This is a genomic window from Ferdinandcohnia sp. GQ5 (assembly GCF_059759275.1).
In genome coordinates this window covers 1-57671 of sequence record NZ_JCAXEW010000005.1, presented here as the reverse complement: position 1 = coordinate 57671, position 57671 = coordinate 1, and the positions used below count along the sequence as shown (strand labels likewise).

Here is a 57671-nt window from a genome sequence, read left to right as displayed (position 1 = left end):
CCTACATGAAAAAGATTACGGATGGATTCAATGCTTCTCAGGACAAGTATGAAATTGTCGAGAGTCAAGAAAAAGATCATTATACGAAATACAAATCCGGTAACTATGACCTTGTTGTTATTCATGGGAATAATCTGGAAACATACCGTCTAGATGGCATGATTCAGGATGTTGGCACTCTATACGAAAAAGCAGGGCTAAAAGAGGCTGACTTCCATAAAGCTGGAATCGATCTTGCAAAATTGGACGGAAAGCTTTACGGATTCCCGATTGATATTCACCCATTAACCATGTTCTACAATAAAGAGTTTGTAAAAGAAGCTCCAAAAACGTATGAAGATATTCTAACTCTAAATACAGAATTACAAGCAGAGAATAAAGATTTATTTGCAATGGGTGTACCTTCAGCAGGGCTTGTAGAGTTTTATATGCTGATGATTGCAGCCCAGAATGATGTAGAACTGAAGGATGGCGATGCCTTGAACTTTGCCCAGCCTGAATTTGCCGATGCGCTAATGACCTTCCATGATATGGTCTGGAAAGACAAAGTATCTCCAGCTGGTTTAGGCCTGGATGGAGAATTTAAAACCTTCATGAAAGAAGCGGAATCAGGAAAAGCTGTGCAAACAGCTGTTGCGCTAACAGGTCCTTGGTTCTATGGAGCGGCAAAAGAAAAATACGGTGATAACCTTGGAATTGCGCCAATTCCGCAGATTGGTAATCAGCCTGCTGCTTATGGTAATGCTCACATGCTCGCTGTTTCGACAAGTGTGAAAGACGATAAGGTTAAAGAAGGAATTGCTGAGTTTGTTAAATTTATGTTCAATCCAGAAAACCTGATTAACTGGGCTGATGGAGGACAGGCTCCTGTACATTTGAAGACAATCGAAAAAGTGACAGCCGAGAAAGACAAGTATCAAATTGCATACCAAAACTCTCTGCAGTTTGATACGTATATTGCTCCGCCACAAGTGTATCAGTATGGCGAACAAATCCGCTATATGAATGAAAAAGTCTTCAGCAAGCTTGTAACAAATGAAAAGATTACAAAAGAACAATTAATGAAAGAACTAGAGTCTGCAACAAAGAAAGCGGAGCAAATTGCTCAAACTCAACCGAAATAATCATGATAAAAGGCAGAGTGGCGCGGGAATCCCTGCGCCATTCTCGATAAAAACACTTGAAATCAGCAAAAGGTGAGCATTAGTTCTCCTACTTATTGGAGGGTGTATTAAATGCACAATGGAACTTCAACAAAAACTTGGGCAATCTTGATGGTTTCCCCGTTTGTACTTTGCTTTATATTATTCTGGCTCGCTCCAATGCTATTAGGGGTATGGGTCAGTCTCCACAATTGGAACCTTTCATCGGGTAATAATGGTTTTATCGGCCTGAAAAACTATATTGATATTTTAACTCCCGGCTCGCTTTATAATGAAGCATTTATGCTGGCCTTGAAAAATACTCTTGTATTCGTCGTGATCAGTGTGCCTCCGCTCGTAATCATCGCTTTAGGACTTGCACTCATTCTCGATCAACTGCCAGCGAAGCTAAAATCGGTTTTCCGGACCATTTATTTCGTTTCTTATTCCATTTCTGTTACTGCTGTATCTGCAATCTTCTTATGGCTTTTTAGTGACAATGGAGGATTTATTAACAATCTTTTTGTCAGCTCTGGATTATTGGAACAGCCGATAAACTGGCTTAATGAACAGCCATATGCATGGATATCTATCCTCATTGCGACCATCTGGTGGACAATTGGATTTAATATGATGTTGTTCATCAACGCCCTTGACGAGGTTGATCCAAGTCTTTATGAAGCGGCTGACTTAGATGGAGCTAATGGCTTCAAGAGATTTATTTATATTACATTGCCTCAGATTAAAAATGTCGCTTACTTTATCATTATTATTACAGTCATTGCGTCATTCAACTTGTACGGGCAATCAAAACTCATCACGGCTGGGGGGCCTGAGCAGACTACTACAACGTTGACGATGAGCATCCAGAATACTGTTTTTGGTATGAATCAGCTTGGTGTAGGTTCGTCGATGGCTATTATGATGGGGATCATCATGCTGCTCGTGACCGCTGCCCAATACTTTATGTCTTACCGTAAAAAGGAAGTGAATTAACATGAAACGTAAGCAAAAAAACATCCTCATTGTCACTTTGGCTATCCTGATCGCCATTTTGTTTCTTTTACCGTTAGTCTGGATGGTGTTCACTTCCTTTAAAACACTAGGTGAATCTATGTCCAGCTCTGCCATTCTGCCAAAAGTTTGGACGCTGCAAAACTATATGAATATTTTCTCGCCGACAAGCGATGCCCCTATCCTTCTTTGGATTTTGAACACAGCTGTCATCACGATGATAGGGACGGTTCTTGTTGTCGCCATAGATATCCTAGCGGCCTACTCATTGGCTCGCCTACACGTGCCTGGTAAAAAAATTATCATTGGGATTATTATTATGGCATTGACAATACCAGGCATCGTGACTCTTTTCCCAGCATTCTATATTTTTAAGAGTTTTAATTTGCTAGATACATTTATTCCTCTGATTCTGCCGTATACAGCAAGTACAATGGGAGTCTTCCTGATTTATAACTTCTTACTAAGCTTTCCAAAGGATCTTGAAGAAGCAGCCTATCTAGACGGTGCATCTCAAATGCAAATCCTGCGCCATGTCATATTCCCGGCAATCAAGCCTGTCGCCGTGACACTAGGCGTTATCACATTTATGGGGATTTATAACGATTACCTTTGGCCGTCACTCGTTGTTAACTCCAACGAAATGAAAACCCTGACACTTGGAATTGCGACGCTGATTCAAGGATCCAATTTCGTCAATCCGGCGGGAATGATGGCTGCAACCGTTGTGGCTACTATTCCAGCAATTGTTGTCTTCCTGGCGGCAAACAAATATTTTGTAAAAAGTGTAACGAACTCTGGAATAAAATAAAGATTTGATATTTCACAACGTATAATGACTACAAAAGGAGATTTTGTTTAAAATGCGCCAAGAATACCCGAGACCACAGTTGAAACGTAATAATTGGATAAATCTGAATGGAACCTGGCAATTTGCCTTTGATGATCAAAATATAGGAGTAAAAAATGCCTGGCAAACAAATGCAGCTGCTTTTACAAGAGAAATCAATGTCCCATTTGCTTATCAGACAAAATTGAGTGGCATTGAAGACCCCGGCTTTCATGACTATGTTTGGTACCGCCGCGAGTTTACAGTACCGGCCAAGTGGCAAGACCAACAGGTCTTTCTTCACTTTGGAGCTGTAGATTACCGGGCGTGGGTTTATGTCAATGAACAGTTCGTCGGATTCCATGAAGGAGGGAATGTTCCCTTTTCATTCAATGTCACCCATCACTTAAACTGGGGAACAGAGAGTGTTGTTGTCAGAGTAGAAGATCCATCAACAGATGAAACCATTCCAAGAGGAAAGCAATACTGGATTGAAAAGTCTGATTCCATCTGGTATACACGGACAACTGGGATTTGGCAGACAGTCTGGTTGGAAGCATTAAACCCTGTCCATTTTTCAAAAGTAAAATTTACACCTGATGTTGATCTTGGCGATATTCATCTTGAATTAGAGGTAGAAGGGGACTTTGCTGGCAAACAGGTGATAGTTGAAATCTTCTTCAATGGGGAGCCGATTGCCAAGGATGTCATCCATCTGTTTGAAAATTATACACAGCGCTCAATCAATCTATTTCAGAATAAAATCTTTCGGACCCCTTTTCACCACGATGGCTGGTGTTGGACGCCTGAGAATCCGAATTTGTTCGACGTTAAGTTGTCCATAAAAGAAAACGGCTCTATTCTTGATGAAATTGAAGCATATTTCGGCATGAGGAAGGTCCATACAGAAGACGGAATGGTATACTTAAACAATAAACCATACTATCAAAAGCTTGTACTTGACCAAGGCTATTGGCCAGAAGGCTTGCTGACAGCTCCAAGCGATGAAGCGTTTAAGCTTGATATTGAACTTGCCAAGGAAATGGGCTTTAATGGCTGCAGGAAGCACCAAAAAGTAGAAGACCCAAGATTCCTGTATTGGGCAGACAAGCTTGGCTTCATGGTCTGGGGGGAATGCGCAGCCTCGCCTTCTTTTAACGAAAAAGCTGTCGCCCGTTTGACTAGGGAATGGATTGAGATTATTGAACGGGATTACAACCATCCTTCCATCGTGGCTTGGGTGCCACTTAATGAAAGCTGGGGTATCCCGAATGTACGGGCTGAAAAGATACAACAAAATCATTCGCTGGCCATGTACCATCTTGTTAAATCTCTTGATTCCACGCGCCTAGTGATTTCAAATGATGGCTGGGAACTGACTCGATCTGATATTTGTGCAATACACAATTACAACCATGGCAATGTTAATGAAAAAGCGAAATATGAATACTATAAGCAGTCTATTTCGACGAAGGAGCAGCTTCTGCAGTCACAGCCGGCTAAACGGAAGATTTACGCTAATGGCTTTGAGTATGAAGGAGAGCCAATTATCTTGACAGAGTTTGGTGGAATTGGTTTTAGAGTTGGTGAAGATGCGGGCTGGGGTTATACTTCTGTGACCGGTGCAGATGAATTTGCGGCTGATTATAAGCGGGTTATGGAAGCAGTCTATGCTTCAAAAGCACTACATGGGTTCTGCTACACTCAACTAACTGATGTTGAACAGGAAATTAACGGATTGCTCACATATGACCGCGAGCCGAAATGTGAGCTGAAAGAAATTCGGAAAATTAATGACATGTGGCATTCTGTAATTGTGGGGGGCTAAACAATGAAAAAAGGTTTCCGTACTGTAAAAAAGATGAATCGGAAAGACATTCATATGAGGGATCCGTTTGTTTTCCCACATCCTGAGGAAAATAAGTATTATTTATTTGGGACCACGTTCGCAGATGGCTGCGGTGACAAAGACCCAGTTTTTGAAGTGTATGTCGGCGAAGACTTAGAGACATGGGAAGGTCCATATATTGCATTCGACCCGCCAAGGAGCTTTTGGGGGGTGCGCCACTACTGGGCTCCTGAGGTTTTTTCAATCGATGGCCGATTTTATATGTTTGCGACGTTTAAAGGCGGTATTGGTGAACACCGTGGGACAGGAATCCTGGTTGCCGACCATCCGGCGGGGCCGTATGTTCCACACAGTGATGGAGCTGTGACGCCCGCTAGTTGGGAATGCCTTGACGGAACCTACTATGAAGACAAGCTTGGGCAGCGATGGATCGTATTTTGCCATGAATGGACCCAAGAGTATGAGGGGAAAATCAAAGCAATCAGGCTTACTCATGATTTGAAGCAATCTTATGGGAAGACAATTGAAATTTTAAATGCAGCTGAAATGAGATGGATTCGGCTGTTCGGTGATCCGAGGATTGAAAAGAAGGGATTCCTGACTGATGCTCCGTTTATGTACGAAGCAAAAAATGGCGAACTACTTATGCTTTGGTCGAGTTACTCTGTTCCAAACTATGGGGACCAGGGCTTTGGAGGATACACCGTAGCCATTGCCCGTTCCAAGTCAGGAAGTATAGAAGGTCCATGGCTTCATGAAGATGAGCTGTTATTGGACCGAAATGCAGGGCATTCAAGCTTGTTCACTGGACTGGACGGGAAAACTTATCTCTCTACCCATTATCCCGATACCCCGCATGGAAACGAGCGTCCTCTATTTATAATAGTAGAGGAACTGGTTGACAGGTTAAGAATTATAGAATAGTGTATAGAAAGGCAACTTACCCTTATGGTGAGTTGCCTTTCTTACATTCTTACCAATTTAAATAAACCTTTTTTAAACAGCATTTCTACCTTTTGCTGTATACCATATATAGAGTAAAGTCCGAACTGCTATATATCTAGATAGGGCACTTCTCCGTAGTAATCAAACCCACTAGTCGTATCTAAAAATAAGTCATTCAATTCCACCATAAGCAATCACCTAGCTGAATTTCTGAATTATTAAAACGAAAATGATGTTGATGAAATCCTACAAAAATAATGAGATAATTATAGACAAAGAATATAATGAACAATATGAAACTGTTATAGGAGAGTCCTAATGAAAAAAAAAATGAACTATTTAATCATACTTTTAACTGCTATCTTAATAGTTGGTTGTACTAACGTAGAAGATGCTTCTGTTACAGAAAAAGAAACAGATTCACAAGATGTAACCATAGTTAAATCAAATTCAAATAATAGCGAAAAAGTAGAGACGCTCAATACGGTTGTAGATGAACCAGTATTGGAAGAAACGCCAACTGAACAAAATAATGACAATGACCTGTTCTCGGGATACAAACTTATAGAAGTTGATGGTGGGGATTTGTTTGGATATCGTAAACAGAATGTAGTCGTTGACATTGGTTATGGGGACCGAGAGTATTGGGCCTTCACGAATGAACATGGGCAACTAGTCCGTGTCATTGCTGACGAAGTTGTTCTACAAGACGAACGAACTGAACCTGTAACATCGTCAGGCAGATACTACTCTGATGAAGCAAAAGTTCCTGGTGTCGAAAGAGCGGATTTAGATGAAGGACATATCATTGCTGATTCTCTCGGAGGGGTATCGAATGCTTATAATATTACCCCTCAAGATAGTACGCTCAACCGACATGGTGATCAAGCATATATGGAAGATGCAATCCGTAAGGCTGGTGGAGCTACCAATTTTGAAGCAATTATCACTTATCCGAATACGGAAACACAGATTCCTTCAAGTTATCAGTATACCTATACCATAAAGGGTAACAAGATAGTTGATAAATATGATAATGTGAACCCTGATAAAGTAAACGCATCATTAGGTCTAACAAGTAGCAATTCTTCTGAAAAAACTAGTTCAAGCACAAAATCAACTAGTCCAAATACAAATGTAGATATTTCTAGTGTTGATACAAACGGTAATGGAAAGGTGACGATTAAAGAAGCAAAAGATGCGGGTTTCAACATGCCAATTACATCGGACCACTGGCTTTATCAATATATGGATGATCGTGATGGTGACGGAATGGTGGGTGAGTAAAACGCTAACCATGTTCCGATAAAAAAACTATGTCCCACCCTTTTATAGATACACCATATGATAAGATATCTAAACAGAAGTAAAGTAGTAAACTAAACGTGTGCGTTATCCAAGAAGGATTAACGCACCTTTTGTGTGCCAGGCATGTTCATTAACTTGGCGGTGAGAGTCCGCTATGGGCGTTGGGATATGCGAACCATTAGCCAAAGGCAAGGGTGTCCGTGGCGACGCGGAATCTGAAGGAAGCCCAAGGCAAATCCTCGGTCTGAGGTACACGAATCACATTTGAGGTTTACGTTTCAGGACGAGTTTGCAAAACAAAACAAAGTCCAAAATATCCCCAGATGAACCGTAAATAAATGTGGCAGATATATGAGGAGAAAGTGAATGAACTTACCCTGGGAGGTCTCTTGGTATCCTGGAAAGGAACCCACTTAGTGATAAGTAGCTGAATCAAGAGAAGTCAGCTGATGTCATAGTATCAACCTTGCGGTTGAGAAGGACGGAACGAAAGGAGTGGCCATGTTAGACTACTTTACAAAGGAACGAAGACATAGCCAATCGTAAGACTACATTAGAGCTAGAAGGGCGGAAACCGACGAACTCTATTGTAGAGTGGAGTTCTCTTTGTGCAAAGTCAAGAACATGGGAACGATATGGAATATAATAACGAATTAATTGAGAGAATCATAAGCCAAGAGAACATGAATCGAGCCTTTCAGAAGGTAAAGAGAAACAAAGGAGCAGCAGGAGTCGATGAGAAAGATATAGAAGCTACTCGCCTTCATTTGAAAGAACACGGACAAGAAATCATTCGACTTATACGGGGCAATACAAACCTCGAGCAGTTAGAAGGGTAGAAATCCCAAAACCTAACGGTGGTAAGCGTAATTTAGGAATCCCTACAGTAACCGATCGAGTTATCCAGCAAGGAATTATTCAGGTGCTGACCCCAATTTTCGAGAAACAATTTAGCCCTCATAGCTATGGATTTTGGCCTAATAAGAGTGCTCATCAGGCTATTGAGCAAGCTAGATTATACATCGAAGATGGGTATCAATATGTTGTAGATATGGACCTAGAAAAAATTCTTTGATAAAGTACAACACGATAAATTAATGTCTATCGTAGCTAAGACCATTACTGATAAACCGACATTAAAACTTATACGTCGGTACTTACAAGCAGGAGTCTTGGAAAATGGTGTTGTGTCTGTAAATAAAGAAGGTACTCCACAAGGAGGACCACTTAGTCCACTACTTAGCAATATCATCTTAAATGAGTTGGATAAAGAACTTGAAAAACGAGGGCATAAATTTGTCCGTTACGCCGATGACTGCAACATATACGTGAAGAGTCAAAAAGCTGGGGAACGAGTTAAAAGCGGAATAACCGACTTCATAGAAAAGAAGTTAAAACTCAAGGTGAATGAAGAGAAAAGTGCGGTGGGAAAGCCGATAGCACGTATATTCTTAGGGATGAGTTTCTACCGAAGTAAGGGAAAAGCAGGGTGTACGTGCCAAAGAAATCTAAACAAAGGTTTGAAGGTAAGCTAAAGAAACTTACAAACCGCAATTGGGGAGTAAGTATGAAGTATCGCATTTAAAAGATAAACAACTAATTCAAGGGTGGGGAAACTATTTCAAAATCGCTGATATAAAGAGATATACATATCTATTAGACGCACATCTCAGAAGAAGATTGAGAGCCTGCCGATGGAAAGAATGGAAGAAAACGAGAACCAAATACCGAAACCTAAAGAAATTAGGCATCTACTCAATAACTGCTTGGAAATGTGCAAACTCCCGAAAGGGATATTGGAGAACGTCTAATAATCCTGTCTTGGATTCAGCTATGAATAAAGAATACTGGTTGAAACAAGGACTATAAAGTTTTTGCAAATTATTTTATCAATAATAGTTATTTCACTTGCAGGATATGGTTTGGTAACTGAGGATTTTAAGTTTCAACCATATATGATGTTGGTTTTAAGTTTAACAATGTTGGTAATGGGATTAAGACTAATTCAAAAGGGGGACAAGTTTTACGGCTGGCTAAGTATTGTTGTATTTATGTTTATTTTATTTGTATTAATTCAAAGTTTCTTACTGAAGTAACGGGTGCTTTAGTTTAAGAAGGATCAGGGAATATACGCATTAAAGAAAGCTCACCAATTACTGTGTCGAGTTTTGCCTTTTTGAGACCTAGCAATAAAAACTTTGACTACGAAAATCTTAAGAATTTCTCTTCTGAAGATTTTTAAATGGCTAAGGAGCAAAGAAATACATAGTGCAAACGGCAAAAAAATCTAAGATACTGTTTGTACCTTAGATTTTTTTTGTTAGAAGCCTGATTGGTTTCTTGTCCAATGAACGACAGCCTCTTCCTGCATTTGTTCCCAGGAATCGAAATTTGTTGACATATTTATAAAATTATCCCATTCATCATCATCTATTGCTACAAAATCCTCTTCGGAATCTATTGTAAACGGTGAATCATCAAACATTTTTTCTATTGATGGAAATTGAGTGTGTTTTTTCATAAATTCAATTGGGAATAGTTCAGTAAAAGCAATTGAATTTTGTCCTTCTAATCTTTGAACAATCCGCTCAAGATTTTTTAACTCACGTTCAAGTTCATCAAATCCTGAAAAATCAACTTTTATCATATTTGTCTCCTTATTTAGCTTTAGCCTGAGCTAATACAGATCCAGCCAGACTTTTCGCTGTTTTACTTGAACTTTTGCTTTGAAGCACTTTTGAAGCTTTTGTAGCAAGCTTAGCGCTTGATGTTTTTCGAGAGCTAGATTTTGCCAAAAGTGGTAACCTCTTTTCGAAATTTTTAGGGAAAAGAGAACATATGCCCCTTTTCATTACTTATTAAAAACGTTACTATTAAGTCATTAAATATTTTTGTTTAGAGGGTTTCTATGTGCTGCAACACATTAGAAACTCTTTTTTATTTGTCTTTCAATTTTGCTAAGCCCTTTATTAATGTCTTGCTCAGCTTTTTTTAGTTCACGCTTTAATTTATTTTCAGCCATACGTATTTGACTGTTTAATCTGGCTTTACTAAATCCTTTTGACATAATGACACCCACCTTTCTATGAAATTTTAAATTGGTAGATTCTTCCCCCTTTCACTCTATTTATTATACCAGTTCATCAATAATTCGTTCAACAAAAAATCAATATATAGTGTTAAAATATATTTCGACAACACTACATATTGTGTTTAGAATCGGAAAAACATTCTTTTGTCAACATTGAAAATCAATGATTTTAAGAGATAGAGAGAGAATAATAAAGATAGAGTAACGAACACGTTAAAATTCGAAGTGTTTTCATTGTTGCGTGCCTAAAAATAATTTTTTAACTAGAAAACTTCAAGCGAGGGGCACTTGAAGTTTAGTAAGAATATCTAACGAAAAATTCAGGATCGTTCTGCCAAGCAAAGGACACAACTTGTCTATTGGTATGAGGGATATCTGAGACCATCTCGCTGATTTCTTGCCCATTCTCAGCAATTCCTCTTGTTTCAGATGGATTTATTTTCGCTCCAATCGGAGTTAGAATAGTCATTTGTACTCTTCCCCCTTGGGCTACTTCTAATCCGTCAAATGGGAGAACAATATAAAACTCAAAGTTATTATTCTCACTATCTACGTTTAATGGAAATAGTTTATACTCATATGAGAGAGTATAAGTATTTGGTGAACCTGCAATAGGGCTTAAAGGTGCCTCTTTTAAAACTGCTCTTAAAAGTAGCTTGGAAGCATCTTCTAGAACACCTAAAACATTCTCTGCCTGAGCTTCCTCTCTAATATCCTCTGTTCCTTGTAGGAGTGTTTCTTCACGTTGGGGGAACATTCGAATATTTTTAGCTTTGAATAGTGCTGCAACTTCTGGTGGAATTGATGTTCCACTTGGTACATACCAGGTCATTTCATTTGGGAGTGGCTCTGTTGTTGTCAATAATGTTTCTACTCTAACCGTGTCATACTGCTTGTTGTTGAACCTAGAAGTATTGTTAATTACAACTGTTGCGTCTTGTAATGAGATTTTCATTTTGTTTCCTCCAATTTGGATTAATAGATTAGTTTTAATCAAGGCTCTTACGCCCCTCGTTATAATTGCCTTGTCTACCTATCTATTGACATAGGAAAGCAAAATCTCCCTCGAAAACAAAAAAATATTTTAGGTGATGTTAAATGGATATCGATGGCTTTATTTATGAAACTGGAGAAAAACAATCTGAGACTAAGGCTGCTCGTAAATTTGGTGAAAGAATTGCAAAAGAGGCCTCGTTTACGAAGCCTCCCATAGATGTGTTCTCAATTATTGAAGAAAAATATGGCTTAAAAGTAAGGAAGTTATCTTTAAATGATGAAGTTTCAGCAATTGCAGACCTTGATCAAAATGAAATTATAATCAATAAAGATAAACCTTATAATCATACTCGTTTTACAGCAGCACACGAATTGGTGCATATTTTGCTTAAACATAAGCAAAGAAAGTGGACTGAATACTCTGCGAATATTAATAATTCTAATCCAAATAAACCAATCGAGGAAGAAGCAAATTCCTTTGCTGCTGGTTTACTAATGCCGGAGTATTTAGTTAGAAAGCTGGCAAATAAAAAAACGACACCGGCAGAATTAGCAATGTTATTTGAAGTTAGCCAGGAAGCAATGTGGTATAGTATTCAGCAATATCGTTTGATAAATAGATTTATTTAATAAATGACGCGATAAAATTGTCGCGTTTTTCTTTTTCTCGATCAATTGCTATTTTGACATTTGCATCATGTAGAGCTCCTTTTAGATTAGAAGCAGAAATCCCACCCTGGGAACGTGCCGCATAGTTTCCTAACAACGGAGAATTGATGTTATCTTCATTAATGCTAATTTTCTTCATTTGATTTCCTATTTCGATTTTAGGAATAGTAAGCAACAAACAAAGCCGATTCAATGTTTCTATAGGAATATCCCAAGGGAATTTTTGTTCGTCTAAGATGTCATACAAAGATTCAATATGTAGGTCAATATTTCTTGCTATTTCTTGTAACTTTAAATCGGATTCTGCAATTATTTCCAATAGATACTCTCCGAAGGTGATTTCCTCAAATTCATTGCTGATATCTAAGTCGTCCAAATAATCAACTAAATCCTCTTTGTGGTTATGAGGAATTTCAACACCTTTTAATATATTGTGGTATTTCTTTTGACTGACGATAGGGCGTTTAAACAGGTAGTCTTTATTTTTTCGTAGTGCATAAAGATCTTTTGATAAGTCTTTATTTTTATCCATATTAATTCGCCTTTCTTTTATAGTTTTGGATATCCCAACCCATTTCTTCTAAGTGTACTTTTAGTCTTTCTCGAGCTTTATTTAACATATTCGAAATACGTTCCTTTTTTGTATTTAATGCTTTAGCAGTATCTTCAACTGAATACCCTTTAAAACAACGATAATGAATCACTTTATACCAATTGCTTGGAAGTTTATCTAATGCTAATTTAAGTGAATCCAGGGCTTCCTGATAAAGTACCTTTTCATCTGGAAGTTCATTTTCAGGAATCGAAAGTAACTCAAAGATATCCATTTCTGAATCTTTACTTAAATCACTGTTTAATACTTCCTTAGCATCGAAAGGGTAGTAACGATTAGAAAATTGGAGAACTATCTTTTTGATATACCCATTGACCCAAGTTCGAAAGGTAGAATTTTCAGGATCAAAAGTGTGTATCTTCTTATGTACAGCTTCTAACAGATGGCAAAATGTATCTTCCACAATAGAGTAATTGCTGGCCAAGTCTTCCCGTGGAATTTTTAATCTCCTATAATTAAGTGAAATAAGACTGAGACAGTCTTTACTAAATGCTTTCCATTCTTCGGTTGAGATTGTATTTTCTTCTGGATGAAGGATGTATTGGTATATATTCAGGTATTTCAAATAAGACCCACTGCCTTCCTTTATAATCTCTTATTTATTGACAACAAAATCAAAAATCTCCCCTAATATCGTATTGGTATATACATAATTTTATCATTCTTAAAAATATCTATAAACTTTTAACTGTGATATACGAAATATTGATACTGTACTGTAAAGCACTAAAACCCTAAAAGTTTTGGGATACATCACCTAACGGACAAGTAACATATAAAAAAATAAGCAATATCAAGATGAGGAAGGGGTAATTTTGTGACCAGAGGGTGAGGATAATAATTTAAGTGTTTATCTATTTTTTCTTTGCTATAGTTAATCAAGGGGAGATGAAAAGAAACATATGAACGAGAAACAACAAGAAATCATCAAAGAAAAAGCATAGCTTTTTGGAGAGCATTATGTAAATAACATCCTTAGACAAAAATTTTATGTTCAGACAAGAATTGATCGTTCTTTAATGGATGAAATCAAACGAAAAGAAGCCGAGTTGTTTGGGTTGGGGGCTAGGTGTGCACTGCTTACAATATCTCCAGAGAATGCGGAGAAAAGATTAAAGAGTAGAAATCCCGAAAAATGGGCTGAGAAAAAAGAGGAAGAAAATAAAGCGGCTTGCGATTTATTAATAATACGCTTCTACAATTTTCAATCCCGCCTGAGGAGAAAAAAGGTTTGATTATACTCTAAACAATTAAGCAAATGTCTATGAAAAATATATTCGTATATAAGATCTTGTTCATGAGCTTTTATAGGAGCTTTCACATAAATTACTTCCTTTACAAAAAAATATATATAAATACAGACATATTTTTGTTGTTTTAAACATATATTGATTTAATGTTTTTAATGATTTCTTGTTTTAATTGTTTTAAGGATGATAATTTCATTATAATATCAATGTTTCTAAGTGTTAAGTATCACTAATTTTGCGTGAAAACTCACTTTTTCTGCGTGAAGTATCACCTTTGTTACTTGAAACATCACTAATTTTGCGTAAACTCTCACGTTTTTTGCGTTTGAACTATCACCTTTTTTGCGTGAAGTATCACTTATTTTGCGCAAGCAGGAGTTCTAAAAATAACAGGATAGATAGTGAAAAATATCCTAAAAAAATCCATGAAAACCCTTATTTTATGGCGTTTTTTGGCATTGCTTGTAGAATTGAACTCATAGTTTCCAATTTAAAGTATCACTTTTTTTGCGTTATTAGTTTAACTATCACTAATTTTGCGTGAATTTACCTCTAAGTATCACCAATTTTGCGTTTATCTCAATCGAACTATCACTTTTACTATGGGTTAATTCAACCTAATGTAAGCGCTAAATCAGTCTTTATGAGTTGATAAACCTTGATTTTACTGACTTACTCTAACTATCACTTTTTTTGCGTTACTTCTAACTATCACTAATTTTGCGTGAAAAATCCGCGCTTTCCTAAATATCACTCTTATGGTAAATTTGTGATAGTTAAGCATTCTAATAGATGTCGGTCATAGTAGAGGGTGAAAATATGGTTAAGAAAAACACACAGGTCCCAGCAGAAATAATCAATAAGGATCATGCTAATGAAGGAAACCTAGAGAACATCAATATAAAAGATTGGGTAACCAAATCAAATGACCTTATTGAAAGTACATATAAACTAACGCTCCAAGAGCAACGGATATTACTTGTACTTGCCAGTAAGGTCCAACCTAGTGATGAGACTCTTAAACCCTATAAATTTCGTGTGAGAGATTTTATCGATATCATTGGCGGTAAACAGGGAACAGGTTTTTATTCCTACATGAGAGAAGTAGTTACTGGCCTGCAGCAGAAGACTCTTACCTTGAAAAAAGGGAGCAAATCCATCGTTGCAAACTGGTTGATCACATCCATTTATGAAGAAAACGAAGGTTATATCATTCTAAAATTCAATCCGGATTTAAAGCATTTATTACTAGAGTTAAAAGAAAAGTTCACTATGTATCAACTAGAAAATGTAGTTAGACTTAATTCTATTTATTCCATTAGGATATATGAACTTTTAAAACAATACGAAAAAATTAGGAAGCGAGAATTCACATTAGAGGCTTTACGTTCTTTATTAGGTATTGAACCCGATAAGTATAAGCAATATGGACATTTTAAAAGCAAAGTACTACTCGTGTCACAACAAGAACTTCAAGCGAAAACCGATATTGAATTCGATTTTACGGAAATCAAAACAGGTAGGAAAGTTACTGGAATTTTCTTCACTATAAAAAGCAACAAACAACATTTAGAAGCACCAAAAGGAGAACCTAAAGATGAACAAGGTAAAAAAACTACTCCAATGCCTAATAAGCAATTAATTGATAGATTACTATCACTTGGTGTAGCTGAAGAAATGTTAGATTGGATTATAAATGAATTTCCGGAAGAACGCATTATTCGTAATGTTGAGTACATTGAAAGTCGACTCAAGAGTGGAGATAACATTGGTAATGTAGGTGGCTACACAGTTAATGCTATTAAGTTAGATTATGCCAAATCACAGAACAAAACCAAAAAGAATAGGAAAATTATACGTCAGGAAGAAATCCCAGATAGTATTGGTAAGCAGATCCGGATGGAGGAAATACTTGAAAGTGGCAGCTTAGAAGAAAAACAGAGGTTATATCTTGAAACCCGTAAAGATCAAACATCCTATGAAAAATTCTTACTAAACGCTAAAAAATTTAAAATGGGAGTTTCTAAACACCTAGAATCTCAGGAAGAAATAGAACAGGCAGGAATTGACGAAATCAGAAAGCATCTGATTGAAGACATCAAAAAGCGAAGAGAACTTGGTCTAAAATTGCAATCCATGGAAGAATTTGAAAACAGTGAGATACGAAAAATATATGAGGATCTCATTTTTGAATCAATCATTTTTTGAACCTTAATAACATTACAAAGTTTTACATAAGATAATAATCCATCATAGAATGAATCACCTTTGTCTAATGAGCCTCATCTAGGCTCATTTTTATATCTTTAGGTGCATTTATTAGAGAATTGTTTATTATTAATAAGGCAATGAATCCTAATCAATAATTTTAGTTTCATATTTAAGTAACTGGTGCTTTGATCCAAGAAAGACCAAAGCATCTTTTTGTTGTAATATTCCTCCAAAAAAAATCCTGTTGAAGAATCAGGATTGAAATGGATTTTATTTATGTGCAGTGCCATAAATATATATGGAGTGTCTCACATCTATATAAGAGGTCTTGGACACTAGCCCCAATCCAGTTAAGGTCGGGAATCACCAAAAGGTCACTGCACATACTTTGATAGTTTTTTTACAACACATAAGTATCCTCCAACGGACGCTTACTGTTTTCTGAAAATAGCATTTAATGTGACTACATACTTTTTTTATTACCGAAAAAATGCCAAAGCTATGCTAAATAATTCCTTGGAGAACAATTTGATTGATAAAGGGCAATATAAAATTATGGATAACATAAGAAATCTTAGAAATATTGTTCATGGTAATAATTATGAATCACCGTTATTCATTGACTGAAATCCTTTAATAATCTATTAACTGTCGTTTTAATATCGATAGCATCTTTTCGACTATATAATTCATAATTTAATATAGAGAAAACCTACTTTTTTTGGTTTTTTTACCGTTCAGCTGTATACTTTTTTTCATACCGTATGCACGTGATGCCAGGGATTAGTTTTTTATACTTTTTATGATAGCCTGATTATGGCCAATGAAATATACCACCAATGACATTGTCTTACCACCAAGTTACAAAGAATGTACCAGTATACGATATGGTGTTTAACAGTTTTCCTTCTGTATAATTTATGAGCACACCTTCGGTGTGCCTTGTACGATTGTAATCCCGAATTATAAAATAAAAGCTATGGTATTAATTTTTATTTTGTTAATAATGAAAATAGTAAAAAGATATTGTCAATTTAATAATTTTCAATTATAATCACAAATGTAAACGTTTTTACAAAATGTTACTTTATTCTAATTTTTTACTAATGTTTACCTTGCATTTATTTATAAAAACGTTTACGCAATATGGGTAAAAATCTGGAGGTTATTATGATCCATGAAATTACGATAAAGGATGTTGCTAAAAAAGCGGGTGTTTCCGTCGCTACAGTTTCAAGGGTTCTTAACGGACTTGATAGGGTAAGCGATAAGACACGCAAAAAGGTTCTTAAGGTTATTAAAGAACTAAATTATGTTCCTAATACTATGGCAGCTTCCATGATTACAAAACAAACTTTGATGATAGCGGTTGTAGTTCCTGAGATTGAGAACCCCTTTTATACTGCAGTTATAAAAGGAACGTTTAATGTTGCAAAGAGAGAAGGCTATCATACATTTGTATTTTCTACCAATGACAATGAATTAGAAGAAACTGCATTTTTTGAAAGTTCTTTAAGTAGAAATGTTGATGGAATTGTACTAATAGGGGCTCATAGCGATAAAGAGTTCTATAGAAAGATAACAAAACCTGTAGTATTAGTAGACCGGTATATTGAGGGTACTGGGCATGATGGAGTTGTGATAGACAATTTTGGGGGAGCATATGAGGCGACCCAATATTTGATTGATAATGGTCATCAAGATATTGCCATTATTACTGGACCTCAAATTTTTAATGATGGATTGGAAAGGTATAGAGGATTTCAACAGGCCCTAAAAGATAATGGTGTTGAAGTACTTAATGAGTACCATAAAGAAGGTGAATGGTTCGAAAAAAATGGGTATCAATCAACGAAAGCATTAATGCAACTTGCAAACCCACCATCTGCAATTTTTGCTGCAAATAATTTAATTTGCAAGGGTGTTATAAAGGCTTTAAGAGATTTAAATTTGGAAATAGGTAAGGATATATCTCTAGTAGGTTTTGATGAAAATGAACTTGCTGAATTTGTAAAACCCAGAGTAACTGTTATTAAACGACCTACTTATGAAATGGGGATTCACGCAGCGGAATTATTAATTCAAAAGTTGAAGGACAGTAATGTCGATAATGAATCTTCGAGGAAAATCACTTTAGGCGTAGAAATTTTGAAATTTGGTTCCGTTAAGAGTTTTAAAGAGGTGATGAAGTGAAGGTAAACATTCTTGTAGCGGGTAGCCTAAACATGGATATTGTTAATCGAGTCCATAAACACCCACTTCCCGGGGAAACCATACATGGGATAAAAACTTCTTTTTTTTCTGGTGGAAAAGGAGCAAATCAAGCTGTAGCCGCAGCTAGGTCAGGGGCCACAGTGTTTATGGCTGGTGCATTAGGAAATGATTTTTTTGCCTCGGAAATTCGTCAACTATTATCACATGATAATATAAATCTTCAATTTATTAAAAGTAAACAATGTTCAACAGGTATTGCAGTAATAACAATCGATGAATCAGGTGAAAACAATATTATCTTAAATAAAGGGGCGAATGGGGAGTTCAATTCTCAAGATGTAATTGAAATACCTTGGAACCAATTTGATGCAATCCTTATCCAGAACGAGGTTCCGTGGGAAGTCAATGCATACATCCTAGAAAGGGCAGCAAAATATCATATAAAAACAGTTTTCAACCCCGCACCAGCTTTGCAATTAAACAATGATTATCTTAAATACATAGATCTATTAATTTTGAATGAAATTGAAGCTTCTGAAATGACTAAAATTCAAGTTAAAGAAAAGAAAGATGCTATTAAAGCTGCAATTTTTCTTATAAAACAAGGGGCGAATGAGGTTATTATCACACTTGGTATAAAAGGAGGAATTTATTTAAATTCTAGCTATACCACTCATGAGTATCATTCTTTTAAAGTAGATACAGTTGATACTACAGCTGCTGGGGATACTTTTATAGGGGCTTTTGTATCCCAATATTTAGTTAGCCATGATGTCAAAAATAGCCTAAGGTACGCTACAGCAGCGGCTGCGCTAGCAGTTACAGTAGAGGGAGCGCAAAATTCTATACCAAATAATAGACAAGTTACGGCTTTTATCGAAAAAAGGGGAGATTTTTTGTGAGTTCAAATCAATCTGAATACCTAATTAAAATGGAGAATGTTTCTAAAGAATTTGATACACCTAAAGGAAAAGTTAAAGTTTTGCAAGATATAAATCTAACTGTAAAAAGAGGAGAGAGACTTTGTATAGTAGGCCCATCAGGTTGTGGCAAAACTACAATACTTAATATGATTTCGGGATTTCTACAAGCAACTTCAGGAAAAATATTAATTAGTGGTAGAGAGGTTGTAAGGCCTGGGCCAGATAGAACAGTAGTTTTTCAAAAAGACTCAGTATTTCCTTGGTTGACTGTTAGAAAAAACCTTGAGTATGGGCCGAAAGTTCGTGGATTGGCCCGTAAGGAATGGGAGAAAAAAATAGATTTATATTTAGAGAAAGTTAAACTTACTGAGTTTGCAGATCGTTATCCAAAGGAATTGTCCGGAGGAATGAGAAAAAGAGTTGACATTGCAAGAGCGTATGTTAATTCACCGGAAATTTTATTAATGGATGAGCCCTTCGGACCCCTAGATGTTATGACAAAAGAGATTATGCAAAAAGACTTATTAGATTTATCAAATGAAGAAAATAAGAGCATTATTTTTATCACACACGATATAGAAGAGGCTGTTTTTTTAGGTGACCGTGTTATTGTAATGACTGCACGACCTGCCAAAATACATTCAGATATTGTGATTCCATTCCCTAAAGAAAGAAGCACATCGTTAAAAATGGAGCCTGAATTTCAGCGCATCGCAAAGAAATAGATGGCATATTTAAAGGGGTTGAGCATGTATGAAGCACATTTTCGAGAATTTAAAATGGTTATCTGTAAGCGTTGTCACATTAGTAATTGCCTTTGTCTTGTGGTGGGTATTAACTAGTGGAACTGGTTTAGTGAAGCCATTATTTTTCCCGAGTCCAGAAGGAGTTTGGAAAACAATCGTCATGATGAATTCAGAAGTAATTTATCACTCGGGGGCAACATTGATTCGTGTTATCGTAAGTTGGTTAATTGGATCAATTATCGGTGTAGTAACTGGTCTGATTTTGTCAAGAAGTAAATGGCTTTTCCATATTATAAACCCACTGATAGAAGCGTTACGTCCAATACCTCCTGTTGCATTGATACCACTAGTTTTAGTTTGGTTTGGAATAGGAGATTCGGGAAAGATCTTTTTAAGTGCATTAGCCTGTTTTATGGTAATGGTAGTGAATACACTTGTCGCATCAGGTAATGTACCAAAAGTTTATTTGCAAGCATCTGAAACCCTTGGGGCAACCCCAAGTAAAACATACCGTAATGTAGTTTTACCAGCAATCATTCCTGAAATCATGTCTGGAGCGAGGATTGGAATTGCATTAGCGTTTGCTGTAACCGTAGCTGTTGAATTCATGGGGGCAAAGTATGGTGTTGGATATCTAATTATGCAAGCTAGTAGAACACTTAATACGGAAGTTGTTATTTTAGGAACCATTATTATTGGTTTAGAGGCATTTTTATTAGAACGAATTCTAAAAGCTGTTAGTGATAGAGCAACGCGTTGGACAGAAAATACTAATTGATTCATTTTCTAACTTCTAGGTTAGATTTGAATATAAATTATATTAAATTAGGGGGAATAAGATGAAAACTAAGTCTATGTTATTAACGTTGTTACTTGCAGTCAGTTTAGTAATTAGTGCATGTAGTTCAGAAACAGCTAAAGAAAGTACAAATGAAGATGGGGAAAAGTTAACAAAGATTACGATAGGAGTTTCTCCATTTCAAGACACTTTACTACCTATAATAGGTAAGGAAAAAGGTTGGTTTGAAGAAGAAGGTCTTGATGTATCATTCGAGACACTTGCTTGGAATTCAGTTATGCCTTCATTAGCCTCAGAATCTATTGATGTAGCCGTATACAATACAACCGGAGTGGTGTCAGTACACAATAAAATGGAAAATGCCATTTTTCTTTATCCTTGGAACATCTTTACTGAAGGCCAAGCTTTAATGGGACGACCTGAAATCGGTTTAAAAACTGTAAAAGACTTTGAAGAAGAAGGAAAGTCCCATGAGGATGCTGTAAAAGCTACTGTGCAACAACTAAAAGGAAAAACTATTATAACTACCATGGGAAGTGACATGGGGAAAAGTGTTATAGAAGTAACAGAGAATAATGGACTTAGTCGAGATGACTTTGAAATCATCGACATGGATCCAGACCAAGGGTTAGCTGCTTTTATTGCTGGATCTGGAGATTTATATCTTGGAGGAATTCCCCAACGTACTCGTTTAGAGAGTGAAGGATACCTAACTATGTTGGTTGGCCCTGATTTAGCTCCTGTTCCTATAAATGGTTGGGTTACCACAAATATGTATTTAGAAGAAAACGAGGAAGCTTTATTAAAGTTACAGCATGTTATGTTTAAAATTATCCGTTACACAGAAGAAAATACAGACGAGGTTGGTAAATTAATAACTGATAAATTAAACTCTGAAACGGGTGCAGATATGACTGTTGATCAGTTTAAAACTTTCTTTACTCAAATTGAGGACTTTACAGGGAATGCATCTCTAGTAGACGAGTACATTCTAAATGAAAATGGATTTGCTTTCTGGAAGAAAACTTGGGATAACGACAACAAGTATTTTGTAAAGATTGATAAATTAATTCCAGAAGAAGTTCCTTACTCAGCTTTTAAGGGCGAAGAGTTCCATAAAAAATATATAGCGAAGTATGGCGCAGATGAAAAATGATACAAAAAGAGGAGTGAACTAAAATGAGTGTTAGACTTCATAATATTTTAACAGGAGCTTTAGAAAGTAGTTATTCTACAAGTGTGTTCGGTGCACCAGAAAATCATCCAATGGTTACAAAAGAAGAATTATTACCATATGGCCATAAAGAACGTAAGTATAAGGAGGATGGAACATTTGAGCCTGGTTTAATGGTTCCTGTCCCAGTTTGGTTTATTGAAGGAGAAGACCAAAATATACTTATTGATACTGGTTTAGGGGATTGTTTTGAAATTATGGATCTTCAAAATAAATATGGGATTGATTACATTGCAACAAAAACAAAAGAACAGGAAATTGTTAATGCGCTAGCTACAAAGGGGTTAAAGCCAGAGGATATTGATGTCGTAGTTCTTACTCATTTACATTTTGACCATATTGGTAACAATGAATTGTTTAAGAATGCTAGATTTATAGTGCAAAAGGATGAAGTTCCTTTTCTTATAAACCCTCCTGCTTTTGCAACATTTTATTACCGTGAATGGCAACATAAGATTACATCAATCAGTGATAGATTAGAAATGATTGAAGGTAATTATAAATTAAGTAAAAATATTGAGCTTGTAAAAGCTGGCGGTCATGCTCCAGGACAAATGGTAGTAATGGCAAACACTCAGGCAGGTAAAGTGTGTTTAGCATCAGATTTCCTATATAACTATACCAACATTAGGCATGCATGGCCGATGGGGCCAGTGTGGAATATGCAGGAGTGGATGAATAGCTTCCAGTTTGTTAAAGGTAATGCTGATATTATAGTTCCAAACCATGATTTTGAACTATTTGAATATTATCCTGATGGAATTATTGGATAAAATAATTATGTAAAGGTGGAGTAAAATGAGTTTGAAAATTTTATTAGCAGGTGAATCATGGATGAAACATACTATCCATGTGAAAGGCTTTGATTCATTTACAACTTCTGAATATGAAGAAGGTGCTAAATGGCTACGTCAATCGTTTATAGATCAAGGGCATGATTTTGAATATATTCCTGGACATCTAGTTGCTGAAGAATTTCCAAGTTCAATGGAAAGTCTACAAAATTTTGATGTAATTATTATCAGTGATATTGGTGCAAATTCATTCTTACTATCAAATGAAACTTTTGTGCAATCTAAAATCGTAACTAATCGTTTACAACTATTACACGACTATGTTGAACAGGGTGGAAGTTTATTAATGATAGGAGGGTATTTAACTTTCCAGGGAATTGATGGAAAGGGTAGATATCATAATACTCCAATAGAAAAGTGCTTACCAGTTCAGATGCTTCCATATGATGATCGGGTTGAAATCCCAGAAGGTGTTAAACCAGAGGCTTTAATACCTGAACACATTATTTTGAATGATTTACCTGAACAATGGCCGGGGTTTTTAGGATATAATCGCCTTATAGCTAAAGATGATGCAACGGTTCTAGTTCAAGCAGGAAGCGACCCATTTCTATCAGTTTTAAAATATGGAAAAGGTAGAACAGCAGCATTTGCATCCGATTGTTCACCACATTGGGCACCGAAAGAATTTTTAAATTGGGAAGGATATGCTAAGCTTTGGAATAACATTGCAAATTGGCTAGCAAAAAAATAATAGTTTAAAGATGACTATTCAAATAGGGCAGTCTAAAAGATATAAATTACTTGTGGCTGCCTTTCTAGTAGAAAATTCAAGTTAGAACTTTGTGGGAGTACAAAGTTCTAACTTTTTTCTTGCATAACATTTGATCACAAGATATGGTCACAGTAGCTCCCTGAACTTTGTCGAAGCCTGATAGAAGAAAAGTTGTAAGATATGTAATTGATTAGCAGATTAATACTACAGCCACAAACATTTAAATTTTCAAACATTTTTTTGATTTATCGCAATTTTGGGTAGAGTTACAAGTTTATTAAAACTTTTATCTGAAGGGCTGTTTCATTCTATGGTAAATACATGCGTATAAACAGTGGACTGACTTTTGGGATGCTGTCGCAAGGGAAGCACCTCATTATGTAGTAAATGATTCAAGTTGAAGATTTGTAGAAAACAACAATAATACATATATTCGTTATTTAACAAAAAGACTTTAAAGTAGATTATTTATCATCTAACAGTGCGGCCAAGTAGTTTAAGCAATTTAGTTTCCAACTTTTTTGTCGCTTTACAGCTAATGCATACAAGGATGCAAATGAAAAAAATTCATATTACGCAACCAGGGAGGAAGGTTACGTTAATATTTTTAAACAAGCCAAATTTTTCATAAACTAATCTTGTAGATGAAATGCTAAGAGACTTGGAATTTCAAAAAAAATATATGAAATTGGATAAGTATTTTGAGAGTCTGTATGTGTTTGAAAAATTTAAAAGTGGTGTCAATGGCTTTTAAATATTATATTTTTCTTAAATTTAGTGATGAGGTACGTAGTACAGTTACCAAAGAAAAATGAAATCTTGATAAATACATTTGTGAAGACCAATGAAGAGGGAAAAATTACAGATATAAATTGGTTATCACATTTAAATAAAATTTCTTTTGAAGTTGAACAGGTAATGTTTTCTACCCTCTATTTAATAATAAAGGATATTGAGACAATTATTGAGTTGTTTAAATTGGAAAATGATGAAAAGGTCTGACTAAAGAACTTGATCAGTTAGTTTCATTACGTGCGTAAAAAGAAAGGACGGGGCTTATATTGAAGAAAATCTGTCCTTTATAACAGTATCTATTGATACACAGTACAACGATACTGCACATACAAAAGAAGTTATTTATACTACTTTGTCAAAGAATGTACTTGAAGTAACGGGTGATTTAGTTTAACAAGAACAGTCTTGATTGCTTTTTTTAACGCCCTATTAATCGAACATACATTCCTGTATAGTGCATTTAAAGGAGTGACCAACGTGTTAATAGATCGTGAAAAAATAAAAAGGGGCATGGCATTTGCGATGCCAGAAATGGTTGACTCTTATAGAAGAATTGATTGGGATAATAAGAAAGTTGAAAAACCTATATTAGATGAAAATCAATTAGAAGAGATAAACCAAACAATATGTAGTGCTATGGAGTACAACGAAGAGCTGGTATTCACTCTGTACTATAATGGTGGTTTTCAATTATTAATCGGAAAAGTGCACTTTGTGGAGCCTTTAACATCTGAGTTAAGAATTATAGATCATTTTGAAGAAATACATAGGGTTAGGTTTAAGGATATAGTTAATGTTTGTAATATATAATGGATAAAATTTACCGTATTTTCTTATGGATAGAAAAAACTAAAAATGAAAAGTACCCCTAATGAACTAGGGGTATTTCTTAAATAAAAGCAATTATTTCAAATGGTTAGGTAGTCGTTTAGTTCATTATATCTAAAGCTAAAATAAAATAGTTTTATAAGGAAAGTTATATAGAAAATATAAAAAATTCAAAAAAAATATTGACATTAATTAAATAAATTTATATCATTTATTGTGAGAACGTTACCATGTTTTTTTGAGAAACCAATTAATAATCAACTTTTTTTATTTGTATTTTGTGGTAACGTTACCACAAAAGATTAATATTCTATTTGGAGTATGAATTTAGTAAATGGTAAATTAGTAGAACTCACGTATAGACAATATAGATGTTATGAACAATGTATAGGAAAAACAACGGGTATATAAGCTTTTAGAAGATAGTCACTCCAAAAGGGTTAGAAAGGGAAAGCGATAAAAAGCTATTTTTTTTTATTGGTACGTGTGGTAGCGTTACCACATGTATAGAAGTATTCCTTATATATCTAAGGAATTGCTCGCATTCTTTATGGTAACGTTACCACTATAATAAAAATATTATTGTGTTTTCAATAAAATTGTTCACGTGTTATGTGAGATCGTTTTTGAAAAGGAAGGTAGATAGAAATGACTTCAATTAAAGATATAGCAAAACATTCTGGTTACTCTGTTTCAACCGTTTCGAGAGTAATAAATGAAACGGGATATGTTAGTGAAGACGCAAGAAAAAAAATCCTAGAAGTAGTAAATGCTTTTAATTATAAACCAAATTCGATTGCTAGAAGTATGGTAACGAAGCAAAGTAAATTTATTGGCCTTTTAATTCCACACATTAATAGTCCTTTTTTTACAGGGTTAGCTGTCTGCGTTGAGGAGGAGGCTAGGAGTTTAGGATACAATGTTCTTCTTTGCCATACAAAGGAAGATACAGAGATTGAGAAAGATTACTTGAAGGTACTTATGGAACGAAGAGTAGATGGGATCATTGCAACTCCTGTAGGAAAAAGTTTTAAAAGTTTTAAAGAAGCTTCGAAAGATATCCCGATAGTTTTTGTCGGGAGAACAGATGAGAAATCGAATATTAATAGTGTAGTGGTTGATAATGTCGGTGGAAGTAGGAATGTCATGGAATATCTTCTAAAGTTGAACCACCGAAAAATTGGGGTGATTAATGGACCTAATGATATATCAACAGGCAGATTGCGTTGGGAAGGGGCTAAACAGGCATTTGATAATTATCAGGTTAAAATTCCCCAAGATTATATTCAAGAAGGTGATTTTACAGCTTTAGATGGTTACAAATGCGCGATGAAATTACTGCAATTACCAGAACGACCAACGGCAATATATGCAGCTAACCACATGACAGCCCTAGGGGTATTGAAAGCAGCAAGAGACATGGAAATATCAATACCTGAGGAACTTTCTATTGCTTCTTTTGATGGATTTGAGGATTCAATACTTGATATGTATATAGAACCAAGAATAACAGCTAATATACATCCAACAGGGGACATGGCTCGTGCAGCAGTAAGTAAATTACATCAAGAAGTAACCAATAAAATCAAGGGGGTGATTTCAAAAAATGTAGCACAGACAACTGTAACAATGGAATTTTCAGTAAAAGATTCAACAAGGTCACTAACTTAAATAATAAAGGGAAGGGTGTAGAACTTGATGAACAGGTTTGTAAAAAAATCATTTGTTCTTATTAGTATTTCTATTTTATTGTTGCTAGCTGCTTGTGGGGGTGGTTCCAATACCGAATCATCATCTAACAATAGCGGAAGTGGGGATGCTTCAGGTGAAAAAATAACAATAAAATTAGGCCATGGAGCACAATTAACGCATCCATTAGAAGAAGCTTCTCAAAAGTTTGCTGAAATTGTAGAGGAAAAGACAAATGGAACTGTAGAAGTAGAAGTATACGGAAATACCCAACTAGGTGAGGAAAGAGCAATGGTTGAAGGTCTTCAAATTGGAACAGTAGATGCTGCAATTGTAGCTACCGGCGCAGTAAGTGGATTCCTCCCAGAGGTGGGTGTTGTTGACTTACCATTTTTATTCTCTTCAAAAGAACATGCCTATGAAGTTCTTGATGGAGAAATTGGTCGTAGTCTTTTAGATAAGTTTTCTGGTCAAGGTATGGTAGGTTTATCATTTATGGAAAACGGATGGAGAAATATAACTGCAAATAAAAAGATTGAATCACCTGAAGACTTGAAAGGTTTAAAGATTAGAACAATGGAAAATGAGGTTCACTTAGCATCATTTGAAGCAATGGGCGCAAATCCCACTCCAATGGCATGGGGTGAAGTATATACTGGATTACAACAAGGGGTTATTGATGCACAAGAAAACCCTATACCAATTATTTATACGAATGCACTATGGGAAGTACAGAAGTATACTGCATTAACAAATCATTTTTATACTCCTTATGTATTCTTAATGAGTCAGCAAACATTTGATAAATTAAGTGATGAACAGCAGGAAATTATTATGGATGCTAGTAAAGAAGTTACAAAACTCCAAAGAGAATTAATGACTAAAGCATCTGAAGAGCAAATAGATTTATTGAAAGAAGAAGGAATGGAAGTTTATGAGGTTGATAGGGAAGCTTTCAAGGAAGCATCTCAATCGGTATATGAAAAGTTTGAATCAAAATTTGGTAAAGAGTTAATTCAACAAATAAGTGATATTGAAAAATAAGTTAATAAAAGATATATAGAATCAATAGAAGTACCCTTGGAAAGGTTTTGCTCTAAAAAACTGCTTTTTTAAATAAAATGCAGATAAGAAAATGCCTGCTAGTACATGGGTATCTAGTAATCTTAACCTTAAAAACATAGCCCGTGTAATTAGTAGGTAAGATTTTTAATAGTTTAAATAGTGAAGAGGGATTTAACAGTGGTTAATCGTATCGGGATTAGTTCATACACATATACCTGGAGAGTTGGGGTTCCTGGCTTTGAGATGAAGAGACAGTCATATTCTGTAATGGATTTGCTAGAAAAGGCAATTGAGCATGAAGTAGGAGTTCTACAAATTGCAGACAATTTACCACTTCATACATTATCAGAGGGCGAACTAAGTTCTTTGAAGGCAAAAGCTAATAAATCAGGTATTGTTCTTGAAGTAGGATTAAGAGGAATTGAAAAAGAGCAGCTACTGACCTATTTAACAATAGCAAAGAAATTAGAGTCAAACTTCGTTAGAACTATTATTCACACATCTAATGGGGTACCAACAATGGAAGAAACTATCAATTTATTAGTAGAGGTTATGCCCTATTATGAGGCTGAACAGATAACCCTTGGTATTGAAAATCATGATCGCCATACAGTTAACGAGCTTGTAAAAATACTAGAATCGGTGGATAGTCCCTATTTAGGTGTTTGCTTAGACACAGTTAACTCATTTGGTGCTTTAGAGCCACCAGAGACCGTGATAAAAACCTTGGTGCCTTATATCGTAAATCTCCATTATAAAGATTTTAAAGTTGAGCGGGTTAAATCCCAAATGGGATTTTCAATTGTAGGATGTCCAGCAGGTGAGGGACAATTAGATATTGACTTACTAAAGAAAGAATTGAACGAATACAACAAAAGTCCTAATGTAATTCTTGAATTATGGACACCGTTTGAAGAAACACTCGAAAAAACTATTACTATGGAAAAACAGTGGGCTAATTTAAGTATTGCTTATTTGAAGGAGAATATTTTATGAAAAATAATGAACTGAAAGTTGCTGTAGTCGGAGCAGGCGGGAAAATGGGATGTCGTATTACAGACAACCTAGTTAAAGAAGATTATCAATTATTTTTATGTGAAAATGGAGAAGCCGGTATTGCTCGTTTAAAAGAAAGAGGTTTATCAACAACTCCAAGTGATGAAGCCATTCCTCAAGCGGATATAATTATTTTGGCAGTTCCGGATGTGTTAATTGGAAAAGTCTCAGCTAATGTTGTTCCTTTAATGAAGACCAACTCTACACTTGTTCTCCTTGACCCCGCAGCTGCTTATGCAGAGCAAGTATTAACAAGAGATGATTGTACGTTCGTTGTTACGCATCCTTGCCATCCAGCATTATTTAGTGAGCAGGACACACCTGAAGCTCGTAAAGATATGTTTGGAGGAATTGCAGCAAAGCAGGATATTGTTATTGCATTATACGCTGGATCAGAAGATAACTTTTCGATTGCTGAAGAGGTTTCTATTAAAATGTTTGCCCCTGTAATAAAATGTTACCGCATTACTGTTGAACAAATGGCAATATTAGAACCAGCTGCGGCTGAAGTAGTTGCAGCTTCAGCAGCTGTAATAATGAAAGAGGCTTATGATCAAGCAGTTAAAATGGGAGTTCCTGCCGAAGCTGCACGTTCATTTATGTTAGGACATATCCAAATTCCTCTAGCAATTGTATTTAATGATATTAATCCATTCTCCGATGCTGCAAAAATTGCTATTGAATATGGTTATGAGAAAATCTTTAAAGAAGATTGGAAAAGAGTATTCGAGAAGGAATCGCTTGATGAAGTCATTAGAAAGATGCTGTTATTAGAAGAAAATAAAGTAAACAATTAATTTTAATACCTTGCATTGATTACACTCATGAAATTTTAAAGGGGAAATCTAATTTTTACTGTTCCAAAAGGGATGAGACGGTGAATATCCCTAATGGAACAGTATTACTTAAAAGATTCATAGTTTATATAATCAGTTTTTAATTACTACAATAAGTGAATGCGTTTTCATAAATAAACCAATATTTAGTGATGTTACAAACCTTTATTAAGTAAATATAGTATATTTATAGAAAAGTATGGAGGGGTGAATATGGGGATTATACGGAAATTAGATGAACATTTTGAAGAGTTTCTTCTGATTATCTTCTCCGTTATATTAGTAACAGTTATTACATTACAAGTTTTTATGCGATATGCCCTATCGAGCTCTTTATCGTGGTCAGAGGAACTTGCACGTTATTGTTTTATCTGGCTCGTTTATGTGGGTGTAAGTTATGGGGTGAAAAAGCAAAGTCATATAAAGGTAGATGCCGTTATTACAATCCTAAAAGATAGAGGGAAGATTATATTAACTATCATTGCTAATTTATTGTTCCTTGGATTTGCAGTTTGCATTATTTATTATGGAAGTCGATTAATGCTCAATTCATTTAACTATGGACAAACCTCTCCTGGTATGAAAATTCCAATGTGGTTGGTTTATCTTGCTACTCCAGTTGGTATGGGATTGACCTCGATACGTATTATTCAACAGCTTATTAAACAAATTCGCAGTTTATTAGGGAAAGAGAAATACCAAGTGAAGACAGAATTAGACCTTATTTTTGAAGAAACAAAAGGCTCAAAGGAGGATAAGTGATGACAACATTAATATTATTTGGTAGTTTCGCCTTATTCCTTCTATTGAGTGTTCCCATTGGAATTGCGGTAGGTTTAAGTACTTTAGTTGCTTTAATATATTCTGGCGTTATGCCAGTAGAATTTTTAGCTCAAGGATTAATTACTTCGGTTGACTCCTTCTCGCTCATGGCCGTCCCGTTCTTTATTCTAGCCGGTGAAATTATGGGTAAGGGAGGAATTTCAGATCGTTTGTTTAATGTTGCAAAATCGATAGTTGGGAATATAACTGGTGGATTTGCAATAGCGACGATTATTACCTGCATGTTTTTTGCTGCTATATCTGGTTCTGGTCCAGCAACTGTTGCGGCAGTTGGGGGTATCATGATTCCTGCAATGGTTAATCAAGGGTATGACAGGAAATTTTCAACAGCAATTGTAGCATCTGCTGGTTCACTTGGGGTAATTATACCTCCAAGTATTCCGATGGTTCTTTTTGGAGTAACGGCAGGCGCATCGGTAGGCGATCTGTTTATTGCTGGTATTGTACCTGGTATCCTAATAGGTATAGCATTAATGATTTACTCCTATTATCACTCAAAGAAAAAGGGATATATCGGTACAGGTGAAAAAACGTCTTTCGTTCGAATTGTTAAAGCAATATGGGAAGCTAAATGGGCCTTAATTGTACCTATCATTATACTCGGTGGTATATATAGTGGGATTTTTACACCGACAGAATCAGGTGCGATTGCGGTTGTATACGGCTTGTTTGCGGGTTTTGTGTTGTATCGTGAGTTAAAACTAAAGGACCTTCCAAGAATATTAATTAATACTTCGTTAACAACTGCTACTATTCTTATTATAGTAGGAGCTGCAACAGCTTTTGGAAGACTTTTAACGGTTGAACGGATACCGAATGAAATTGCTAATGGTCTGTTATCAATTTCAAATAACCCGATTATTTTAATGTTACTGATTTTAGTTCTTTTACTAATTGTAGGTGCTTTTATGGATACATCAGCTGCGATTATTATTCTAACCCCAATTTTAATGCCAATTGTACTGAGTTTAAACTATGACCCGATTCACTTTGGTGTTGTATTAATTGTAGGTCTTGCCATAGGATTCATTACACCTCCAGTAGGGGTTAACTTATTTGTAGCATCTGGTATTTCCGGTTTATCTATTGAAGTTATAGCAAAAGCAGTGGTACCTTTCCTATTAGTTTTAATCGCAATGCTTGTAATAATTACATTTATCCCCCAAATTTCACTGCTATTTTTATAAACATTAGAGAGTTTTTAATTTGTTCATTAGGAAGATTATTATAAAGCGGCAGAATACTGCCGCTTTTAATTAATAGTAGTAACAGAGTAGTTCAAGCTGATTCTAAATAATAGGATTTTAGAATTGCCAGGTAGATAGTAGGTAAGAAGGATAGAAAATAGAATTTAATCATTTGAAGGGAGTTATATAAAATGTTGGAAGAGCTAAAGCAGGAAGTACTAAAAGCAAATCAGGATCTTCTAAAATATGATTTAGTTACTTTTACCTGGGGAAATGTCAGTGGTATTGACCGTGAGAAAAATCTAGTAGTTATTAAACCTAGTGGGATAAATTATGAAGAACTAAAGCTCGAAGATTTGGTTGTTGCAGATTTAGAAGGTAACGTAGTGGAAGGTCATTTAAAACCATCCTCTGATACACCCACGCATGTTCATTTATATAAATCCTTCCCTGAAATTGGAGGTATAGTTCATACACATTCACCGCAAGCAACAAGTTGGGCACAAGCAGGTAAAGGAATACCAGCATTAGGAACAACTCAAGCTGATTATTATTACGGTGAAATACCATGTACTCGCCCAATGACAAAAGAAGAGATTAAAGGTGAATATGAGCATGAAACCGGTGTTGTTATTGTTGAAACATTTGAAAAAGCGAAACTAGATCCTACACAAATTCCAGGTGTACTTGTTTATGGTCATGCTCCCTTTACATGGGGTAAAAATGCTTATGAAGCAATTCATAATGCAGTGGTTTTAGAGGAGGTTGCAAAATTGGCGTTATGGACATATCAAATCAACCCTGAAAGTAAACCTTTGGACCAGAACTTGTTGGATAAGCATTTTCTAAGAAAACATGGGGCAAATGCATATTATGGACAAGGAAAATAAAAGGAGTTTGATTTTTCGCATGAAATTGAAGTGAATCCAATGTACGATATAGAAATGTAGTGGGACTGAAGAAGAATTCCCCGAGAAAATTATATCTAAGTAGTTGATATTTTAGTGGGGCTACAAGCTATTTTATAAATGTACCAATCTTTTCTTCAAAAACGGAAAGATGTTAAGTAAATATAATGATACTTATTTCGAAGTAGTTTGATAGATTCACTTAAATTAAATTGTTTGAATAATCGGTTAAGGGGGGAAGATTAAATGAGCTTTGATATTAAAAAGGCCATTCTAGATGGTAAAACAGTACTTGGTATCGAACTAGGGTCCACGCGAATTAAAGCGATGCTTATTGGAGAAGACTCTTTACCAATTGCAACTGGAAATCATGACTGGGAAAATAGATATATTAACAATATCTGGACCTATAGTATAGAGGAAATTTGGAAGGGTATTCAAGACAGCTATCAAAAGATGGCTAACAATTTGAATCAGCGATACGGAGTTTCAATACAAACAATAGGTGCCATCGGGATAAGTGGGATGATGCATGGGTATATGACCTTCGATAAGGATGGAGAACCTCTTGTACCTTTTCGAACTTGGCGCAACAATATTACTGGGCAGGCTTCGAATGAACTTACAAAACTGTTTAACTATCCTATTCCTCAAAGATGGGGGATTGCTCATCTTTATCAAGCTATTTTGAATCAAGAAGAACATATTACTAATATCAACTTCCAGACGACTCTAGCAGGTTATGTTCATTGGAAATTGACAGGGCAGAGAGTCCTAGGAGTTGGTGATGCATCCGGAATTTTTCCAATTGACATAAAAACAAAGAACTATAATCAAATTATGACTACTAGATTTAATGAATTAATTGCGTTAAAGAATCTTTCATGGAAGATTGAAGATATTCTCCCTAAGGTGTTAATGGCTGGTGAAAATGCTGGCAAACTTTCTGAAGAAGGAGCAAAGCTTTTAGATGTTACTGGAAATCTACAAGGTGGCATTCCGTTTTGTCCGCCAGAAGGTGATGCCGGAACAGGTATAGTTGCAACAAACAGCATTGCGAAACGTACTGGTAATATTTCTGCTGGAACATCAGCTTTTGCAATGGTTGTTTTAGAAAAGGATTTGTCAAAGGTATATCCTGAAATTGACCTTGTTACCACTCCAACAGGTGATCTGGTTGCGATGGCTCACTCCAATAACTGTTCTTCAGATTTGAATGCATGGGTAGGATTGTTTGAAGAGTTCTCAAAAGCAATGGGTATTGAAGTGGACAAAGATAGGTTATATGAAACGTTATTTAAGAAGGCACTTCTTGGAGATTCGGATTGCGGTGGTCTATTGTCTTATGGCTATCTTTCAGGAGAGCATATAACTCATTTTGAAGCAGGTCGCCCTTTGTTTGTTCGTTCTTCAGACAGCAATTTTAACCTTTCTAACCTTATGCGTGTTCATTTATATACTGCGTTTGGAGCATTGAAACTAGGTATGGATATTTTGTTTAATGAAGAAAAGGTAAAGCTGGATGAAATTTTAGGCCATGGTGGAATATTTCATACTGAACTTGTGGGGCAATCTATTTTATCTGCTGCCTTTAATGTACCTGTTTCTGTTATGGAAACTGCAGGAGAAGGAGGAGCATGGGGTATTGCTTTACTTGCATCCTATATGATTAACAAAAGGGAAAATCAGGCATTGGAAGGATATTTAAACGAAAAGGTATTTGCTGGCCAAAGGAAGAGGACTATAGCTCCGGATCCGAAAGATGTAGCAGGGTTTGAACGATTTATGGAGCGTTATAAAAAGGGGCTTGTGATCGAAAGAGTAGCAATAGACAATTTTAAGTAATTATTTAGACTCAGATTGATGATAATTGGCATTTGGATATTTTGTCCAAATGCCATTTGTTTACTATCTTTAGATGTATTTCACCTTTTTATTGTAATTGCGATGGTTCAGGATTTAATAATAATAACATTTCAATCCCAGACATATTCGGTAAACGATCAATGAATTTTTTTGCATCATAGTAATTGCTAAAGGACAATGCTATTAATTCGTAATTTAATTCATAGTTTTGTGTGTCAGCTACTAGTTGTAACAGGTAAATACGAATGACTATATCCTTTGAAAATTGAAAAAGTCCATCTGATAAAACTATTATCCCCAGTTCCGGAATCACTGGACTTACTAATGTACCTTGAATTGTTTCTGGCAATTAATTGATGTATGTTTTGGCAGTATGTTTATTAACCCCCTTGAATCCATATTCAATAAATAATTGTATAATTGCTTATATTTATACATTATTGTCAAACAGTGTTTATTGAATTAACGGAGCAGTTCGCTTAAAAAGGATCAGATAGAACAACAACCCTTCTACTATAGTGGCTTTTTATGACCATGCTTTTTTTAGAAGCTTAACGCCTAACCGTATTTCATCAATAGTCAGATGGCTAAATCCCAGCTTAATAATTGGTTCATCTGATTGATTTTTAACAAAATAAATAGAGGTGGGATAAACTTTCACTCCAAATAAAGAAGCTTGCTGAATTAACCATTTTTCTGAACGATTTAAATGCAATTTTACTAATAAGTATAAACCAGATTCTTCTCCAATAATGGTTATATTTTGGTTGAATTGCTTCTTTAATTCTAATACAAAGCACTGCATTTTCCGCTTATAGACAAGTCGCATCCTTTTTAGATGACGTATCCATTCTCCTTTTTCCATAAACATTGCCATTGTAAGTTGGCTATGGAGGGAAGTCATACTATCGAAATTAATATATTGCTTTTTATAAAGATCTAGAAGATTTTGTGGAAGTACCATATAACTTAAGCGAATTCCTGGAAGGAATGACTTTGAAAAATTCCCTATATATATAACCCTAGTAGAATCTATAGAAGCAAGAGCCGGCAATGGTTTTTGCGAATACCGGAATTCACTATCATAATCGTCTTCGATAATATAGCCTTTCAATTTGTTAGCCCAATGGATAAGCATATGGCGTTGTTGAATTGTCATACTTACCCCTAATGGACTTTGATGGGAAGGGGTTACAAAGATTAACCTTGACATCATATCTTCTAATTTTGAAAAATCAATACCTGTTTCATAAACTGGAATTGTTTCAAGTGTTAACCGATGGAATTGAAAGACCTTTCTAGCTCCATCAAATCCTGGGTCTTCTACAATTATGCTTGGATGTTCATCCTTTAATATGTGTACAAGATTAATCAACATTTGCTGTGTACTACTACCGATTATTATTGAATCAGGGTGTGTTTTAACTCCACGAGATTGTAATAAATAAGTAGCTATTTGTTCACGTAAGCAGTCTTCACCGAATGGTTCTCCGTATTGATAGCTAACCGTTAATGTCAAAACATGATTAGAAATTCTTCTCCAAGTTTTCAGAGGGAAATTGTTTTGATCGACGGCTCCAGTTCGAAAATCAATTAGCACGGGTTTTCCCAATTTTGTTTCCTTATTATCAGTAGGAATTGAAACATTTTGAAATAACATTGGCTCCAATTCGTTAACAAAATACCCCTTTCTTCCTTCACCACGGATATAACCCTCAGCTACTAGTAGCTCATATGCCATTAATGTCGTATTTCGGCTTACTTGAAGGGATTCTGCAAGTTGACGAATAGATGGCAATTGATCGTTAGTTTTTATGTCACCCTTCTCAATAAAAATTTTAAAATGCTCATAAACTTGTTTGTATTTAGGAGACCCCTCTCTAAAAGCAAATATTGTATTTTTCATTAACAACATCCCCTGACATGCATATTTTTATATAATTGTACCTTTTTGAATGTCAGATTGCATTATACAATAGCATCGTTAGTTTTCAAAAGAACAATGGGTGAACAGGACATGATAATTTATTGTTTAAATTTTACATTAATTTTTCTTTTTCTTAATTTGTTTGCTTCACTATTTATTATTTACGTTAAGTTCTATGCAATTAAATCTATCTGCATTCCATGACAATTGAATACACAATACGATTAGCTATTTCGATAATAATAATATTATTTCTAGTCATAGGAGGAATTATTAATGGATAAATTACTTGTAATTAATGCTCACCCGAATGGTGATTCTACATCTTCTTTTAGTCTTCAGATATATAATCATTTCTTGAAGCTTTATAAAGAGCTAAAAAACCCAATAGAGAAAATTGAAATAATAAATCTTTACAATGAAGATGTACCCTTCATTGGTCCCAAAGTTTTAAGTGCTTGGAAAAAGTTAGCGGAAGGTGAACGGATTACAGATGAAGAGAGAAGAATTACTCAGCGTATGACTAAGATATTACATCAATTTAAAAGTGCAAATAAGTATGTACTCGTTATACCCCTGCACAACTTTAACATACCTTCAAAGCTAAAAGACTATATGGATAACATTCTTATTGTTCAGGAAACTTTTAAATACACGGAAAATGGACCAATTGGTTTACTAAAAGATGGCAGAAGTGTACTCGTTATACAAGCCAGTGGATCAATCTATACAAATAACGATTGGTATACCGAGGTTGAATATTCTCATAAATACCTGAAATCAATGTTTAATTTAATGGGAATTGAAGATTATCAAATAATTAGGGTCCAAGGGACTGCTCTATTAAATCGTGAAGACATATTGGAAAAAGCATATAAGGAAGCAGAAGAAGCTGCTGTAAGTTTATCGGTTGATAGACTTGAAAATGACTAGCTGACTTTTCGTTCCTATCGTGGTAGGGAAGAATATAAGAAAAGAATAAGAGGGTTTTTAGGGAGAATTAAATGAATCGAGATTGGACATTTGTTTTCGGAGCTGCATTTTTTGAAATATTATGGGTAATTGGGCTAAAGCACTCAATTAATTGGGTATCTTGGATTAGCACAATTATCGCGATTTTTATTTCAACTTACCTTTTGATTTTTGCTACCAATAGGTTGCCGGTCAGTACTGTTTATGCAGTTTTTACTGGTATGGGCACAATGGGAACAATTCTGGTAGAAATAATTATTTTTGGAGAACCATTAAGTTGGATTAAATTATTCCTTATACTTTTGCTGTTGGCTGGGGTGTTCGGTCTGAAAGTGGTGACAAATGAAGTTTCGGATGAAAAAGGAGAGGCAGCGTAGTGGATTGGACTTTTCTTATTTTAGCTGGTGCATTTGAAGTGGTTGCTGTTACAGGTATGAACGAAGTGAGTAAACATAGAAATCTAAGTTCATATATCACTTTTTTAGGAGGGATGTTATTGAGTTTTGGGTTTCTAAGTTTGGCAATGCAAGCACTCCCGATGGGGACTTCATATGCAGTCTGGACTGGAATAGGGACTATAGGAGGTACACTGGTAGGGATGGTATTTTATAAGGAATCACATGATTGGAAGCGAATTTTATTTATAATTATGATCTTAATAGCAGCTATTGGTTTGAAACTGACAGCATAACAATGCAATTGTTTAGAACAGGGGCCTTTAAGGTTGACTGTTATCAGAATATGACTAACAATTTCATATCCTGATAACAGACATTCTTATAGTCTGTAACAATATTTAGGAGGAATGAACATGGAACAACGCATAAATTATTTAGAAGTAGCACCTGAAGCACTTAAAATTATGATGGAAATGGAAAAGTATAATAGATCTACTGGGATAGATCGTAAACTCCGTGAATTAATTAAAATCCGTGCTTCTCTAATTAATGGCTGTGCTTTTTGTATTAATATGCATACGACTGACGCTCGAAAAATGGGTGAAACGGAACAGCGTTTATTTTGTGTCAGCGCATGGAGAGATTGCGATTTCTACACAGATGCTGAAAAAGTGGCATTAGAATTAACTGAACATGTAACGTTAATTCCAACTAAGCGTGTACCTGATGATCTTTATAATCTAGTGCGTAAACATTTTAGTGAAAAAGATTATGTAGATCTTGTTATTTTAATCAATCAAATTAATAACTGGAATCGAATCTCCATTTCAATGGGAGCTTTCGCAACAACTGCAAAATAAGAAATTTTATTTATGTATGCACTACAGCAATCATGCGCTATCCTTGTTAAGGGATTAGCGCTTGATTTGTATAGTATAGTTAGATTGATTCTGAATCAAAAATCAATCAAGCTTGGAGCTTAATTGATATCCGTGCAATTTTACAACTCACTGTATGAGTTAGAGGAAATTTAAGGTATTTTTAAAAAAGTTGTAGATTTTCTGAATGAATTTTCTTTACGATAGCATGTAGTTCGAAGTGAAGAGACTAAAAATTTCAATTACCTTTCATAACAATTTAATTATTAAATTAAATATGTGAAGATGACTTATCTATGTTTCATTGATGTCATTTATTTTCCTCATCCATTTATATATAACTTATATTTTGACATTATATAAAAATATTTAAATGAAAGAAGAGTAAAAATGAAATATTCAACTTTATTATTTGATTTAGATGGAACATTACTTGATTTTGATGCATATGAACAAATTGCACTGAAAAATTTATTTTCAGAACACAAAGTTCCATTGACTAACGAAATTAGGAAAACATATGATTTGATTAACAAAAATTTATGGTTACAATATGAAAAAGGTGAAATACCATTAGAACTCGTGTTAAATTCACGATTTTCAGAAGCGTTAAAATTACACAATATAGATATAGATGGTATTGATTGGGAAAATAAATATAGGGAATATCTCGCTGATGGATATCTCTTAATTGATGGTGCATTGGAAATATGTGAAAAACTTTCGAAAACACATAGAATGATAATTGTTACAAATGGGATAAGAAAAACTCAAATTAAAAGATTAAAAATGTCCGGTTTGTATAAATTCTTCAGTGAAATATTTGATTCTCAATCAATCGGCTTTCAAAAACCTGATCGAAGATTCTTTGAACATGTCATCTTTAATATCGATGATAAAAATTTAGATAAGTTGCTTATAATTGGAGATTCTCCTAACACTGATATATTAGGTGGAATCAATATGGGTATCGATACTTGTTTGTTTAATCCATCAAATAAAATATCACCAGGATTTAATACGATTAAAAGCACATATACGATAAATTATTTATCAGAGTTAAAAGAAATCTGTGAAATTTAATCATTAACAACAAATCCATCTTTGTATTATATGGAAACAGATGTTCACCATTTCATCATTAAACTGGTTTAATATAATATGGTTAACATCTGTTTCCATTCCTATTGAATAATGTTCATGCCTGTTTTGTAGCACTAACCTTGTTGCACTCTCTAACGGGTAGCCTGTTTGAATTAATTAAATAACAATTTGTGTCATTTTTAATTACCAAATACACATTGTTTAATTTCTGTATTTTCTTTCTGGCTATTTGCTATTGGTTCTCGATTGTTATGTGAACGTTATTTACTTAAAAAAACTACCAAAAAACAACTAATTGGATTTGGTATAGCTTTTTTCGTAGCGATTTTAATTGAATTATTCAGCATTATTTATTTTAATTGATTTTGAACTAATGGATGCTTTAGCATAATAAGGAATAAAAATACAGAGCCCAAAATATGCAAGTTTTTATGCACTACTTGCGTATTTTGGCTCTTTTTACATTCATAAAACATACTGCCGTTTATAGCACTTTTTAATTGCCAAATACACCTTGAATCTCCATTTCCTTTAGTAATTCATTAGGTATATTAACTTTTAATACATTTTGATACAAAAAATCCCCCCTATCTATTCAAATAAACAATACTTTAAAAGGGGAAAGGTTTCTGTTAAGTTCGTCACAGAAATTAATGCTAATCGTTGTTTTTCTTATTTATGTTTTGTAAAATGCTAGAATTTTTCCAAGCGTGTGAAGCATTGTTATGCCTGGATTGTTCTTTTTCTAAATAAATCATAGTAGTCCGTATATCTGAATGCCCTAGAGATTTACTAATTTGATATATATCCGCTCCTAATTCATTCGAAATTATACTGTAAGCATGACGAAAATTATGTGCACTGATCCGACGTTTACTATACTTAATAAAAGGAATTTCAGCTTTTTCTAATGCTTTTGTTATGTAATTAGAAAGATATTTGTAATTGTAAGCTTTTCCTTTTGCAGTAGTAAATAGAGGAGTATCATTTAGTGAATTTAGCCCCGTTTCTAATCCCCTTCGTTTTCGAAATTCGATAATTGTATCCATTACATTCGGATATATTAGCAGCTCTCTTTCCTTACCCCCTTTTCCTACAACTTTTAGCCAGTATAATCCCTTGTCATAAGATAAATCACATACTCTGCAAGTACATATTTCACGAACACGTGCACCAGTGGTTATTAACACTGAAAGTAGGCAGTTAAGAATAGGGTGTTCGCTGAAATAATCTAATATTTGCTGTGCCTCTACTAAACTTAAATCCCTATCCGGTCTATCGGTATCACGTACATTTGCACTCTTTAATGCTTCATTAAGTTGTCTTTGTATGTATTTCTTCTTATATAAAAAGGATAAAAAAGATTTTAGAACGACTGTTTTTCGAGCGATGGTTGCTATCGAATAGGGGGTGCCACTTTTACCTAGAGGTACAACCTTTAGCCACTCTTGATATTTACGAATATTTCTAGGGCGTAAGTTTTTTAATACAGAATAAATATCGTGACCAGTGGTATCAAAATCAAACATTGAACCATCCTCAATCATCTTTTTATAAAAGGAGAGAATTTCTCTTGCATATTCTTTTTTTGTATCCGCTGTTCGATTCTTTTTTTCATCTTGATCTTTTTCTTCATGAATAAATAAATAGATCATTTCCAAGTCATTAAACTTTGAATAATCATCTTCTTCTCCAACATCAATAATGTCTATCATTTCATGATGAAAATCTTTATTGAGGAATTTAGTTACAAGAGAGGGGATATTGAAAAAGTTACCAGTAGTAATCTCTTTATTTATCCTCTTTATCGGAACAAAATCATTAATGATTTCGTAATTGTAATCCATATCTCTAAACTCCTTCCTTTTATTTTCTATTATTAATGAGTTAATTATATGTAGTATCCATTTGATATATCCATTATACAGTATTTACCTATGAAAATATCAAGATAGTAGAAAAATATGCTATTTGTATATATACTTTATATTTACATATATAATGAAATTAACTCTACATATATAAATACTTATAATTATATTTAGTCTATCGAAAAATTATGGTATACTCATCTTGTTGGTAAAATACAAAATTTGGAAAAGTGGGTAGGAAGAAGAAAATCATAAGTTTGTGATATAAGATAATTTTTATATTATTGAGATTTTAATACCAATCACATCTAGATAGTTTTTATCTATACATTAAAATAGGGAATACATATATCTTATGAAAGGGTATTTGAAAAAGGTAGATGGTATTTCTAGTTACTACTTTTATAAGTTAATATAATTGATCAAACCCAATAGCAGTTATTTAAAATATGGTCAATGAAACAATGGTATAGGTTTAATATGCATGGTTATATATAGTGCTAGGAAAAGCCGGATGATATATAGATAAAAACTACGGTAAATATTTGTAAACCCATCCGGGGCATTAGGGAGAAAGGGTGTAATCAAAATGTCTGAGCAAAATAAGTATCTTACAACGAAACAAGCAGCAGAAGCACTCGATGTAGTTGTTTCTACTATTTATAAATATGTAAAAGAAGGAACTTTGAAGCCGGTCTATGAGGATAAATGGCAAATAGATGAAACTTTATTATTTAGGGTTGAAGATATTCAAGGGTTAAAAGAGAAATTCGCTAAGCCAGGCAACACAACTGGTGTAGCTGCCAAAAAATTAGGGGTGCATCCAACAACTGTATCCTCTTATATTTCTAAGGGAATCTTAAAAGCTACTAAACAGTTATATAAAGGAAGAGAACTATATTTCATATCAGATGAAGAAATTGAGAAAATGCTAAATTCGTCTGTAATACGGAATAAACAACGAAAGAAAGCTTTTTATACCAGCGATAACTACTATTTATTTCAGAGTTTAAAAAACGGCGAGCAAATAGCTAGGATTATGGAGTTAGATGATGATGAAGGTAAGGTTATTGTAGAAGACGGTAGAAACCTGACCCTCTCGGAAAGTAAGGAAATAGGGTTTGAGAAGTTGGAAGATATAGCTGAGTATAAATATATTACGAAAAGAGGATATGCTAAGTTTATCTTTCCAAAACCAGTACATATCAGCTCCCCAGTATACACAATACTTGAACTACTATATAGGAATTTAGGCCATAGAAACATTAAGATGGAAGTTATAGATGAAAGTATCCATATGGAAGTAAAACCGATTGTGTTAAAAGTTTCTAAAACTACTCATGAAACAGAGATCCTTATAATGGAGAAACATCTAGTAGAGGGGAAATTATATGTACGTGAAGATAAAGTCTATATTGATACCGAGTTAGAACCTATAATGGTCCATGTACCATCCGATTTAAAAGAGCAAATTAAAAACAATGCTGATGCTGCTAAGATTACACTTGAAGAGTATGTTCTCGAAATAATAAAACAATCGGTTAGCCAGGACAGAATTTTATAGGAGGACGTTATGGGGCACCGTCAGGAAAATGCGGATTTACAACGCTAAGCTCATTGCCAAGACGATTCCCCCATTTTTAACAACGCTAAGAAAGTTTCAGTGGTCTTAGCAAATCTACTTTCTCTGATTTAAAATGGCATTCTCCAAATAGGTTGACATATGATGCAAAAAGTCTTCATTAAAACTACCTGTCCGTTATTGATATTCAACTGCTTTTGTTAGATGTAGGGTATTCCATATACTAATGGAAAGTTCTTTTTTATTCGGCCCATTTCACTTAAGATGGTGGCTCCTTGAGGAATGTGTTCAACCATTCTGGGCTTTAAGCAGTTGTAACAAGGAAGTCAATTCAAATTAACCCCTTTAGAAGTACTCTGAAGGGGTTATTGTTAATTCTTTTTTGAGCAAACTGCTGGCTTTTGTCTTAGCAAATAATGACAGGTGTACTTATAGTAGATTGCCAATTATTATGTCACAAATGGGGCAGGATACGTTTTATATGATTAATTATTTTACTTTCAGAACTTTTGACGAGAATGGTGAGATCCTTTAACTAATGAACAAATATGTACCCTTGTTTTATAAATGTATCCCATAATAATAATATGCTTGACATAAAGTTGACTTTACATTGTAAGCTCAATATACGAGGTGAGAATAATGTATCAAATTTCTGAAGTATCTAAACTTGTAGGCTTATCTATCCCTACTATTCGCTACTATGAAAAACTTGGGCTTATAGACACACCCATTAAAAATGCTCGTGGATATAAAGAATATGATGAACTAATTATTCAATATCTTGGTTTTATTGTTTATTTAAGAGACACGGAGATGCCATTAGATCAAATAAAAACCTATATAGATGCTTACAAAAGAAATGACTACTCTTCCTGTTACTCTATTTTACAAGAACACGAAAAAAGAATAGAGCTTGAATTACGGAAACGCCTACAAATTTTAGAAAAGGTACAATATAAAATTTCTCACTTTAGTAACCTTAAAGGTGGAGGAAAATAGTGCAAAAACCGTTGCAAACAAGCTATACTGCTCGTACTAAAACAGATGAGGTTATACAAGATATTGACTTAAAAGGAAAAGTGGCTATCATTACTGGTGGATATGCTGGTTTAGGATTAGAAACAACCAAGACCTTAGCTTCCGCTGGAGCCACTGTCATCGTCCCGGCAAGAAATGTTGAGAAAGCAAAAGAAGCTTTAGTAGGTATTCCTAATGCCATACTATATCCTGATATCTTCGATTTAAGTAAAAGATCTACTATAAATTCTTTTCTACAATGGTTTAATAAGAATTATCTAAAACTAGATATATTAGTAAACAGTGCTGGAATAATGGCTATTCCACTAACTAGAGATGAAATGGGAAATGAAATGCAACTTTCCGTAAACTATTTAGGTCACTATTACTTAACAAAGGGATTAATTCCAAAGCTACAAAAAGCTAATGGAGCTAGATTAGTTCATCTCTCTTCTAGAGCACACCAGTACTCTCCTTTTCACTTTAGTGACCCAAATTTCAATCAAAGCCATTACGATAAGTGGATTGGGTATGGCCAAGCTAAAACAGCCGTTTCGCTTTTTAGTGTAGCAATTGATGTACTGTTTAAAAAAGATTTGATCCGTTCCTTTACTGTTCATCCTGGAAGTATTGTAACTGGGCTTTCTAGTAATTTGTCGGATGAAGAGTTAGCAACAATGGGCGCAATTAAATCAAACGGCAAACGTGGATATGATCAATATAATGACGAGCATAAAACCATCACAGAAGGTGCGGCAACTATTGTTTGGTGTGCCACTAGTCCTCAATTAAACGGATTTGGCGGGGTCTATTGCGAGAATGTAAATATTGCCCCTATATCTACAGAGTTGAATGATAAGGTAGGGGTTAAACCATGGGCAATTGATAAAGATCTAGCTTTAAAGCTCTGGAATGAAACTCCTCAACTATTTCGTTAGTGCTTTCTTCTAATTGTGTCGTTCTTCGTAAGTGGCATAGAAGTTTGATATTCCATCGTTATACTATTCGTGTAATACACACCAAAATGCTTTAATATTTAATTAGAAAACGTCTAAGTCCATGCTACGTGTGGATTTAGATGTTTTTTTTTATTGTGGTTAAGGTTAAGAAGGATTTACGCTCTTTTGTGTATGCTTCTTCTGGTACTAAAGGGGTAATAGATTAAAATATTATTAGAACAGGGACAAAAAAATTGTATATAGATCATTAGAGGGGGTTCGAGTGAGGATTTTTTGGAGAAGAACAATCATTTTTTTCCATAATATTATGAGGTGCTGTTCTTACATTTTCGGACAGCACCCCTCAGCCTTATATGAGTATGTTGATTGTCTATATACAAGCAAAATAGAAAATTGAGTGTCTGATAATATCTTGGAACAGACAAGGTCGACTTGATGACGACAACAAAGCACACAACTTTTTATATGTTTTTAAGCAAAGTTATTGGATGTAAAAGAAGTTTTTGAAGAAGATATTTGAGATAGAAAAAATTCAGTAAATTGTAAATCAAAAAATATATGAAAATTGTATTATTTTTATAGCCAGTCTATAAAACACTTGATTGATTTTTTGAAGAGAAAGGTACAAATGAGTAGGGTAAAGTTAATTTATATCCATAGTGCCCACAACCAACGTTTAACCTTGGTAGTTTTCAGTTGTTGACTCAGTTTTGGACTGAACAACTGAAAAATACTCGATAAATTGTCTTGAGGTATTGGAGAGATAACGATCCTTTAGCCATATTAAGGCTGAAGGTTTAGCCATAATCGTTGGATTTATTATCTCTTTAAAGATTAGACCTGAATTTGGGATGAGATATTTTGCATTTTTCGGAACAATGGCAATACCAATCTCGTGATTGGCCCAAGTTAAAATCGTGATAATATCGCTGCTTTCACAAACAATTCTAGGTTCAAATCCAGCACTTAAGCAAGCGTTTTGGACCAAGTCAATTGTATATATCTCCTGGGAATATATCGAGGTCCCTTTTTGTCTTCGTAGGAACATTAGTGGTTTACCTTTTAATTCTTTTAACGAAATATATCTATGATTGATTCCGATTTCCCATTTACTACTCATTGCAGCAACTATCGGTTCATCCGATAGTTGAATATGATTAAAAATTTTGTTATCGATTGGAAGTCGAACGATACCTAACTCGATAATTCGATTTTCTAATAACTCCATTATTCGATTAGGATCTCCTTCGTACACCTGAAACTGAATGTTCGGATAACTCTGTTGGAAATCACGGATTTTATCCGGCAATATTTTAGCCCCGAACGAAGTAATCGTACCGATTGCGAGCGTACCTTTCATCCCTTCTGAAAGTTCCTTCATTTCCTCAAAGGTTCTGGAAATTAACTCCATAATTTCTTTCGCCCGATTATAAAGAATTTTTCCTTCTTCAGTTAAGATTAATTTTCTTGTGTGTCTCTCAAATAGGGTAATTCCTAACTCACTTTCTAATTGTTTAAGCTGCATACTTAAAGGTGGTTGAGCGATATTTAATCTTTTTGCCGCACTAGAAATCGTTCCTTCCTCTACAATCGTAGTAAAGTACTTTAAATGTCGAATATCCATATGTCACCATCCATTGTCAAGTTTATTTAAGAAAAATCAAATCTCATATTTTTTCCTTAATCTACTAAAAACATCATCTCCTAAACTTACTGAATTTTCAACATTTATACTATTTATATATAAATATGTAACTCGATATATATTTTTAAAATAGATAGAATCTTGTTAAGCTTTAATTAAATTTTGTAAGGGAGAGAATAGAATGATTAAAAAAATCAAAATTTTACAATGAGCCCATATTAGAAAAAGAAATTTTATTCCAACTAATGGTTGAATAACAGTTTCAGGAAAGGGACGTTATTAAATACGTTTTCAATGGATTTTTAGCAGTACAATAAATAATTTAAAGGAGAACGAAAATGGAGATTAAGGTAAATGAACTATCTTTGAATGTAAATATTAAAGGAGTGGGTACTCCAATTATCTTTGTTCATGGATATACTACCACGAGTGGTTTCTGGGAAAATCAACTTGAAACACTTTCTTCAAACTATAAAGTTATTACTTTTGATTTACGAGGTCATGGAGATTCTGATAAGCCTAGCAGTGTTTCTTACAAATTTGAGAATTTCGTTGAAGATTTAAGAAGTTTATACGATACATTAGATATTAATTCTGCCATAGTTGCTGGCCTATCAATGGGTGGAGCTATTGTACAGAAATTCGTACTTGATTATCCTGAATTGGTACAAGCATTAGTGCTAGTTGGAACAACTGCACACGGGCGGGGGAGAAATGAAGCGAAGAATACCACTACCCTTTTAAAGGATCTTGGAATTGAAGCATCTAGTATAGAATTAATAAGGAAAAGCTTTTCTAATAAGACTTCCAAAGATATAGTTGAATGGGCTGAAAGAGAAGTAGTAAAAACACCATTGTTTGCTGCCGAAAAGGCCATGCAATCTTTAGTTGATTTTGATTCACGAAATCAGTTGTCCCAAATTAATGTCCCAACTTTAATAATTGTTGGTGAAGAAGATAAGATAACACCAGTTGAAGAGTCTCTTCTATTGCATGAGAAAATAATAAACTCTGAGTTAAACATAATTTCTAATTCAGCACATTTCCCAATGTTGGAGAATCCCAGTGAATTTAATCAAAGTATGTTGAACTTCCTGACAAAGTATAAACTGTAAAAAACTAATTTAGTACATCTTCAACTTGAGATTTAACTTCGAGCCAATAAGTGTCAAAACATTAAATCTAAGTAAATAGCAATAGGGGGAAAATATGCGTAAGGTCAATGTTAATCAGATGATTGACGAATCAAAATTCAATCGCTTTCATGCTCTGGTTATATTTTTATGTGCATATATCATCTTTTTTGATGGTTATGATTTAGTCATGTTCGGCTCCGTATTACCTATCCTTATGGAAGAATGGTCTTTAACACCTGCGCAGGCTGGAGCTTTAGGAAGCTATGTTTTTTTTGGGACAATGTTAGGTGGTGTAATTTTTGGTTCATTTGCTGATAAAATGGGGCGTAAAAATATCATTTTATTCTGTGTGGCGCTTTTCAGTCTATTCACGGGATTAATAGGTTTGGCCAGTGGACCTGTTGAATTCGGAATCTATAGGTTTTTGGCTGGTCTTGGATTAGGTGGTGTAATGCCTAACGTTGTTGCGTTAGTTACTGAATATTCTCCGAAGTCACTCAAAAGCACATTGGTTACTGTTATGTTCAGCGGCTTCTCTGTGGGAGGAGTTGCTTCAGCTGGATTGGCAATCGTATTGATTTCAAAATTTGGTTGGCAATCAGTTTTCTTTGTAGGGGCCATACCTTTACTTAGCATACCACTGTTATACAAGTACCTACCTGATTCTATAGAGTTTATATTGGCTAAAAATCAAGATGGAAAGGTTAGTGAGGTATTATCCAAAATTAATCCTTCCTTTACACCTATTGAAAACGACTATTATGAAATGACACTTCCTGAAAAGACAGGTTCCCCTGTTATGGGGCTATTCAGAAATGGTCGTGCTTTAACTACAGTTATGTTTTTTATCACATTTTTCATGGTCTTGTTAATGATCTACGGGTTAAATACCTGGTTGCCAAAATTAATGGCAGATGCAGGATATGAATTAGGTTCAAGTATTATGTTTCTTTTGATTTTAAATCTGGGTTCAGTTTTTGGTGCAATTTTAGGGGGGGGTAGCTGCGGACCGTTGGAATGGAAAAAAAGTTTTAATACTTTTTTTTGTGTTAGCCGCAGTATCTTTAATCTTATTAGGATTTAGAACTAACACAATTGTTTTGTATCTTCTTATTGCAGTTGCAGGAGCTACTACGATAGGGACCCAAATTATTGTGTACGCATATGCATCACAGATTTATCCAATTCATATGCGCTCTACTGGGCTAGGTTGGATCTCGGGAGTTGGACGATTAGGAGCAGTCCTAGGTCCATTACTGGGGGGGTTCCTCCTTACGATTAATTTGACAGTTCAGCAAAATTTCTTAGCATTCGCCATTCCAGGAATAATCGCGGCATTTGCTATAGCTTTAGTTAAAGATTTAAATACACTTGAACAGAAACCACATATAGGAACTTCCACAATTAATAAACACCCATAAAATATATTAATCTCTTGAACAGCCCCATAAATGTTAAACAAGCATCTAACATTTATGGGGTTTTTTTAGTCGCAGTAATTCCAGATTGTCTAAATCTTTGGACTACCATACTAATATATACCTATAAAAATAGTCTTGATTCACTAAATATGTGCCGTAGCATATATAAAAACCTCCAACATACACAATTAGGTAAGGTAAATAAAATTTAATTCCACCTCATATTTATTCTAATTGTATCCATATTATGTACTTTAATACAGTTGAAGGTATATGTATGGTAAACGAAATGGATAGTAGATTATTCAAGTCCACAAGCTTTTCTACTAATCAATAAAACGATTCTATAACTTTCGGATAAAAAAAATAATAATGTATTGTTTTATTCATAAAAGCACCTAAATGTATAAAAACACCAATATTACTAAAAATAATACTATCTCATGGTGAGAGGAATATTGAAATGGATCCTATAGTAAAGGAAGTACGGTCAATACTTGGTGAGAACAAAGATTTTTTTCTACAACGTGATATAGTAGCGGATTCTGTCGTTGTCTTGATATGTCTAGATACATTAGTTGATACACAAAAAACAAGAGTTGTTCTTCAAAAGTTAACAAATGGATTACTGTCTCAAGGTACATCAACTCAAGATATCTGGAATGTAATTGGTGAAAGTAAGGAAGGTACCAGTCATAAAGTGATTTCTGCAATAAAGGAAGGCAAGCTAGTTATCAATATAGAAGGTACAAACCAGTGTATACTATTTGAACCTGTTTCGAAGATGCTAAATAGATCGATTGACGTATCAACAAATGAAAATGTCATAAAAGGTGCGCTAAATTCTTTTAACGAGGATATTGAAATTAATATTGGATTACTACGCAAACAAATCGTTTCAAATGAACTAACAGTTAATACCGTTTCAATTGGAAATGATATCAATAAAAATCTAGGAATGCTCTATATAAATGGGAAGGTCGATACCAAAATTGTTGAAAAGGTGAAATCTCTAATTGAAAAAAATAAAGGTATGGATATAAGCAATATACAAGCATTGTCGAAAATGTTCGAGTTTTCAACTTGGGATACCATATCAAAATTTAATTCAACAGAGCTTCCTTACAACGCATCACAGGCTCTTAAAAGGGGGAGAGTAGTTCTATTTATAGACCAGTTACCCTTCGCCATCATTTTACCGAATTTATTATGGGATATGTTTATCGTTGAGAATGATCGTAATCTTCCACAACCTATTATGATAGCGCTCTGTTGTTTACGAGTGATTGGTATGCTTGTTGCATTAATTAGCCCAGGTTTGTACGTAGCGTTAGTAGCGGTTAATCCCGAAGTTCTTCAAATTGAAATCGCTTTATCCGTACTCCAAAGTCGAGAAGGGGTTCCTTACCCTGCCATTGTAGAAATCTTAATCATGCTAGTCATTCTAGAATTAATACTTGAAGCAATTGTAAGACTTCCAAAGTCTATTGGTCCAGCAATTACGATGGTTGGTGGGATTATTTTAGGCCAAGCCATCGTTGAAGCAAAATTAGTAAGCAATCTATTAATTATCATACTGGCAGCAACTACTATTGGAAACTCAACGCTTATAGGTGCCCAAAATTTTACATCAATCAGGATATACAAATATGTAAATGTCATTCTAGCATCTATTTTTGGTTTGTTTGGACTTGTAACAGGCCTCGTTATCATTTGTGCTCACATGGCAAGCATAAATACCTTTGGAAAATCCTATCTTCATATAAACACTGGGAGGAGTGAGTACTAGTGGTAAGAAGTTTGCATGTTGTGATCCTTTATTTGCTTACACATTTGGGACTTATCTTCTTTATGTTTCCTAGTAATATTATCGCTAGTACGCAACAAGGTCACTGGCTACCAATTCTGATAGGGTTACTTGTACATTTGTTATTTTTACATATTTATATGAAAGGGTTAAATTATTTTCCAGGCGAAAACTTAATAAGTATATTCTCAGGTATAGGAAAAGGTGCTGTCATACTATTTCTAGTTCCGGTCTTACTATATTTCGTCATTATTACATTAATAACCGTTCGAGCTTACTCGGAAATTATTACACTCGTTTTTTTATCATTTACACCACTATGGGCCGTTACTCTCTTGTTATTGATTGTTTCAACTTATGTTGCAAAAAACGGAATGGAAACGGTTTTAAGGACAGGTATACTGTTGGCTATTATTTTTCTCCCACTATTCTTATTTGTTTTCATCTTATCTTTTCAAAATGTGGATTGGAGATATATTAATCCCGTAAGACCTGATCTTAACTTCCTTACAAGTAGGAGTTACTATGAAAGCTTTTTTGTCTTTACAGGTGGTTTTTTGTTTCTTGGATTTGTACAACCTTATTTCTCATATAAGAGAAAGCACATTATTTGTTCGGCATTACTCCTTATTCCATTTTTTGTATTTTCTGTTTATATTCCTATTCTTACCCTTGGCCAATCTACTGCTTCGGCTACCTTTTTACCATTTGTAGTGATTGCCGATTCCATTAACGTTAGTTGGCTGATGTTTGATCGAGTGACTCTCTTTTTTCTATTAAGTTTAATATCCTTCATGATTTTATATGTTTCTCTTGTGATGTGTAAAACAATTCTTATTATAAATCGTTATGTACCTAATATTAAACCAGTCTACCTTTTGTTAATATTATCCTCATTACTCTTTTTTCTTTGTTTTTTGGTTCCAGATTGGAAGGATGTTGAGAAACTATTCTGGTGGAACTCATTTTTAAGATTCTACGTATTTATATCTGTTCCATTATCAATCTATTTCTGGGGAGTTAGAAAAAGGAATGGTCATCATGAAACCGTATCATAAAAAGGTAATGCATACATTTGCAATTTTACTTATAACGATTTTACCTTTGACGGGATGCTGGGATAATAAGGATATCAACCATCGAATCCTTCCGGTTGTTCTTGGTGTGTCTAAAATAGAGAATGAATATGAAGTTATACTTAATTTACCAATGTCAAAAGTAGGAAAGATTGAACCAAAAATCGTATCTGTCAAAGATAAGACCATAGCAAAGGCTATTGACACAATCAGTCGACATTTAGAAAACAGGGTTGACCTACTACATGTGAAATTAATAATAATTGAAAGAGGTGCAGCAGAGGACGGTGTAAAAGATATCATTGGTGGATTTATGCGTTCGCGTGAAGTTTCCCCCAAAGCATTGGTAGCCATTTGTGATGAGGATATTAATGTAATCTTCTCAAAGTTAAAAGACACAATTCGAACAGTTGGTTCAACAACTGTTGATTTCTTTGAGAAGAATGCAGGTTGGAATCCTGATATTGCACTTACAAGAGTTTGGGAAGTTTACAGAGGGATTCATTCCTATACGTATGATGTCGCAATCCCCTTAATTCGTACAGGGGATGAGTTTGCTATGGAACAAATAGGGTCAGCCATCGTTAAAAATGGGAAAATGGTAGATCAGATAAGTCCGGATGAAACGCTATTATATAATATCTTCAAAGGCGAAAGTAGTTCGGGAGAAATTGAGGTCATGGAAAAAGCAACGGTTCGAATAGTTAATAATTCAATCCACCACAAAGGTTCGATTCATAACAACCAACCCTTCTTAAAAAGCAAGATTAAGTTGAAGGTAGTGATTTTGGAAACAAGGGGAGAGCCTTCTCAAAATGAAATTAAAAAGGAATTAAACAAAACGCTAAGTGAACGATTTAATCGTATGTTTTCAAAAACACAAGAGAACAAAGCAGATATTTTTGGAACAGGTCAATTCTTTCGGAAGGAACTAACACGTAAGGAATTAAAAGATTGGAGAACAAAATACTATACAAAAATGAAAATGGATATCCAATTTAATGTAGACATTCAAAACCAAGGTTATCTCATTACTACTTAATGGTTACATAATGCAAGGTTGACTGTCAAAAATGATTTTTTATCTAGGGAAAACCTAGTAATTAGGTCACACGGCAAATACTAATGATGTATATACTATATAAAAGTGGTATTGAGGTGGACCGATTTAAGTCAATATTCAAAGGGAGGACTAACATCAGTGGCTAGGACTAATGTTGAAGAGGCGCTTAATTCATTTGATATTGAAATCAAGAAGATAGCCAACGCAGGGTACTTTTTGACGAGAATTAAAACCATCAATTGTAAAGAATGATGCAGGTGTTGACTGTAGGGAAAGTTAATGAAACTTTTACCCTTATCAATGTATGAAAACTTAAACTTGCGAAGCGTTTACCCTAGGTAATAGACAAATATTATAAGTAAATTTTAGACTTGAGTTCAATATTCCACCGGACTCAAGTGACTCTTCATTCAAGTCAAGGCTGGCATTTTCAAATGATACAATATCAAAAAACATTAGAACAGCACCAAATTACGTTGAGTATGTCCCGAACCGTAAGGGAAACTGTTTGAACAATGCGGTCAGGGAAAACTCCTTTATCTACAGGAATTTGCCAATATAGAGCTTTTGAAAAGGAATTAGCTGATTATATTTTACTATCGCAATCTCAAACGTATGAAGGCAAAATTAAAAGACCTGAAACGGTACTTTTTTCATGCGAACTGGATTGCAAAAGAGTACGTCTCGATAATGAACAACAAGGGATGATTAAAAGGGTAAATATCTTCCTTGGACGAGGAATTATCGGAAAATGAAAGAAAAACATTTAATGAATTAAAACATAATGCTATGTGAAATGTCTCAAAGCACTGTCATATTTTCAAAAAATATTAACTTTAGCTGAGTTTGACCCGAGTTTGTATGAAGTGGTCGAAGTATTTGCACTTGCAAATCAATAAGGTTAATCATAGATTAGTGCTTTATTGCTAACTGAGATTAGTTCAGTAAAAGAAACAGCTCTTTGAAACTTAAAGTCCAGAGAGCTGTTTTTTATAAAAGGATTTAATGGTTATTTCAAATAATTTATGACACTTTTCTTTATTTTAATTAACCATTAGAATCTTATTAAAGAAGCTGGCCGCCGGAAGCTTCGAGACGAATCGCATTCACCCAACCCATCTCATCTGAGCATAGGGATGCTATAACTCCGCCAATATCGTCTGCTTCACCGACCCTACCCAACGCTGTATTTGACGCGATAAATTTATTCATTTGAGGATTGTCTCTTACTGTACCACCACCAAAATCAGTAGCAATCGCTCCTGGGGCGACTGCGTTTACACGAATACCTCGTGTTCCCCATTCTTTGGCCATGTATTTCGTTAATATTTCGATTGCGCCTTTCATTGCAGAATAAGCACCGAAGCCTTCAAGCACAAAACGCGTCAATCCTGTTGATATATTAATAATCCTTCCGTTATCTGCAATACGGGAGAACAACTTTTGTGTAAGGAAAAATACACCTTAAACTGTACATTCATCAATCTATCAAATTGTTCTTCTGTTGTTTCCATAATAGGAACGTGTATCCCAAATCCTGCATTATTGATTAAAAAGTCGAATTGATCGCGATCCCATTTTTCTTTTAGTACATGGGATAGTCGAAATACAAAATCTTCAAAGGAGGATACTACCCCCGTATCTAACTGCAATGCTGCTGCATTCTGACCGTTGGCTTCAATTTCCTTTACAACTTCTTCAGCGGTTGCTTTCTGACTATGGTACGTGATTATAACGTCTACTCCCTTTCTAGATAATGCAATAGCGGTATTTCTTCCAAGCCCACGGCTCCCCCCCGTTACAAGTGCAATTTTTTGAGTTGAGTTACCCATAAGTCATATCTCCTTTGTATATTAATTCTATTAACCACTTAGTTATTTTCTGTGGTCTACGAAAAGTATAAATCTTCGAGTTAACTCTAAGGCAAGAGATAAAATAATAAAATATAGCTTATCTTTATTTTTTTGTTTTCTTCCCATTAATATCAGTCAAAAAATTGAAAAATTAATTAATCATACACTATAATAAGTTAGATGTTTTCAAGATAAATCTAGGTTAAGGGATGATATAGAATGAATTATTCTATTAAAGAAGTTGCAAAAAAATTTGGAATGTCTGCTCACACGATACGTTATTATGATAAAGCGGGTTTAATGCCTTTTATTGGCAGAGATAATTCTGGTAACAGAGTGTTTTCGGAAACAGACCTTAACTGGATGGCGATGGTTCGTTGCTTGAAGGATACAGGGATGCCTATTAAAGAAATTAAGCAATATGCAGATTGGTGTGTAGAAGGCATGAAAACGATAGAAGACAGAAAAACGATGCTTATAGATCATCGCAATCACGTTTTAAAACAGATCGAGGAGTTGAAGAAAAATCTTGAACTGATCGATTCAAAAATTTCAGTTTACGATGATCCAGAGTTAGCCCAAAGAAGATATGGTAATCTTGAGGGGCAAGAATAGGTCCTTTTGTAGGTGAATTCTAAAAAGTATTATTGATGAACGCTACTATGAATTTTTGGTATATTGACCTATTAAAACAGTTGAAGCAATAATTTTATTGTCCCACCATGCATCTCATAAAGTGATTTCAATATACACAGAGAAATTGACCTAAGAGGGGAATGATATGTATCGAATTACGACATTTGGAGTATTTTTTAATGGTCAGTAATGAATTGCATTTTACAAATGCCGCTGAAAAATTAAGAATATCACAGCCGACTTTAAGTCATCAAATAAAAATTCTAGAAAGAGAAATTGGCTATCCACTTTTTAACCGTATCGGAAAGAAAATTGAGCTAACTAAGGTAGGGGAAATTGTAAGGCAAGAAGCCTTAAATATTCGAAGTTCTCTACAAAGTATGTCATCTCAAATTGATGCATTGACTAAAGTAGAAATCGGAGAATTGAGGATTGCTGTGTTACCCGGAGAAATAACGGATTTGACATCTACTTTGTGTATTCGATTTAATCAATTATATCCGAACGTTAAAGTGTTCATTGAGACTACTGATCAAATAGAGGTGGCTGTCTTAGAGAATCAAGCTGATTTTGGAATTGGTTTTCATCTTAACCCAAATGATTTATTGCAAGTGATCAAGTTGTACGAAGAAGAATTTTATCTGATTAGTAATCAACACAGTGAGGAAAAGAGGATTCCATTTTCTTCTGCGTTAGATGATCCGCTAATTTTATTCCCAAATATGCACCAATGTAGAAAAATACTTGAACTAACTAGCAATGAAATTGGAAAGCAACTAGAGCCTATTGTAGAAACATCTAGTATCCAATCCATTTTAAATCTAGTAAGAAGTGGTGTTGGTCGTAGTATTGTTTCACGTACATTGTATGAGTTTTATGATACAAAGGATTTATTTTACCAACATATTGAAAAACCGTCGTTGACAAAAAAGGTTACACTCATAAGAAAAAAAAATGGTTTTATAAATTTTGCAGCACGTCAATATATTATGTTATTGGTAAGTGAAATTGAAAAGCTGTATTTTAAAACAGATAAGGACGTAATCGATTTCTTACATGACTCTATATTATAGTTTTTTTCTATCATAATCATAGAAATGATTGGATAGTAAAATGATAGGAACCTTTTTACAATGAAGACAACTCATTAGGTGAGTAATACATTGTAAAGGGGTTTTTAATTATGCAACAAACAATAGCAGGTATTCAAATTCCTGATTCAAGATTGGCGAAAGATGCAGCTGAAATTTTACGTGAGCATGGGAATGATTTATTGTGGAATCATTCAAATCGTGTCTTTTTATTTGGGGCAGTGAATGGAAAAAAAGCGAAACAAGAGTATGAATTGGAGTTATTATATGTCAGTGCTTTATTTCATGATCTTGGCCTAACAAAAAAATATAGTAGCCCAGATTTACGGTTTGAAGTAGATGGTGCCAATGCTGCAAGACAGTTTTTACAGCATTATGAAATTCCGGATGCCAGCATCCAGCTCGTATGGGATGCGATTGCACTGCATACGACCCCTGGAGTTGCAGAGCATAAAGAGTCTGAAGTAGCATTACTTTTTCATGGTGTAGGTTTAGATGTAATGGGAGATGGATTTGATCAATTCCCTGAAGACCTGCGTGAAGAAATAATAAAAATATTCCCACGTAATAATTTTAAAAAGGAAATTATTCCAGCGTTCTATGAAGGTTTCAAGCACAAACCGGAAACAACATTTGGCAATATGAAAGAAGATATTGTCCAACATTTTAGACCTGAATATAAAAATAAGAATTTTTGTCATTGTATTTTACATTCATCATGGTCGGAATGATTGTTTCAAAAAGGATTGTCCAATGG

At 34.6% G+C, this 57671-nt stretch carries 54 protein-coding genes and 3 pseudogenes (1 of these 57 running past the window's edge); 46 read left to right on the top strand and 11 right to left on the bottom strand.

Features of this window, described 5'->3' with window-relative positions; all coding sequences use genetic code 11:
• The 8 genes and pseudogenes from AC6CHV_RS07770 to AC6CHV_RS07735 all read left to right on the top strand — a co-directional run.
• A protein-coding gene (locus AC6CHV_RS07770; RefSeq protein WP_498078577.1) for an extracellular solute-binding protein crosses the window boundary here: on the top strand, nt 1–1124 show its 3' portion. Its footprint begins 145 nt before the window's first position; the window shows 1124 of its 1269 coding nt (coding positions 146–1269); its start codon lies off the left edge, out of view; it ends in the stop codon at nt 1122–1124.
• A gap of 111 nt (nt 1125–1235) precedes the next feature.
• Nucleotides 1236–2138 (top strand): ABC transporter permease subunit, encoded by a 903-nt coding sequence (locus AC6CHV_RS07765; RefSeq protein WP_498078576.1) that lies wholly within the window; start codon nt 1236–1238, stop codon nt 2136–2138.
• A gap of 1 nt (nt 2139) precedes the next feature.
• Nucleotides 2140–2967, top strand: coding sequence for an ABC transporter permease subunit (locus AC6CHV_RS07760; protein ID WP_498078575.1), 828 nt, complete (start codon nt 2140–2142; stop codon nt 2965–2967).
• Between the two features lie 52 nt (nt 2968–3019).
• Entirely contained in the window at nt 3020–4813 is a 1794-nt protein-coding gene (locus AC6CHV_RS07755) for a sugar-binding domain-containing protein (protein WP_498078574.1), read from the top strand.
• Between the two features lie 3 nt (nt 4814–4816).
• Nucleotides 4817–5758, top strand: a complete 942-nt coding sequence (locus AC6CHV_RS07750) for a family 43 glycosylhydrolase (protein ID WP_498078573.1) — start codon at nt 4817–4819, stop codon at nt 5756–5758.
• A gap of 339 nt (nt 5759–6097) precedes the next feature.
• Entirely contained in the window at nt 6098–7066 is a 969-nt protein-coding gene (locus AC6CHV_RS07745; protein WP_498078572.1) for a DNA/RNA non-specific endonuclease, read from the top strand.
• 656 nt (nt 7067–7722) lie between these two features.
• Nucleotides 7723–8956: pseudogene (ltrA, locus tag AC6CHV_RS07740) on the top strand (group II intron reverse transcriptase/maturase).
• 86 nt (nt 8957–9042) lie between these two features.
• Entirely contained in the window at nt 9043–9183 is a 141-nt protein-coding gene (locus tag AC6CHV_RS07735; RefSeq protein ID WP_498078736.1) for a DUF3953 domain-containing protein, read from the top strand.
• Nucleotides 9184–9407: 224 nt separating this feature from the next.
• On the opposite strand, the gene AC6CHV_RS07730 is transcribed toward AC6CHV_RS07735, so the two are convergent.
• The 4 genes from AC6CHV_RS07730 to AC6CHV_RS07715 all read right to left on the bottom strand — a co-directional run bounded on the left by AC6CHV_RS07730 (nt 9408) and on the right by AC6CHV_RS07715 (nt 11133).
• Nucleotides 9408–9734 carry a hypothetical protein gene (locus AC6CHV_RS07730; protein ID WP_498078571.1) on the bottom strand — a complete coding sequence of 109 codons (327 nt, stop codon included), beginning with the start codon at nt 9732–9734 and terminating at the stop codon, nt 9408–9410.
• A 10-nt stretch (nt 9735–9744) separates the two neighbouring features.
• The gene (locus tag AC6CHV_RS07725; protein ID WP_498078570.1) at nt 9745–9882 is read right to left on the bottom strand and encodes a hypothetical protein; all 138 of its coding nucleotides are present in this window, start codon (nt 9880–9882) and stop codon (nt 9745–9747) included.
• A 128-nt stretch (nt 9883–10010) separates the two neighbouring features.
• Nucleotides 10011–10154 carry a hypothetical protein gene (locus AC6CHV_RS07720; RefSeq protein WP_498078569.1) on the bottom strand — a complete coding sequence of 48 codons (144 nt, stop codon included), beginning with the start codon at nt 10152–10154 and terminating at the stop codon, nt 10011–10013.
• Between the two features lie 319 nt (nt 10155–10473).
• The gene (locus AC6CHV_RS07715) at nt 10474–11133 is read right to left on the bottom strand and encodes a hypothetical protein (protein WP_498078568.1); all 660 of its coding nucleotides are present in this window, start codon (nt 11131–11133) and stop codon (nt 10474–10476) included.
• 143 nt (nt 11134–11276) lie between these two features.
• Here AC6CHV_RS07715 and AC6CHV_RS07710 point away from each other — a divergent pair, with 143 nt between their 5' ends.
• The gene (locus AC6CHV_RS07710) at nt 11277–11804 is read left to right on the top strand and encodes an ImmA/IrrE family metallo-endopeptidase (RefSeq protein WP_498078567.1); all 528 of its coding nucleotides are present in this window, start codon (nt 11277–11279) and stop codon (nt 11802–11804) included.
• Here AC6CHV_RS07710 and AC6CHV_RS07705 read toward each other — a convergent pair.
• The gene (locus AC6CHV_RS07705; protein ID WP_498078566.1) at nt 11797–12375 is read right to left on the bottom strand and encodes a hypothetical protein; all 579 of its coding nucleotides are present in this window, start codon (nt 12373–12375) and stop codon (nt 11797–11799) included. The genes AC6CHV_RS07710 and AC6CHV_RS07705 overlap by 8 nt on opposite strands.
• 1 nt (nt 12376) lies before the next feature.
• A complete protein-coding gene (locus AC6CHV_RS07700; RefSeq protein ID WP_498078565.1) occupies nt 12377–13021 on the bottom strand; it encodes a sigma-70 family RNA polymerase sigma factor in 645 nt (214 codons plus the stop codon).
• A gap of 454 nt (nt 13022–13475) precedes the next feature.
• Between AC6CHV_RS07700 and AC6CHV_RS07695 the strand changes: the two genes are divergently transcribed.
• The 18 genes from AC6CHV_RS07695 to AC6CHV_RS07610 all read left to right on the top strand — a co-directional run bounded on the left by AC6CHV_RS07695 (nt 13476) and on the right by AC6CHV_RS07610 (nt 34454).
• Nucleotides 13476–13691 (top strand): hypothetical protein, encoded by a 216-nt coding sequence (locus AC6CHV_RS07695; RefSeq protein ID WP_498078564.1) that lies wholly within the window; start codon nt 13476–13478, stop codon nt 13689–13691.
• Between the two features lie 834 nt (nt 13692–14525).
• A complete protein-coding gene (locus AC6CHV_RS07690) occupies nt 14526–15914 on the top strand; it encodes a RepB family plasmid replication initiator protein (protein ID WP_498078563.1) in 1389 nt (462 codons plus the stop codon).
• Nucleotides 15915–17087: 1173 nt separating this feature from the next.
• On the top strand, nt 17088–18110 hold the full coding sequence (locus tag AC6CHV_RS07685) for a substrate-binding domain-containing protein (RefSeq protein ID WP_498078562.1): 1023 nt from the start codon (nt 17088–17090) through the stop codon (nt 18108–18110).
• Nucleotides 18107–19033 (top strand): ribokinase, encoded by a 927-nt coding sequence (rbsK, locus tag AC6CHV_RS07680; RefSeq protein ID WP_498078561.1) that lies wholly within the window; start codon nt 18107–18109, stop codon nt 19031–19033. Before AC6CHV_RS07685 ends, rbsK begins: the two co-directional genes overlap by 4 nt.
• Nucleotides 19030–19779, top strand: a complete 750-nt coding sequence (locus AC6CHV_RS07675; protein ID WP_498078560.1) for an ATP-binding cassette domain-containing protein — start codon at nt 19030–19032, stop codon at nt 19777–19779. Before rbsK ends, AC6CHV_RS07675 begins: the two co-directional genes overlap by 4 nt.
• Before the next feature lie 28 nt (nt 19780–19807).
• Nucleotides 19808–20578 carry an ABC transporter permease subunit gene (locus AC6CHV_RS07670; protein WP_498078559.1) on the top strand — a complete coding sequence of 257 codons (771 nt, stop codon included), beginning with the start codon at nt 19808–19810 and terminating at the stop codon, nt 20576–20578.
• 61 nt (nt 20579–20639) lie between these two features.
• Nucleotides 20640–21755, top strand: a complete 1116-nt coding sequence (locus AC6CHV_RS07665) for an ABC transporter substrate-binding protein (RefSeq protein ID WP_498078558.1) — start codon at nt 20640–20642, stop codon at nt 21753–21755.
• Between the two features lie 23 nt (nt 21756–21778).
• On the top strand, nt 21779–22606 hold the full coding sequence (locus tag AC6CHV_RS07660; protein ID WP_498078557.1) for an MBL fold metallo-hydrolase: 828 nt from the start codon (nt 21779–21781) through the stop codon (nt 22604–22606).
• 25 nt (nt 22607–22631) lie between these two features.
• Nucleotides 22632–23381 (top strand): glutamine amidotransferase, encoded by a 750-nt coding sequence (locus AC6CHV_RS07655; protein WP_498078556.1) that lies wholly within the window; start codon nt 22632–22634, stop codon nt 23379–23381.
• 1293 nt (nt 23382–24674) lie between these two features.
• Nucleotides 24675–25007, top strand: coding sequence for a YolD-like family protein (locus AC6CHV_RS07650; protein WP_498078555.1), 333 nt, complete (start codon nt 24675–24677; stop codon nt 25005–25007).
• Between the two features lie 666 nt (nt 25008–25673).
• Nucleotides 25674–26696: a substrate-binding domain-containing protein gene (locus tag AC6CHV_RS07645; RefSeq protein WP_498078554.1), complete on the top strand. Its 1023-nt coding sequence runs from the start codon at nt 25674–25676 to the stop codon at nt 26694–26696.
• 27 nt (nt 26697–26723) lie between these two features.
• Nucleotides 26724–27758, top strand: a complete 1035-nt coding sequence (locus AC6CHV_RS07640; RefSeq protein ID WP_498078553.1) for a DctP family TRAP transporter solute-binding subunit — start codon at nt 26724–26726, stop codon at nt 27756–27758.
• 198 nt (nt 27759–27956) lie between these two features.
• On the top strand, nt 27957–28775 hold the full coding sequence (locus AC6CHV_RS07635; protein ID WP_498078552.1) for a TIM barrel protein: 819 nt from the start codon (nt 27957–27959) through the stop codon (nt 28773–28775).
• Nucleotides 28772–29632, top strand: a complete 861-nt coding sequence (locus tag AC6CHV_RS07630) for a phosphogluconate dehydrogenase C-terminal domain-containing protein (RefSeq protein ID WP_498078551.1) — start codon at nt 28772–28774, stop codon at nt 29630–29632. The genes AC6CHV_RS07635 and AC6CHV_RS07630 overlap by 4 nt, the downstream gene beginning before the upstream one ends.
• Before the next feature lie 252 nt (nt 29633–29884).
• Nucleotides 29885–30433, top strand: coding sequence for a TRAP transporter small permease subunit (locus AC6CHV_RS07625; RefSeq protein ID WP_498078550.1), 549 nt, complete (start codon nt 29885–29887; stop codon nt 30431–30433).
• Nucleotides 30433–31701 carry a TRAP transporter large permease subunit gene (locus AC6CHV_RS07620; RefSeq protein WP_498078549.1) on the top strand — a complete coding sequence of 423 codons (1269 nt, stop codon included), beginning with the start codon at nt 30433–30435 and terminating at the stop codon, nt 31699–31701. Before AC6CHV_RS07625 ends, AC6CHV_RS07620 begins: the two co-directional genes overlap by 1 nt.
• 191 nt (nt 31702–31892) lie before the next feature.
• Nucleotides 31893–32591: an L-ribulose-5-phosphate 4-epimerase gene (gene araD, locus AC6CHV_RS07615; RefSeq protein ID WP_498078548.1), complete on the top strand. Its 699-nt coding sequence runs from the start codon at nt 31893–31895 to the stop codon at nt 32589–32591.
• A 264-nt stretch (nt 32592–32855) separates the two neighbouring features.
• Nucleotides 32856–34454 carry an FGGY-family carbohydrate kinase gene (locus AC6CHV_RS07610; RefSeq protein WP_498078547.1) on the top strand — a complete coding sequence of 533 codons (1599 nt, stop codon included), beginning with the start codon at nt 32856–32858 and terminating at the stop codon, nt 34452–34454.
• A gap of 88 nt (nt 34455–34542) precedes the next feature.
• On the opposite strand, the gene AC6CHV_RS07605 is transcribed toward AC6CHV_RS07610, so the two are convergent.
• On the bottom strand, nt 34543–34824 hold the full coding sequence (locus AC6CHV_RS07605) for a hypothetical protein (RefSeq protein WP_498078546.1): 282 nt from the start codon (nt 34822–34824) through the stop codon (nt 34543–34545).
• A 177-nt stretch (nt 34825–35001) separates the two neighbouring features.
• Nucleotides 35002–36381 (bottom strand): MocR-like pyridoxine biosynthesis transcription factor PdxR, encoded by a 1380-nt coding sequence (gene pdxR / locus AC6CHV_RS07600; protein ID WP_498078545.1) that lies wholly within the window; start codon nt 36379–36381, stop codon nt 35002–35004.
• A gap of 297 nt (nt 36382–36678) precedes the next feature.
• On the opposite strand from pdxR, the gene AC6CHV_RS07595 reads away from it, so the two are divergent.
• The 5 genes from AC6CHV_RS07595 to AC6CHV_RS07575 all read left to right on the top strand — a co-directional run bounded on the left by AC6CHV_RS07595 (nt 36679) and on the right by AC6CHV_RS07575 (nt 39733).
• Nucleotides 36679–37335 (top strand): NAD(P)H-dependent oxidoreductase, encoded by a 657-nt coding sequence (locus AC6CHV_RS07595; RefSeq protein ID WP_498078544.1) that lies wholly within the window; start codon nt 36679–36681, stop codon nt 37333–37335.
• A gap of 71 nt (nt 37336–37406) precedes the next feature.
• Nucleotides 37407–37751: an SMR family transporter gene (locus tag AC6CHV_RS07590; protein ID WP_498078543.1), complete on the top strand. Its 345-nt coding sequence runs from the start codon at nt 37407–37409 to the stop codon at nt 37749–37751.
• The gene (locus AC6CHV_RS07585; protein WP_498078542.1) at nt 37751–38065 is read left to right on the top strand and encodes an SMR family transporter; all 315 of its coding nucleotides are present in this window, start codon (nt 37751–37753) and stop codon (nt 38063–38065) included. The genes AC6CHV_RS07590 and AC6CHV_RS07585 overlap by 1 nt, the downstream gene beginning before the upstream one ends.
• A 120-nt stretch (nt 38066–38185) precedes the next feature.
• Entirely contained in the window at nt 38186–38632 is a 447-nt protein-coding gene (locus AC6CHV_RS07580; protein WP_498078541.1) for a carboxymuconolactone decarboxylase family protein, read from the top strand.
• Nucleotides 38633–39040: 408 nt separating this feature from the next.
• Entirely contained in the window at nt 39041–39733 is a 693-nt protein-coding gene (locus tag AC6CHV_RS07575) for a YjjG family noncanonical pyrimidine nucleotidase (protein WP_498078540.1), read from the top strand.
• A gap of 677 nt (nt 39734–40410) precedes the next feature.
• Here AC6CHV_RS07575 and AC6CHV_RS07570 read toward each other — a convergent pair.
• Nucleotides 40411–41601: a tyrosine-type recombinase/integrase gene (locus AC6CHV_RS07570; protein ID WP_498078539.1), complete on the bottom strand. Its 1191-nt coding sequence runs from the start codon at nt 41599–41601 to the stop codon at nt 40411–40413.
• A gap of 613 nt (nt 41602–42214) precedes the next feature.
• On the opposite strand from AC6CHV_RS07570, the gene AC6CHV_RS07565 reads away from it, so the two are divergent.
• The 4 genes from AC6CHV_RS07565 to AC6CHV_RS07550 all read left to right on the top strand — a co-directional run bounded on the left by AC6CHV_RS07565 (nt 42215) and on the right by AC6CHV_RS07550 (nt 45165).
• Nucleotides 42215–43189, top strand: coding sequence for a helix-turn-helix domain-containing protein (locus AC6CHV_RS07565; protein ID WP_498078538.1), 975 nt, complete (start codon nt 42215–42217; stop codon nt 43187–43189).
• 72 nt (nt 43190–43261) lie between these two features.
• Nucleotides 43262–43321 (top strand): hypothetical protein, encoded by a 60-nt coding sequence (locus tag AC6CHV_RS07560; RefSeq protein WP_498078735.1) that lies wholly within the window; start codon nt 43262–43264, stop codon nt 43319–43321.
• A gap of 528 nt (nt 43322–43849) precedes the next feature.
• The gene (locus tag AC6CHV_RS07555; RefSeq protein WP_498078537.1) at nt 43850–44209 is read left to right on the top strand and encodes a MerR family transcriptional regulator; all 360 of its coding nucleotides are present in this window, start codon (nt 43850–43852) and stop codon (nt 44207–44209) included.
• Complete coding sequence (locus tag AC6CHV_RS07550) at nt 44209–45165, top strand: SDR family NAD(P)-dependent oxidoreductase (protein WP_498078536.1); 957 nt, start codon at nt 44209–44211, stop codon at nt 45163–45165. Before AC6CHV_RS07555 ends, AC6CHV_RS07550 begins: the two co-directional genes overlap by 1 nt.
• 697 nt (nt 45166–45862) lie before the next feature.
• Here AC6CHV_RS07550 and AC6CHV_RS07545 read toward each other — a convergent pair.
• Nucleotides 45863–46810, bottom strand: a complete 948-nt coding sequence (locus AC6CHV_RS07545) for a LysR substrate-binding domain-containing protein (RefSeq protein ID WP_498078535.1) — start codon at nt 46808–46810, stop codon at nt 45863–45865.
• A gap of 359 nt (nt 46811–47169) precedes the next feature.
• Between AC6CHV_RS07545 and AC6CHV_RS07540 the strand changes: the two genes are divergently transcribed.
• The 7 genes and pseudogenes from AC6CHV_RS07540 to AC6CHV_RS07510 all read left to right on the top strand — a co-directional run.
• A complete protein-coding gene (locus AC6CHV_RS07540) occupies nt 47170–47946 on the top strand; it encodes an alpha/beta fold hydrolase (RefSeq protein ID WP_498078534.1) in 777 nt (258 codons plus the stop codon).
• A gap of 94 nt (nt 47947–48040) precedes the next feature.
• Nucleotides 48041–49051: an MFS transporter gene (locus AC6CHV_RS07535; RefSeq protein ID WP_498078533.1), complete on the top strand. Its 1011-nt coding sequence runs from the start codon at nt 48041–48043 to the stop codon at nt 49049–49051.
• A complete protein-coding gene (locus AC6CHV_RS07530; protein ID WP_498078532.1) occupies nt 49014–49388 on the top strand; it encodes an MFS transporter in 375 nt (124 codons plus the stop codon). Before AC6CHV_RS07535 ends, AC6CHV_RS07530 begins: the two co-directional genes overlap by 38 nt.
• A 463-nt stretch (nt 49389–49851) precedes the next feature.
• A complete protein-coding gene (locus AC6CHV_RS07525) occupies nt 49852–51177 on the top strand; it encodes a spore germination protein (protein WP_498078531.1) in 1326 nt (441 codons plus the stop codon).
• Nucleotides 51177–52253: a GerAB/ArcD/ProY family transporter gene (locus tag AC6CHV_RS07520; RefSeq protein WP_498078530.1), complete on the top strand. Its 1077-nt coding sequence runs from the start codon at nt 51177–51179 to the stop codon at nt 52251–52253. The genes AC6CHV_RS07525 and AC6CHV_RS07520 overlap by 1 nt, the downstream gene beginning before the upstream one ends.
• Nucleotides 52237–53313: a Ger(x)C family spore germination protein gene (locus AC6CHV_RS07515; RefSeq protein WP_498078529.1), complete on the top strand. Its 1077-nt coding sequence runs from the start codon at nt 52237–52239 to the stop codon at nt 53311–53313. The genes AC6CHV_RS07520 and AC6CHV_RS07515 overlap by 17 nt, the downstream gene beginning before the upstream one ends.
• A gap of 425 nt (nt 53314–53738) precedes the next feature.
• Nucleotides 53739–54042 (top strand): annotated as a pseudogene (locus AC6CHV_RS07510) (hypothetical protein); the annotation flags it as partial.
• 357 nt (nt 54043–54399) lie between these two features.
• Here the strand turns inward: AC6CHV_RS07510 and AC6CHV_RS07505 are convergent.
• A pseudogene (locus AC6CHV_RS07505) lies at nt 54400–55166 on the bottom strand (SDR family oxidoreductase).
• Between the two features lie 240 nt (nt 55167–55406).
• Here AC6CHV_RS07505 and AC6CHV_RS07500 point away from each other — a divergent pair.
• The 3 genes from AC6CHV_RS07500 to AC6CHV_RS07490 all read left to right on the top strand — a co-directional run bounded on the left by AC6CHV_RS07500 (nt 55407) and on the right by AC6CHV_RS07490 (nt 57645).
• On the top strand, nt 55407–55802 hold the full coding sequence (locus tag AC6CHV_RS07500) for a MerR family transcriptional regulator (protein ID WP_121449428.1): 396 nt from the start codon (nt 55407–55409) through the stop codon (nt 55800–55802).
• 161 nt (nt 55803–55963) lie between these two features.
• Nucleotides 55964–56896, top strand: a complete 933-nt coding sequence (locus tag AC6CHV_RS07495; protein ID WP_498078528.1) for a LysR substrate-binding domain-containing protein — start codon at nt 55964–55966, stop codon at nt 56894–56896.
• Between the two features lie 110 nt (nt 56897–57006).
• Entirely contained in the window at nt 57007–57645 is a 639-nt protein-coding gene (locus tag AC6CHV_RS07490; RefSeq protein WP_498078527.1) for an HD domain-containing protein, read from the top strand.
• Nucleotides 57646–57671: the final 26 nt, after the last annotated feature.

What these genes read in the sequence shown, in the direction of transcription:
- AC6CHV_RS07765 (WP_498078576.1), top strand. Translation starts at nt 1,236, where the DNA reads ATGCACAATGGAACTTCAACAAAAACTTGGGCAATCTTGATGGTTTCC.
- AC6CHV_RS07760 (WP_498078575.1), top strand. Translation starts at nt 2,140, where the DNA reads ATGAAACGTAAGCAAAAAAACATCCTCATTGTCACTTTGGCTATCCTG.
- AC6CHV_RS07755 (WP_498078574.1), top strand. Translation starts at nt 3,020, where the DNA reads ATGCGCCAAGAATACCCGAGACCACAGTTGAAACGTAATAATTGGATA.
- AC6CHV_RS07750 (WP_498078573.1), top strand. Translation starts at nt 4,817, where the DNA reads ATGAAAAAAGGTTTCCGTACTGTAAAAAAGATGAATCGGAAAGACATT.
- AC6CHV_RS07745 (WP_498078572.1), top strand. Translation starts at nt 6,098, where the DNA reads ATGAAAAAAAAAATGAACTATTTAATCATACTTTTAACTGCTATCTTA.
- AC6CHV_RS07735 (WP_498078736.1), top strand. Translation starts at nt 9,043, where the DNA reads ATGATGTTGGTTTTAAGTTTAACAATGTTGGTAATGGGATTAAGACTA.
- AC6CHV_RS07730 (WP_498078571.1), bottom strand. Translation starts at nt 9,734, where the DNA reads ATGATAAAAGTTGATTTTTCAGGATTTGATGAACTTGAACGTGAGTTA.
- AC6CHV_RS07720 (WP_498078569.1), bottom strand. Translation starts at nt 10,154, where the DNA reads ATGTCAAAAGGATTTAGTAAAGCCAGATTAAACAGTCAAATACGTATG.
- AC6CHV_RS07715 (WP_498078568.1), bottom strand. Translation starts at nt 11,133, where the DNA reads ATGAAAATCTCATTACAAGACGCAACAGTTGTAATTAACAATACTTCT.
- AC6CHV_RS07710 (WP_498078567.1), top strand. Translation starts at nt 11,277, where the DNA reads ATGGATATCGATGGCTTTATTTATGAAACTGGAGAAAAACAATCTGAG.
- AC6CHV_RS07705 (WP_498078566.1), bottom strand. Translation starts at nt 12,375, where the DNA reads ATGGATAAAAATAAAGACTTATCAAAAGATCTTTATGCACTACGAAAA.
- AC6CHV_RS07695 (WP_498078564.1), top strand. Translation starts at nt 13,476, where the DNA reads ATGGATGAAATCAAACGAAAAGAAGCCGAGTTGTTTGGGTTGGGGGCT.
- AC6CHV_RS07690 (WP_498078563.1), top strand. Translation starts at nt 14,526, where the DNA reads ATGGTTAAGAAAAACACACAGGTCCCAGCAGAAATAATCAATAAGGAT.
- AC6CHV_RS07685 (WP_498078562.1), top strand. Translation starts at nt 17,088, where the DNA reads ATGATCCATGAAATTACGATAAAGGATGTTGCTAAAAAAGCGGGTGTT.
- AC6CHV_RS07670 (WP_498078559.1), top strand. Translation starts at nt 19,808, where the DNA reads ATGAAGCACATTTTCGAGAATTTAAAATGGTTATCTGTAAGCGTTGTC.
- AC6CHV_RS07665 (WP_498078558.1), top strand. Translation starts at nt 20,640, where the DNA reads ATGAAAACTAAGTCTATGTTATTAACGTTGTTACTTGCAGTCAGTTTA.
- AC6CHV_RS07660 (WP_498078557.1), top strand. Translation starts at nt 21,779, where the DNA reads ATGAGTGTTAGACTTCATAATATTTTAACAGGAGCTTTAGAAAGTAGT.
- AC6CHV_RS07655 (WP_498078556.1), top strand. Translation starts at nt 22,632, where the DNA reads ATGAGTTTGAAAATTTTATTAGCAGGTGAATCATGGATGAAACATACT.
- AC6CHV_RS07645 (WP_498078554.1), top strand. Translation starts at nt 25,674, where the DNA reads ATGACTTCAATTAAAGATATAGCAAAACATTCTGGTTACTCTGTTTCA.
- AC6CHV_RS07640 (WP_498078553.1), top strand. Translation starts at nt 26,724, where the DNA reads ATGAACAGGTTTGTAAAAAAATCATTTGTTCTTATTAGTATTTCTATT.
- AC6CHV_RS07630 (WP_498078551.1), top strand. Translation starts at nt 28,772, where the DNA reads ATGAAAAATAATGAACTGAAAGTTGCTGTAGTCGGAGCAGGCGGGAAA.
- AC6CHV_RS07625 (WP_498078550.1), top strand. Translation starts at nt 29,885, where the DNA reads ATGGGGATTATACGGAAATTAGATGAACATTTTGAAGAGTTTCTTCTG.
- AC6CHV_RS07620 (WP_498078549.1), top strand. Translation starts at nt 30,433, where the DNA reads ATGACAACATTAATATTATTTGGTAGTTTCGCCTTATTCCTTCTATTG.
- araD (WP_498078548.1), top strand. Translation starts at nt 31,893, where the DNA reads ATGTTGGAAGAGCTAAAGCAGGAAGTACTAAAAGCAAATCAGGATCTT.
- AC6CHV_RS07610 (WP_498078547.1), top strand. Translation starts at nt 32,856, where the DNA reads ATGAGCTTTGATATTAAAAAGGCCATTCTAGATGGTAAAACAGTACTT.
- pdxR (WP_498078545.1), bottom strand. Translation starts at nt 36,381, where the DNA reads ATGAAAAATACAATATTTGCTTTTAGAGAGGGGTCTCCTAAATACAAA.
- AC6CHV_RS07595 (WP_498078544.1), top strand. Translation starts at nt 36,679, where the DNA reads ATGGATAAATTACTTGTAATTAATGCTCACCCGAATGGTGATTCTACA.
- AC6CHV_RS07590 (WP_498078543.1), top strand. Translation starts at nt 37,407, where the DNA reads ATGAATCGAGATTGGACATTTGTTTTCGGAGCTGCATTTTTTGAAATA.
- AC6CHV_RS07580 (WP_498078541.1), top strand. Translation starts at nt 38,186, where the DNA reads ATGGAACAACGCATAAATTATTTAGAAGTAGCACCTGAAGCACTTAAA.
- AC6CHV_RS07575 (WP_498078540.1), top strand. Translation starts at nt 39,041, where the DNA reads ATGAAATATTCAACTTTATTATTTGATTTAGATGGAACATTACTTGAT.
- AC6CHV_RS07570 (WP_498078539.1), bottom strand. Translation starts at nt 41,601, where the DNA reads ATGGATTACAATTACGAAATCATTAATGATTTTGTTCCGATAAAGAGG.
- AC6CHV_RS07565 (WP_498078538.1), top strand. Translation starts at nt 42,215, where the DNA reads ATGTCTGAGCAAAATAAGTATCTTACAACGAAACAAGCAGCAGAAGCA.
- AC6CHV_RS07555 (WP_498078537.1), top strand. Translation starts at nt 43,850, where the DNA reads ATGTATCAAATTTCTGAAGTATCTAAACTTGTAGGCTTATCTATCCCT.
- AC6CHV_RS07545 (WP_498078535.1), bottom strand. Translation starts at nt 46,810, where the DNA reads ATGGATATTCGACATTTAAAGTACTTTACTACGATTGTAGAGGAAGGA.
- AC6CHV_RS07540 (WP_498078534.1), top strand. Translation starts at nt 47,170, where the DNA reads ATGGAGATTAAGGTAAATGAACTATCTTTGAATGTAAATATTAAAGGA.
- AC6CHV_RS07535 (WP_498078533.1), top strand. Translation starts at nt 48,041, where the DNA reads ATGCGTAAGGTCAATGTTAATCAGATGATTGACGAATCAAAATTCAAT.
- AC6CHV_RS07525 (WP_498078531.1), top strand. Translation starts at nt 49,852, where the DNA reads ATGGATCCTATAGTAAAGGAAGTACGGTCAATACTTGGTGAGAACAAA.
- AC6CHV_RS07515 (WP_498078529.1), top strand. Translation starts at nt 52,237, where the DNA reads ATGAAACCGTATCATAAAAAGGTAATGCATACATTTGCAATTTTACTT.
- AC6CHV_RS07500 (WP_121449428.1), top strand. Translation starts at nt 55,407, where the DNA reads ATGAATTATTCTATTAAAGAAGTTGCAAAAAAATTTGGAATGTCTGCT.
- AC6CHV_RS07495 (WP_498078528.1), top strand. Translation starts at nt 55,964, where the DNA reads ATGATATGTATCGAATTACGACATTTGGAGTATTTTTTAATGGTCAGT.
- AC6CHV_RS07490 (WP_498078527.1), top strand. Translation starts at nt 57,007, where the DNA reads ATGCAACAAACAATAGCAGGTATTCAAATTCCTGATTCAAGATTGGCG.